56 protein-coding genes and 1 pseudogene (2 of these 57 only partly in view) are annotated in these 54426 nt (G+C 67.5%); 26 read left to right on the plus strand and 31 right to left on the minus strand.

The window, feature by feature from the left end; genetic code table 11:
- The 6 genes from AC1DQR_RS01315 to alaC all read left to right on the plus strand — a co-directional run.
- Positions 1-101: the end of a hypothetical protein gene (locus AC1DQR_RS01315; RefSeq protein ID WP_416052437.1), read on the plus strand. It extends 235 nt beyond the left edge of the window; 101 of the gene's 336 nt are visible here — the last part of the coding sequence; the start codon falls outside the window, past its left edge; its stop codon occupies positions 99-101.
- Positions 102-741: 640 nt separating this feature from the next.
- Positions 742-1377 (plus strand): PadR family transcriptional regulator, encoded by a 636-nt coding sequence (locus AC1DQR_RS01320; RefSeq protein ID WP_477132444.1) that lies wholly within the window; start codon positions 742-744, stop codon positions 1375-1377.
- A gap of 71 nt (positions 1378-1448) precedes the next feature.
- On the plus strand, positions 1449-2267 hold the full coding sequence (locus tag AC1DQR_RS01325; RefSeq protein WP_477132363.1) for a siderophore-interacting protein: 819 nt from the start codon (positions 1449-1451) through the stop codon (positions 2265-2267).
- A gap of 126 nt (positions 2268-2393) precedes the next feature.
- Positions 2394-2855, plus strand: coding sequence for a winged helix-turn-helix transcriptional regulator (locus tag AC1DQR_RS01330; RefSeq protein ID WP_416052439.1), 462 nt, complete (start codon positions 2394-2396; stop codon positions 2853-2855).
- Between the two features lie 88 nt (positions 2856-2943).
- The gene (locus tag AC1DQR_RS01335; RefSeq protein WP_416052440.1) at positions 2944-3456 is read left to right on the plus strand and encodes a 2-thiouracil desulfurase family protein; all 513 of its coding nucleotides are present in this window, start codon (positions 2944-2946) and stop codon (positions 3454-3456) included.
- 132 nt (positions 3457-3588) lie between these two features.
- Positions 3589-4845 carry an alanine transaminase gene (gene alaC, locus AC1DQR_RS01340; RefSeq protein ID WP_416052441.1) on the plus strand — a complete coding sequence of 419 codons (1257 nt, stop codon included), beginning with the start codon at positions 3589-3591 and terminating at the stop codon, positions 4843-4845.
- A 60-nt stretch (positions 4846-4905) separates the two neighbouring features.
- Here the strand turns inward: alaC and AC1DQR_RS01345 are convergent, their stop codons facing one another.
- From AC1DQR_RS01345 to AC1DQR_RS01365, 5 genes are all read right to left on the minus strand, one after another.
- Positions 4906-6060 (minus strand): enoyl-CoA hydratase/isomerase family protein, encoded by a 1155-nt coding sequence (locus AC1DQR_RS01345; RefSeq protein WP_416052442.1) that lies wholly within the window; start codon positions 6058-6060, stop codon positions 4906-4908.
- A gap of 10 nt (positions 6061-6070) precedes the next feature.
- On the minus strand, positions 6071-6841 hold the full coding sequence (locus tag AC1DQR_RS01350) for an enoyl-CoA hydratase (protein ID WP_043354937.1): 771 nt from the start codon (positions 6839-6841) through the stop codon (positions 6071-6073).
- Positions 6838-7737 (minus strand): 3-hydroxyisobutyrate dehydrogenase, encoded by a 900-nt coding sequence (gene mmsB / locus AC1DQR_RS01355; RefSeq protein ID WP_477132364.1) that lies wholly within the window; start codon positions 7735-7737, stop codon positions 6838-6840. The genes AC1DQR_RS01350 and mmsB overlap by 4 nt, the downstream gene beginning before the upstream one ends.
- 396 nt (positions 7738-8133) lie before the next feature.
- Positions 8134-9654, minus strand: coding sequence for a CoA-acylating methylmalonate-semialdehyde dehydrogenase (locus tag AC1DQR_RS01360; RefSeq protein WP_416052444.1), 1521 nt, complete (start codon positions 9652-9654; stop codon positions 8134-8136).
- 88 nt (positions 9655-9742) lie between these two features.
- Positions 9743-10876 carry an acyl-CoA dehydrogenase family protein gene (locus tag AC1DQR_RS01365; RefSeq protein ID WP_477132365.1) on the minus strand — a complete coding sequence of 378 codons (1134 nt, stop codon included), beginning with the start codon at positions 10874-10876 and terminating at the stop codon, positions 9743-9745.
- 213 nt (positions 10877-11089) lie between these two features.
- On the opposite strand from AC1DQR_RS01365, the gene AC1DQR_RS01370 reads away from it, so the two are divergent.
- The gene (locus tag AC1DQR_RS01370) at positions 11090-12127 is read left to right on the plus strand and encodes an AraC family transcriptional regulator (RefSeq protein ID WP_416052445.1); all 1038 of its coding nucleotides are present in this window, start codon (positions 11090-11092) and stop codon (positions 12125-12127) included.
- Positions 12128-12146: 19 nt separating this feature from the next.
- On the opposite strand, the gene AC1DQR_RS01375 is transcribed toward AC1DQR_RS01370, so the two are convergent.
- Positions 12147-13346 (minus strand): GGDEF domain-containing protein, encoded by a 1200-nt coding sequence (locus tag AC1DQR_RS01375; RefSeq protein ID WP_416052446.1) that lies wholly within the window; start codon positions 13344-13346, stop codon positions 12147-12149.
- A gap of 282 nt (positions 13347-13628) precedes the next feature.
- Here AC1DQR_RS01375 and AC1DQR_RS01380 point away from each other — a divergent pair, with 282 nt between their 5' ends.
- The 4 genes from AC1DQR_RS01380 to shc all read left to right on the plus strand — a co-directional run bounded on the left by AC1DQR_RS01380 (position 13629) and on the right by shc (position 18421).
- The gene (locus tag AC1DQR_RS01380; protein WP_477132366.1) at positions 13629-14588 is read left to right on the plus strand and encodes a LysR substrate-binding domain-containing protein; all 960 of its coding nucleotides are present in this window, start codon (positions 13629-13631) and stop codon (positions 14586-14588) included.
- A gap of 126 nt (positions 14589-14714) precedes the next feature.
- Entirely contained in the window at positions 14715-15599 is an 885-nt protein-coding gene (locus tag AC1DQR_RS01385; RefSeq protein WP_416052448.1) for a substrate-binding domain-containing protein, read from the plus strand.
- 222 nt (positions 15600-15821) lie between these two features.
- Entirely contained in the window at positions 15822-16361 is a 540-nt protein-coding gene (locus tag AC1DQR_RS01390; protein ID WP_477132367.1) for a TetR/AcrR family transcriptional regulator, read from the plus strand.
- The gene (gene shc / locus AC1DQR_RS01395; protein WP_477132368.1) at positions 16358-18421 is read left to right on the plus strand and encodes a squalene--hopene cyclase; all 2064 of its coding nucleotides are present in this window, start codon (positions 16358-16360) and stop codon (positions 18419-18421) included. The genes AC1DQR_RS01390 and shc overlap by 4 nt, the downstream gene beginning before the upstream one ends.
- Positions 18422-18459: 38 nt before the next feature.
- Here the strand turns inward: shc and AC1DQR_RS01400 are convergent, their stop codons facing one another.
- The 7 genes from AC1DQR_RS01400 to AC1DQR_RS01430 all read right to left on the minus strand — a co-directional run bounded on the left by AC1DQR_RS01400 (position 18460) and on the right by AC1DQR_RS01430 (position 25895).
- Positions 18460-18921 (minus strand): hypothetical protein, encoded by a 462-nt coding sequence (locus AC1DQR_RS01400; protein WP_416052450.1) that lies wholly within the window; start codon positions 18919-18921, stop codon positions 18460-18462.
- 254 nt (positions 18922-19175) lie between these two features.
- Positions 19176-20669: an FAD/NAD(P)-binding protein gene (locus AC1DQR_RS01405; protein WP_477132369.1), complete on the minus strand. Its 1494-nt coding sequence runs from the start codon at positions 20667-20669 to the stop codon at positions 19176-19178.
- A gap of 7 nt (positions 20670-20676) precedes the next feature.
- Positions 20677-21987, minus strand: a complete 1311-nt coding sequence (locus tag AC1DQR_RS01410; protein WP_416052452.1) for an acyl-CoA dehydrogenase family protein — start codon at positions 21985-21987, stop codon at positions 20677-20679.
- 56 nt (positions 21988-22043) lie between these two features.
- Positions 22044-22988 (minus strand): substrate-binding periplasmic protein, encoded by a 945-nt coding sequence (locus tag AC1DQR_RS01415; RefSeq protein ID WP_416052453.1) that lies wholly within the window; start codon positions 22986-22988, stop codon positions 22044-22046.
- A gap of 3 nt (positions 22989-22991) precedes the next feature.
- Positions 22992-23822 carry an ABC transporter ATP-binding protein gene (locus tag AC1DQR_RS01420; RefSeq protein ID WP_416052454.1) on the minus strand — a complete coding sequence of 277 codons (831 nt, stop codon included), beginning with the start codon at positions 23820-23822 and terminating at the stop codon, positions 22992-22994.
- Positions 23816-24850 (minus strand): ABC transporter permease, encoded by a 1035-nt coding sequence (locus tag AC1DQR_RS01425; protein WP_416052455.1) that lies wholly within the window; start codon positions 24848-24850, stop codon positions 23816-23818. The genes AC1DQR_RS01420 and AC1DQR_RS01425 overlap by 7 nt, the downstream gene beginning before the upstream one ends.
- The gene (locus AC1DQR_RS01430; protein ID WP_477132370.1) at positions 24831-25895 is read right to left on the minus strand and encodes an ABC transporter substrate-binding protein; all 1065 of its coding nucleotides are present in this window, start codon (positions 25893-25895) and stop codon (positions 24831-24833) included. Before AC1DQR_RS01430 ends, AC1DQR_RS01425 begins: the two co-directional genes overlap by 20 nt.
- A 209-nt stretch (positions 25896-26104) precedes the next feature.
- Between AC1DQR_RS01430 and AC1DQR_RS01435 the strand changes: the two genes are divergently transcribed.
- Positions 26105-27103 (plus strand): GlxA family transcriptional regulator, encoded by a 999-nt coding sequence (locus tag AC1DQR_RS01435; protein WP_416052457.1) that lies wholly within the window; start codon positions 26105-26107, stop codon positions 27101-27103.
- An 8-nt stretch (positions 27104-27111) separates the two neighbouring features.
- Here the strand turns inward: AC1DQR_RS01435 and AC1DQR_RS01440 are convergent, their stop codons facing one another.
- From AC1DQR_RS01440 to AC1DQR_RS01455, 4 genes are all read right to left on the minus strand, one after another.
- Entirely contained in the window at positions 27112-27474 is a 363-nt protein-coding gene (locus AC1DQR_RS01440) for a hypothetical protein (RefSeq protein WP_477132371.1), read from the minus strand.
- A gap of 153 nt (positions 27475-27627) precedes the next feature.
- Positions 27628-27996, minus strand: coding sequence for a VOC family protein (locus AC1DQR_RS01445; protein WP_477132372.1), 369 nt, complete (start codon positions 27994-27996; stop codon positions 27628-27630).
- A gap of 219 nt (positions 27997-28215) precedes the next feature.
- The gene (gene fghA, locus AC1DQR_RS01450) at positions 28216-29067 is read right to left on the minus strand and encodes an S-formylglutathione hydrolase (protein WP_477132373.1); all 852 of its coding nucleotides are present in this window, start codon (positions 29065-29067) and stop codon (positions 28216-28218) included.
- Between the two features lie 8 nt (positions 29068-29075).
- Positions 29076-30182, minus strand: coding sequence for an S-(hydroxymethyl)glutathione dehydrogenase/class III alcohol dehydrogenase (locus AC1DQR_RS01455; RefSeq protein WP_253930794.1), 1107 nt, complete (start codon positions 30180-30182; stop codon positions 29076-29078).
- A 326-nt stretch (positions 30183-30508) separates the two neighbouring features.
- Between AC1DQR_RS01455 and AC1DQR_RS01460 the strand changes: the two genes are divergently transcribed.
- Positions 30509-31288: an IclR family transcriptional regulator gene (locus AC1DQR_RS01460; RefSeq protein WP_477132374.1), complete on the plus strand. Its 780-nt coding sequence runs from the start codon at positions 30509-30511 to the stop codon at positions 31286-31288.
- Positions 31289-31373: 85 nt separating this feature from the next.
- Here AC1DQR_RS01460 and AC1DQR_RS01465 read toward each other — a convergent pair whose 3' ends face one another.
- Positions 31374-31889 carry a hypothetical protein gene (locus AC1DQR_RS01465; RefSeq protein WP_416052463.1) on the minus strand — a complete coding sequence of 172 codons (516 nt, stop codon included), beginning with the start codon at positions 31887-31889 and terminating at the stop codon, positions 31374-31376.
- A 21-nt stretch (positions 31890-31910) separates the two neighbouring features.
- The gene (locus AC1DQR_RS01470; protein ID WP_416052464.1) at positions 31911-32600 is read right to left on the minus strand and encodes a flagellar brake protein; all 690 of its coding nucleotides are present in this window, start codon (positions 32598-32600) and stop codon (positions 31911-31913) included.
- Between the two features lie 314 nt (positions 32601-32914).
- Here AC1DQR_RS01470 and AC1DQR_RS01475 point away from each other — a divergent pair, with 314 nt between their 5' ends.
- Entirely contained in the window at positions 32915-33661 is a 747-nt protein-coding gene (locus AC1DQR_RS01475) for a flagellar brake protein (protein WP_416052465.1), read from the plus strand.
- Between the two features lie 67 nt (positions 33662-33728).
- Here AC1DQR_RS01475 and AC1DQR_RS01480 read toward each other — a convergent pair whose 3' ends face one another.
- The 8 genes from AC1DQR_RS01480 to AC1DQR_RS01515 all read right to left on the minus strand — a co-directional run bounded on the left by AC1DQR_RS01480 (position 33729) and on the right by AC1DQR_RS01515 (position 41191).
- A complete protein-coding gene (locus tag AC1DQR_RS01480) occupies positions 33729-34703 on the minus strand; it encodes a bifunctional helix-turn-helix transcriptional regulator/GNAT family N-acetyltransferase (protein WP_477132375.1) in 975 nt (324 codons plus the stop codon).
- A gap of 81 nt (positions 34704-34784) precedes the next feature.
- Positions 34785-35132 (minus strand): AtuA-related protein, encoded by a 348-nt coding sequence (locus tag AC1DQR_RS01485; RefSeq protein WP_416052467.1) that lies wholly within the window; start codon positions 35130-35132, stop codon positions 34785-34787.
- A gap of 34 nt (positions 35133-35166) precedes the next feature.
- On the minus strand, positions 35167-36519 hold the full coding sequence (locus AC1DQR_RS01490) for an acyclic terpene utilization AtuA family protein (protein WP_477132376.1): 1353 nt from the start codon (positions 36517-36519) through the stop codon (positions 35167-35169).
- Between the two features lie 41 nt (positions 36520-36560).
- A complete protein-coding gene (locus AC1DQR_RS01495) occupies positions 36561-37547 on the minus strand; it encodes a Bug family tripartite tricarboxylate transporter substrate binding protein (RefSeq protein ID WP_477132377.1) in 987 nt (328 codons plus the stop codon).
- Positions 37548-37980: 433 nt separating this feature from the next.
- Complete coding sequence (locus tag AC1DQR_RS01500) at positions 37981-38352, minus strand: mechanosensitive ion channel protein MscS (RefSeq protein ID WP_318234859.1); 372 nt, start codon at positions 38350-38352, stop codon at positions 37981-37983.
- A 124-nt stretch (positions 38353-38476) separates the two neighbouring features.
- Entirely contained in the window at positions 38477-38755 is a 279-nt protein-coding gene (locus tag AC1DQR_RS01505) for a hypothetical protein (protein ID WP_416052470.1), read from the minus strand.
- Between the two features lie 125 nt (positions 38756-38880).
- The gene (locus AC1DQR_RS01510; protein WP_477132378.1) at positions 38881-40248 is read right to left on the minus strand and encodes an NTP/NDP exchange transporter; all 1368 of its coding nucleotides are present in this window, start codon (positions 40246-40248) and stop codon (positions 38881-38883) included.
- Positions 40249-40255: 7 nt separating this feature from the next.
- Positions 40256-41191 (minus strand): aldo/keto reductase, encoded by a 936-nt coding sequence (locus AC1DQR_RS01515; RefSeq protein ID WP_477132379.1) that lies wholly within the window; start codon positions 41189-41191, stop codon positions 40256-40258.
- Between the two features lie 140 nt (positions 41192-41331).
- Here AC1DQR_RS01515 and AC1DQR_RS01520 point away from each other — a divergent pair, with 140 nt between their 5' ends.
- The 8 genes and pseudogenes from AC1DQR_RS01520 (at position 41332) to AC1DQR_RS01555 (ending at position 47280) form a co-directional block, all read left to right on the plus strand.
- Positions 41332-41796, plus strand: coding sequence for a DUF3995 domain-containing protein (locus AC1DQR_RS01520; protein ID WP_477132380.1), 465 nt, complete (start codon positions 41332-41334; stop codon positions 41794-41796).
- 165 nt (positions 41797-41961) lie between these two features.
- Positions 41962-43152 carry a 4-hydroxybenzoate 3-monooxygenase gene (gene pobA, locus AC1DQR_RS01525; RefSeq protein WP_477132381.1) on the plus strand — a complete coding sequence of 397 codons (1191 nt, stop codon included), beginning with the start codon at positions 41962-41964 and terminating at the stop codon, positions 43150-43152.
- A gap of 79 nt (positions 43153-43231) precedes the next feature.
- The gene (locus AC1DQR_RS01530) at positions 43232-44098 is read left to right on the plus strand and encodes a branched-chain amino acid ABC transporter permease (protein WP_477132382.1); all 867 of its coding nucleotides are present in this window, start codon (positions 43232-43234) and stop codon (positions 44096-44098) included.
- On the plus strand, positions 44095-45111 hold the full coding sequence (locus AC1DQR_RS01535) for a branched-chain amino acid ABC transporter permease (RefSeq protein ID WP_477132383.1): 1017 nt from the start codon (positions 44095-44097) through the stop codon (positions 45109-45111). The genes AC1DQR_RS01530 and AC1DQR_RS01535 overlap by 4 nt, the downstream gene beginning before the upstream one ends.
- Positions 45108-45620 (plus strand): annotated as a pseudogene (locus AC1DQR_RS01540) (ABC transporter ATP-binding protein); the annotation flags it as partial. The gene AC1DQR_RS01535 and the pseudogene AC1DQR_RS01540, both read left to right, overlap by 4 nt.
- Before the next feature lie 156 nt (positions 45621-45776).
- Positions 45777-45860: an ABC transporter ATP-binding protein C-terminal domain-containing protein gene (locus tag AC1DQR_RS01545; protein WP_416053253.1), complete on the plus strand. Its 84-nt coding sequence runs from the start codon at positions 45777-45779 to the stop codon at positions 45858-45860.
- The gene (locus tag AC1DQR_RS01550; RefSeq protein WP_416052477.1) at positions 45853-46554 is read left to right on the plus strand and encodes an ABC transporter ATP-binding protein; all 702 of its coding nucleotides are present in this window, start codon (positions 45853-45855) and stop codon (positions 46552-46554) included. The genes AC1DQR_RS01545 and AC1DQR_RS01550 overlap by 8 nt, the downstream gene beginning before the upstream one ends.
- A 126-nt stretch (positions 46555-46680) precedes the next feature.
- Positions 46681-47280 carry a DUF6869 domain-containing protein gene (locus AC1DQR_RS01555; RefSeq protein WP_477132384.1) on the plus strand — a complete coding sequence of 200 codons (600 nt, stop codon included), beginning with the start codon at positions 46681-46683 and terminating at the stop codon, positions 47278-47280.
- On the opposite strand, the gene AC1DQR_RS01560 is transcribed toward AC1DQR_RS01555, so the two are convergent.
- Positions 47261-48436, minus strand: a complete 1176-nt coding sequence (locus AC1DQR_RS01560; protein ID WP_416052479.1) for an ABC transporter substrate-binding protein — start codon at positions 48434-48436, stop codon at positions 47261-47263. The genes AC1DQR_RS01555 and AC1DQR_RS01560 overlap by 20 nt on opposite strands.
- Positions 48437-48634: 198 nt before the next feature.
- On the opposite strand from AC1DQR_RS01560, the gene AC1DQR_RS01565 reads away from it, so the two are divergent.
- A complete protein-coding gene (locus AC1DQR_RS01565) occupies positions 48635-49195 on the plus strand; it encodes an NADPH-dependent FMN reductase (protein ID WP_220810736.1) in 561 nt (186 codons plus the stop codon).
- A gap of 51 nt (positions 49196-49246) precedes the next feature.
- Here the strand turns inward: AC1DQR_RS01565 and AC1DQR_RS01570 are convergent, their stop codons facing one another.
- From AC1DQR_RS01570 to AC1DQR_RS01580, 3 genes are all read right to left on the minus strand, one after another.
- Positions 49247-50791 carry a methyl-accepting chemotaxis protein gene (locus AC1DQR_RS01570; RefSeq protein WP_416052480.1) on the minus strand — a complete coding sequence of 515 codons (1545 nt, stop codon included), beginning with the start codon at positions 50789-50791 and terminating at the stop codon, positions 49247-49249.
- 201 nt (positions 50792-50992) lie between these two features.
- Positions 50993-51400 (minus strand): SRPBCC family protein, encoded by a 408-nt coding sequence (locus AC1DQR_RS01575; protein ID WP_477132385.1) that lies wholly within the window; start codon positions 51398-51400, stop codon positions 50993-50995.
- A gap of 166 nt (positions 51401-51566) precedes the next feature.
- A complete protein-coding gene (locus AC1DQR_RS01580) occupies positions 51567-51998 on the minus strand; it encodes an HU family DNA-binding protein (RefSeq protein WP_043354992.1) in 432 nt (143 codons plus the stop codon).
- 241 nt (positions 51999-52239) lie between these two features.
- Here AC1DQR_RS01580 and AC1DQR_RS01585 point away from each other — a divergent pair, with 241 nt between their 5' ends.
- The 3 genes in view from AC1DQR_RS01585 to AC1DQR_RS01595 are tightly spaced (at most 3 nt apart) and all read left to right on the plus strand, a layout consistent with a single transcriptional unit that may run on beyond the window.
- Positions 52240-52923 (plus strand): vWA domain-containing protein, encoded by a 684-nt coding sequence (locus AC1DQR_RS01585; protein WP_477132386.1) that lies wholly within the window; start codon positions 52240-52242, stop codon positions 52921-52923.
- A 3-nt stretch (positions 52924-52926) separates the two neighbouring features.
- On the plus strand, positions 52927-53688 hold the full coding sequence (locus AC1DQR_RS01590) for a PP2C family serine/threonine-protein phosphatase (protein ID WP_416052484.1): 762 nt from the start codon (positions 52927-52929) through the stop codon (positions 53686-53688).
- On the plus strand, positions 53685-54426 hold the start of the coding sequence (locus tag AC1DQR_RS01595; protein ID WP_477132387.1) for a TonB family protein. It continues 1565 nt past the right edge of the window; 742 of the gene's 2307 nt are visible here — the first part of the coding sequence; the start codon lies at positions 53685-53687; its stop codon lies off the right edge, out of view. The genes AC1DQR_RS01590 and AC1DQR_RS01595 overlap by 4 nt, the downstream gene beginning before the upstream one ends.

The following is a 54426-nucleotide window of genomic DNA, read 5'->3' on the forward strand; positions in this document are numbered from 1 at the left end:
ATCCCGTGCATAGATGGTTAGGTTCCAAGGGGGGACAGAAGAACCCGCCGGATCTGAAGATGCTGGAGAAGGCGCTGGCAGAAATCCGGGCTGGAAACTAAGAAAGACAAGGCGCGAGCAGGCTTCATTGGCACGTCAAAGGCCCCTGAACCAAGAACTGAGAATCCCATGTAACCAGTTCGCGTTGTTCGATGCCGAATTCGGCCAGTGGCACTTTGTGCCACGCGCTGCGATAGGCGAGCTTATGGAGGGAGTTACCTGCTTGGCCGATGGCTAGGGAAAATGGCGTTACCACGTCTAGCGTGCATGGCATTCGATCCGTATCGCGAATAGACCAGCCCATTGAGGGCCCAAAACGCCTCTGGTCACGAGCCTGGAGGAGAGCAGTGAAGCCAGCATCACTGACACCTGCCCGTGGAACGTGATGCGGCGATTCTTTTGCCTGCCTGCCTGCCGATGTGATCGCGTCCGACAACCCAGCAGTCGCCGACGCATCGAGTCGGAAGGCAGTATCTGGATTTGTCGCGATGACGCAGCCGGCCGTCTGCGATTCCCCCGGTCTCGCCTACAAATCTCGTCTTGACATCCTTACTTACGATATATATCTTAAGATATGTTTTTCGATACGTAGGAGCTGCGACGATGCGTCACCACCCCCTTCTGGGCAGGCTTAGCCATCACATGCTTGCCCATCTGTCTTCCCACTTTTCGTCCCATTCCTCGCACCATGGCCGCCAAGCCATTGGCCGCCACCACCACCACGGCGGTGGCCCCGGCGGCTTCTTTGGTGGCGGCGGCGATGGCTTCGACGGCGACGGCGATAGCTGGCGGCGTGGCCGCAAGTTCAGCTCGGACGATCTTCAACTCATGCTGCTGTCCTTGCTGGAAGAGAAGCCCAGCCATGGCTATGAGCTGATCAAGGCGCTGGAGGCCCGCACCAACGGCTTCTACAAGCCCAGCCCGGGCATGGTCTATCCGGCCCTGACCTTCCTCGAAGAACTTGGCTACGCCACGGTGGACACCGAGGGCAACAAAAAGCGCTATCAGCTGGCGGGGCCGGGCCTGGCCCATCTCGACGCCAACCGTGAGCGGCTGGCCCTGATGCTCAACAAGCTCAAGCACGTGGCGCGCAAGATGGAGTGGGTGCGGCGCGCGCTGTCGGGCGAAGCCGCCGAGCCGGGTGCGGCGGGCGTAGCCGCCGACGAGCGTGAAGCCGCGGGCGGCTGGCTGCCCGAGTTCGTCGAGGCGCGCGTGGCGCTCAAGCGGGCGCTGCTGCTGCGCACCGATGCCACGCCGGACGAGCAGCGCCGCATCGCCGCCATCCTGGCGCGGGCAACCGCCGAGATCAACGCCGGCCAGGGCGGCCAGGGTGCCTAATGCTGACCCGCATCCCGACACTCCACATTCCGTATGCCTCATTCCCCTCATTCCCGCCAACCAGGAAATCCATGACTACTCGTGATCTCACCGTGCAACGCGTTCGCCATGAACTCAAGATGCGCTTGCTGCAAGTGGTGCGTACCCAGGCGGTGTCGCCGCAACTGCTGCGCGTGACGCTGGCTGGCGAAGACCTGAAGGGCTTTGTCTCCGCGTCTTTCGACGACCACATCAAGGTGTTCTTCCCCGCACCGGGGCAAAGCAAGCCCGCGTTGCCGGAGCTTGGCCCCAATGGCCCTGTGTTTCCCGAAGGCCAGCCCAAGCCCGCCGCGCGCGACTACACGCCGCGCCGTTACGATGCCGCCGCCGGCGAGCTCGATATCGAGTTCGTGCTGCATGGCGATGGCCCTGCCTCGACCTGGGCCGCGCAGGCTGCGCCCGGCCAGTATCTGGGCGTGGGCGGCCCGCGTGGGTCGTTCGTGATTCCCGAGGGCTTCGACTGGCACCTGCTGGTAGGCGACGAAACCGCGCTGCCTGCCATCGGCCGCCGCCTTGAGGAACTGCCGTCCGGCGTGCGCGCGCTGGTGGTGCTGGCGGTGGACAACGCCGCCGCCGAAATCCCGCTGCCCAGCCGCGCCGACGTGGAGATCCACTGGCAGCACCGCGACAGCGCACCGGCAGATTGCGCCGCCGGGCTGCTGGAACAAGCCTTGCGCGAGGTCACGTTGCCGCGCGGCGAAGGCTATGTCTGGGCGGCTGGCGAGGCCGCGTCGATTCGCGCCGTGCGTCAGTACCTGGTGGGTGAGCGCGGCATCGAGAAGGGCCGCATCCGCGCGGCCAGCTACTGGAAGGCCGGTGCCGCAGCCGTGCACGAGAACATCGACGACTGAGCGGCGCATGCCGGGGGCAGTGCAAGCCTTGAAGGCCGGATCAACTGGTTTTACAATGCAACCGCCTCGCCATTAGCGCCGCATTCCGCGGCGCGCCGCATCTGGCGAGTGAAACGGAGTTGCACTATGGTCCGGCGAACCAGCCTGGAAGGCGCCGCATGTCCCGTGGCCCGCTCGCTCGACGTGATCGGCGACTGGTGGTCGCTGCTGATCGTGCGCGATGCCTTCGATGGCTTGCGGCGCTTTGGCGAGTTCCAGCGCAGCCTTGGCCTGGCAAAGAACATCCTTGCCGGCCGGCTGCGCACGCTGCTCGCGCACGGCATCCTGGAACAGGTGCCGGCCTCCGACGGCAGCGCCTACCAGGAATACGTGCTGACGCCGAAAGGGCGCGCGCTGTTCCCGGTGGTGGTGGGCTTGCGGCAGTGGGGCGAAGCGTTCTTCTATGCCCCTGGTGAGCCGCATTCCGTGCTGGTGGACAGCAAGGCTGGCAAGCCCGTGCGGCCGCTCGAGGTGCGTGCCGAGGATGGCCGGTTGCTTGGGCCCGACGATGCGGTGGTCCGCAAGGTCGGCGAGAACGCGTTGCAGTAAGTCCGGCGCCGGATGCATCGACCATCCCGACCTTCAACACTGTTCAGCACTGTTCGGCACTGTCCGACACCTTCTCTCGCTCATCGCCATGCCGCAAACATCTCTCACCCGGCCGCCCCTTCTTGTCAGCGCCTGCCTGCTAGGCCAGCCCGTGCGCTATGACGGCCAGGCCAAGGCCCAGCCCGACGCCACGCTGGCCATGCTGGCGCGGCATTTCGAACTGATTCCGGTCTGCCCGGAGTCCATGGGGGGCTTGCCGACGCCGCGCCCACCGGCCGAGATCGTCGGCGGCAGCGGCGCGCAGGTGCTGGCCGGCGCGGCCATCGTGCGCGATGCCACCGGTGCCGATGTGACCGCGCCGTTCGTGGCAGGCGCTCGCGACGCACTGGCCATCGCCCGGCAGCGTCAATGCGGGCACGCGCTGCTCAAGGCCTTGAGCCCCTCATGCGGTAATCACGAGCACTACGATGGCTCGTTTGGCGGCGTGCTGCGCCCGGGCCAGGGCGTGGCCGCGGCGTTTCTGGCCGAGGCCGGCGTGCGCGTGTGGAACGAAAGCGAGATCGATGCCCTGATCCGCACGGCCGGCGTGCCCGGCGCGTAGCGGTGCCGCCGCCCAGCTTGCAAAAGCCGTAGACGCGGCCGGTATTCGCCGCTAAGATCTTTCCGGTCAGCCGCACCAACGGCTGGCAGCGTCGCTCGGACGGTTCCGGGCGCTTACGTTCAAGGAAAATCCATGTCAGCCTCCGCAGGCAAGCGCCGCTTCGCGCGTATCGATCGTCTTCCCCCGTACGTCTTCAATATCACCGCCGAGCTGAAAATGGCGGCGCGCCGCCGTGGCGAAGACATCATCGACATGAGCATGGGCAACCCGGACGGCGCCACGCCGCCGCACATCGTTGCCAAGCTGACCGAAGCCGCGCAGCGCCCCGACACCCACGGCTACTCCGCCTCCAAGGGCATCCCGCGACTGCGCCGCGCCATCTCGCACTGGTATCGCGAGCGCTACGACGTCGAGATCGATCCGGACACCGAGGCCATTGTCACCATCGGCTCCAAGGAAGGGCTGGCCCACCTGATGCTGGCCACGCTCGATCGCGGCGACACCGTGCTGGTGCCCGACCCGAGCTACCCCATCCATATCTATGGCGCGGTGATTGCCGGGGCCGATATCCGCTCCGTGCCGCTGGTGCCGGGCGTGGACTTCTTCGCCGAGATGGAGCGCGCCATTCGCGGCAGCTATCCCAAGCCGAAGATGATCGTGCTGGGCTTTCCGTCGAATCCCACCGCGCAATGCGTGGAGCTGGACTTTTTCGAGCGCGTGATCGCGCTGGCGCGCAAGCACGATATCTTCGTGGTGCACGACCTTGCCTATGCCGACATCGTGTTCGATGGCTGGAAGGCGCCGTCGATCATGCAGGTGGAAGGGGCGAAAGACATTGCCGTGGAGTTCTTCACGCTGTCCAAGAGCTACAACATGGCAGGCTGGCGCATCGGCTTCATGGTGGGTAACCCGGATCTGGTGGCCGCGCTCACGCGCATGAAGAGCTATCACGATTACGGCACGTTTACCCCGCTGCAGGTGGCCGCCATTGCCGCGCTGGAAGGCGACCAGCAATGCGTGAAGGAGATCGCCGCGCACTACCAGACACGCCGCGACGTGCTGGCGCGCGGGTTGATCGAATCCGGCTGGCCGGTGGAGATTCCCAAGGCGTCGATGTATATCTGGGCGCGCATCCCCGAGCCGTATCGCGCGCTGGGCTCGCTGGAGTTCTCCAAGCAACTGCTGGCCAAGGCCAAGGTCTGCGTCTCGCCCGGTATCGGCTTTGGCGACTATGGCGACGAATACGTGCGCTTCGCCCTGATCGAGAACGAAGCGCGCATCCGCCAGGCGGTGCGCGGCATCAAGGCAATGTTCCGCGCGGACGGGCTGGTGAAGGTGCCGGTGGACGAGCACCAGCCGCATGGCCACGCGCTGAAGCCCAAGGACTAAGTGCGTGGTTTTATTCGCATGCACGTGACCACACGCCGGCGCCATGCCGGCGTGCAACCATCAGGCTTGCCCTGATCGGCCAAGCATGGCCAGCGGGTGGGACTCACGCGGCCATGCGCTGTCGAAGAACGACTGCACCACGGCCTCGCTGACCTCGCTCGCATCATTCACGCGCCAGCGCGGCGCATTGTCCTTGTCGACGATCAGCGCGCGCACCCCCTCGATGAAATCGCCCTGCGTGAACGCGTGTGACACCACGCCGAGCTCCATGCGGAAACAATCGGCAAGATCCAGGTCGCGGCCGCGCAGCAGCAATTCCTGCGTGACCGCCATCATCAGCGGCGATCGCCCGCGCAGGATCTCAAGCGTGCGCGCGGCCCAGTCGGCATAGGCCGGGTCGGATTCCGCGGCCAGGCTTTCGAGCAGGCCGGCCACGCTGGCGTCTGCCCGGAAATGCCGCAGCACGGCAGGCAGCACCGACTGCAGCGGCGCCGCCGGCGCGCTGGCGGCAGGCGTTGCCTGCAACGCGGCGCGCAGGTCCGCCAGCACGTCGCCTGTCCAGGTGATGGCTGCCAGCGTCTGCTCGAAGTGCTCCAGGCTTGCGGCAGGCACGGCGATGTCGGCCAGCTTGCACAGCAGCGTATCGGCAGCGCCAAGCGTCACGCCCGTCAGCCCGACATAGAGCGCCAGGGCCAGCGGCAGCTTCGACAAGAAATGGCTCGCGCCCACATCGGGCACCAGGCCAATGCCGGTCTCCGGCATGGCCACGCGCGAGCGCTCGGTAACCACGCGCAGGTGCGCGGCCTGCGCCAGGCCCATGCCGCCGCCCATGACAATGCCGTCCATCAGCGCCACGACCGGCTTGGGGTAGCAGTGCAGGCGATAGTCGAGCTGGTACTCGTCCACGAAGAACTGGCGATGCAGCGCCGTACCCGCGTGGAAGCTGTCGTACAGCGCGCGGATGTCGCCGCCGGCGCAGAACGCCTTGGGGCCCGCGCCGCGCAGCACCACCGCGGCGATGTCGTCGCGCGCGGCCCAGGCGGCAAGCTGCGCATCGACCAGGCCGATCATCGGGTAGGACAAGGCGTTCAGCTGGCGCGGCCGGTTGAGCGTGATCAGGCCGATGCCGTTGATCTCATCGAAGCGCACCTCGGCTTCCGCGCTTGGTGCGGCTGCGGGGCGTTCCTGGGCGGCATCGTTCGGGTTCAGGCGCATGGCGTGGCTCCTAGGCATTGCGCCATTGCGGCGCACGTTTTTGCAGGAAGGCGTTGACGCCTTCGCGCTGGTCCTCGCCGTCGAACAGGTCGACAAAGCGCTCGCGCTCCAGCGCCAGCGCCGGGCCGCGCGGCACGCCCTGGCGCGCCAGGTGCACCAGCTGCTTGCTGTAGGCAGCCGCGCGCGGGCTCACATTGCTGGCGCGCTCGGCCAGGCGCAGCGCCGCGTCCAGCGCCTGGCCCGTGGGCACCATCTCTTCCACCAGCCCGATGCGCAGCGCGGTGGCGGCATCGATGCGCTCGTTGGCCAGGATCATGCGCTTGGCCCAACCCTCGCCCACCAGCCAGGGCAGGGTTTGCGTGCCGCAGCCACACGGCAGCAGGCCGACGCCAGCTTCCGGCAGCGCCATCTGGGCCTGTTCCTCGGCAATGCGCACGTCGCAGGCCAGCGCGCATTCCAGCCCGCCGCCCATGGCATAGCCGTTGATCGCCGCGATCACCAGGGGGCGTGCGTTTTGCAGCGCCTCGAAGGCGGCGCCGAAGCGTTGCGCCATCAGCCGCGCATGAGCGCGATCGCCGTCGGCAAAACCATTGAGGTCGGCGCCGGCGCTGAAGAAGCGGCTGCCGTCGCCGGTGATCACGATGGCGCGCACGCGCGTGTCCGCATTCAGCGTGGCCACTAGTTGCTGCAACTGTGCCAGCCCCTCGGCATTGAACGCATTGGCGGGCGGGCGCTTGAGGGTGAGGCGGGCGATATGCCCGTCGATGACGTGCTCGATCATGCTTGCCGCTCCTCTTGTGCCAGGTACTGGCGGATCACGCCCGAGAAGTCGAGCTGTCCGTCGCCGGCCTGGCTCACCGCCTGATAGATCTGCTGGGCCAGTGCCCCGAGGAACAGCGGTTGCCGCACGCTGCGGGCAGCATCCGTGGCCAGGCCCAGGTCCTTGAGCATCAGGTCCGCGCCAAAGCCGCCGCTGTAGCCGCGCGAGGCCGGCGCGGTCTCGATCACGCCCGGGTAGGGGTTGCAGGTGTCGGCGGCCCAGCAACGGCCGGTGGAGGTGTTGACGATCCCGGCCAGCACGCCGGCGTCGATGCCCAGCTTGACGCCGAGCGCCATGGCTTCCGATACGCCGATCATGGAGATGCCGAGGATCAGGTTGTTGCAGATCTTGGCGACCTGTCCCGTGCCGGTGTCGCCGCAATGGACGATGTTGCGGCCCATGCCGGACAGCACAGGTTTCAGTTGTTCGAACAGGGTTGGTTCGGCGCCGACCATGAACGTCAGCGTGCCAGCTTGCGCGCCACCGGTGCCGCCGGAGACGGGGGCGTCGGCAATCGGGTTGCCTTGCTGGTTGGCCTCGGCGGCCAGTGCGCGGATGGTGGCCGGGTCGATGGTGCTGGAGTCCACGAGCGGTACGCCGGGCCGTACGCCGGCAAGGACGCCTTCCGGGCCGAGGTAGGTGGCGCGGACGTGCGTGGCGGCCGGCAGCATGGTGATGACGAAGTCGGCTTCGGCGGCGCCCTTGCGGGCGGAGGGGGCTACGGCTGCGCCGTCGGCTTGCAGGGCTGACAGGGCGGTGGGGTTGAGGTCGAAAACGGTCAGGGTGTGGCCTGCCTTGAGCAGGTTGCGGGCCATGGGGGCGCCCATGTTGCCTAGGCCGATGAAGGCTATGTGCATGTTGGGTCCTTGCTATTGGTGTTCGGTGGTTGGTGGTTGGTGGTTGGTGGTTGGTGGTTGGTGGTTGGTGGTTGGTGGTTGGTGGTTGGTGGTTGGTGGTTGTGGCGACTGCAACTGCTTAAGTTCAGCATGAAATTCAACTGCAGTTTCACCACCCCTGCGGGGCGGCGACCTACTTTCTTGTCTTGCCAAGAAAGTAGGCAAAGAAGGCGCCCCATACGGCCTAGGTGAACCTTGACGGCTCGCTTCGCATCGCGTTGGGGTGTGGCCCGCCCTTCGGGCGCTTCACACGGCTACAACAATGGGTTGATCTTGCCGCTGGTTGGCTCTCCTCTCCCACTTGTGGGAGAGGAGCGGGGGAGAGGGCGGGCGCTGGCCGAAGGCGATGCGTGCCGGTCAGCGCAGGCTGATCGTCGTATTCACCCCGTCGTTTACCGTTGCGTCGTCAAACCACCTTGCCGTGACGGTCTTCGTCTGCGTATAGAACTGCACCACTTGCTTGCCATAGGGGCCGAGGTCGCCGAGCTTGGAGCCGCGTGAGCCGGTGAAGCTGAAGTAGGGCACGGGTACCGGGATGGGGATGTTGATGCCGACCTGGCCGACGTCGATCTCGCTCTGGAACTTGCGGGCGGCAGCGCCGCTTTGCGTGAATACGCCGGTGCCGTTGCCGAAGGGGTTGCGGTTGACCAGGGCGATGGCTTCGTCGAGGGTGTCTACGCCGATCACTACCAGCACCGGGCCGAAGATCTCCTGGGTGTAGATAGACATCTCGGTGGTGACATCGGCAAACACGGTAGGGCCGATGAAGTTGCCTTCCGGGTAGCCGGCTACCTGCACGTTGCGGCCATCGAGCGCCAGCGTTGCGCCTTCGCGTTCGCCGGCTTCGATCAGGCCGAGCACGCGCTGCTTGGCGGCGACGGAGACTACCGGGCATACGTCGGTGCCGGGCTCGTTGCCGGCGCCGACCTTGAGCGTGGCGGCCTTGGCCACGAGTTCGGGCAGCCATTCGCGCGCGGCGCCCACCAGCACGGCTACCGAAGTCGCCATGCAGCGCTGGCCGGCGGCGCCGAAGGCTGCGCCGGCCAGCGCGTTGAGCGTGTGCTCGCGGTGCGCGTCGGGCAGCACCACGGCGTGGTTCTTGGCGCCCATCATCGATTGCACGCGCTTGCCGTGCGCGCCGGCGAGGTTGTAGACGTGGGTGCCCACGGCGGTGGAGCCGACAAAGGAAACCGCCTTGATGTCCGGGTGCGTGCACAGCGCGTCCACCACCTCGCGCGCGCCATGGACCACGTTGAGCACGCCGGCGGGCACGCCGGCCTCGATGGCCAGCTTGACCAGTTCCATGGTGGACAGCGGGTCTTGCTCCGATGGCTTGAGCACGAAGGTGTTGCCGCACACGATCGCCATGGGGAACATCCACAGCGGGATCATGGCCGGGAAGTTGAACGGCGTGATGCCGGCGCACACGCCAATCGGCTGCTGCAGGGTGTAGGTATCGACCGTGGCGGCCACGTTCTCGGCAAAGCCGCCTTGCTGCAGCGTGCCGATCGAGCACGCGTGTTCCACGACCTCAAGCCCGCGGAAGATGTCGCCTTCGGCGTCGGCCAGGGTCTTGCCTTGCTCGGCGGTGAGGATGGCGGCGATGCGCTTGCTGTGCTCGCGGATCAGCGCCTGGTACTTGAGCATGATGCGCAGGCGCGCGCCCAGCGGCGTGTGGCGCCACGTGGCAAAGGCGCGGTGCGCGGCGCCCACGGCGGCATTGACCTCGGCCGCGGTGGCCAGCGGCACCTGCGCCAGCACCTGCTGGGTGGCCGGATTGACCACGGGGCGGAATTCGGTGGCAGCGGACTCCACCCACTCGCCGTTGATCAACAGCTTGACGATGGGCACGGCGGCGTTGGGGTTTTGGGCACTCATGGGGTGGTCTCCGTCGGTTCTCAGTGTGGGTGGTGCAAGACAGGAAAGTGGTAGGGCAAGTCGTTGGGAAAGCCGTCGGGCAATCGGCTCAAAGGGTGCGGGCGATCAGCATGCGCTGGATCTCACTGGTGCCTTCGTAGATCTGCGTAATGCGGGCGTCGCGGTAATGGCGCTCGACCGGGTAGTCTTCCAGGTAGCCGTAGCCGCCATGGATCTGCAGCGCCTTGGAGCACACGCGCTCGGCCAGTTCGGAGGCATAGAGCTTGGCCTGCGAGGCTTCCGACAGGCAGGGCTGGCCGGCCGTGCGCATATGCGCGGCGCGGTGCACCAGCAGGCGTGCCGCGTTGAGCTCGGTGGCCATGTCGGCCAGCATGTTGGCAATGGGCGCATGCTCGCGCAGCGGGCGGCCAAACTGCACACGCTCGGCAGCGTAGCGGCAGGCGGCCTCAAAGGCCGAGCGGGCGATGCCGAGTGCTTGCGCGGCAATGCCGATGCGCCCGCCCTCCAGGTTTGACAGGGCAATGCGCAGTCCCTCGCCGGGTTCGCCGAGCAGCGCGTCGTGCGGCACGTGGCAGTCGTCCAGCGTGATGGCGCAGGTGTCGGAGGCGCGGATGCCCATCTTGCGCTCGGGTGTGTGCACCGAGAAGCCGGGCGTATCGGTGGGCACCACGAAGGCCGACAGCCCGCGCTTGCCTTGTGCCGGCTCGGTAGCGGCAAACACGATGGCCACGCCTGCGCGTTGCCCGTTGGTGACGAACTGCTTGCTGCCGGACAGCACCCAGCCATTGTCCGTGGCGCCCGCCCTGGTGCGCAGGTTGTGCGCTTCCGAGCCGGCCTGCGGCTCGGTCAGGCAGAACGCGCCGATGATCTCGCCGCTGGCCAGGCGCGGCAGGTAGCGCTCTTTTTGCGCCTGCGTGCCGTAGTGCAGGATCGGGCCGCAGCCCACCGAGTTGTGCACGCTCATCAGGGTGGCGCAGGCGGCGCAGCCTGCGGCGATTTCCTCGATGGCCAGCGCGTAGGCGATGTAGTCGGTATACGTGCCGCCCCATTCCTCCGGCACGATCATGCCGAGCAGCCCGAGCGCGCCCATCTCCGCCACCACCTCCGGCGGCAACTGGCCGGCACGGTCCCACTCGGCGGCGCAGGGCGCCAGGCGCTCGCTGGCGAAGGCGCGAGCGGTGTCGCGGATCATGGCTTGCTGTTCGCTGAATTCGTGGTGCATGGCGGCTCGGGTTGGGCCGGGATTGGCGTGGGGGCACGCGATCCGGGTTAGGCTGGCGGTCTGGTGGCCCGCACTGGGCGGGAGTGTTGGCAGCAAGTGTAGGAAGACAGGCGAGGCGCTCCTATGCCAGAATCCGCCAACCTTGCTGAACTCGTTTGCCACTGCCGGCAAGCCTGGGCCAGCAAGCCATCCGTTCCCGATCCTTGCCTTTCCATGGAAAAACACAGTGTCGCCATCTGCTTCGTGCATCACGCCATCGCGGGCTTGCGCGCGCGCGGCATCGCGCCGGAGCCGGTGCTGCAGGCGGCGGGCATCGTGCCCGCGCTGCTGGCGGTGCCGCAGGCGCGTGTGTCAGCGGCAAGCTATAGCGCGCTGTGGATGGAGGTGGCCGCCGCGCTGGACGATGAATTCTTTGGCCAGGACTCGCGCCGCATGAAGTGCGGCAGCTTTGCCATGCTGTGCCACGCCATCGTGGGCAGCAAGACGCTGGCGCAGGGGCTGGAGAGGGTGGTGCGTTATTTCGGCTTGCTGCTGGATGATATCGGCGTGCGGCTGGAGCGCGAAGGCGTGGGCGGTGAGCCCGGCGCTGGCAAGCGCGGACGGGCTGCGCTGGTGCTCACGGCCACCTCAAGCCAGCCGCCGAGCGTGTTCGCGCAGGAGACCATGCTGATCATGCTGCACGGGCTGATGAGCTGGCTGCTGCGCCGGCGGGTGCCCGTGCTGCTGGCGGCGTTCAGCTATCCGGAGCCGGCCTATAGCGCCGAGTACCGCCTGATGTACTCGCGCCGCCTGGCGTTCGGCCAGCCGGCCACGGCGCTGGTGTTCGACGCGGCCTGGCTGGACCAGCCGGTGCACCAGGACGAGCGTAGCCTCAAGGCCTTCCTGCGCGACGCACCGCACAACGTGGTGGTGAAATACACCGACCGCACCAGCATCATGGCGCGCGTGCGGCGCCAGTTGCGCTCGCAGCCGCCGGAGCAGTGGCCCACCTTCGACCGCCTGGCGCACGACGTGCACATGTCGTCATCGTCGCTACGGCGCCGGCTGATGGAGGAGGGCGGGACTTACCAGCAACTGAAGGATGAGATGCGGCGCGATCTGGCCATCGAAGCGCTGAGCCATTCCAGCCGTCCGCTGGCGGAAATCGCGGCCGACCTTGGCTTTGCCGAGCCAGGTGCGTTCCATCGCGCGTTCCGGCGCTGGACCGGGTTGCGGCCCGGGGCGTACCGGGGCACGCCGTTGCAGGCTTAGAGTGGCCGTTTCGGCTCAGTCAATGCTTGCCAGTGGCCAGTTCGGAGGGCGCGCTGGCCGCTGCCGGGGCAGGCACATGCGCCAGCATGCGGTTGCGTCCCGATAGCTTGGCCATGTAGAGCGCCGTATCGGCGCGCGCAGTGAGCTGCGCCAGGCTCTCGCCAGGGTGCCACCCGGCATAGCCGCCGCTCACCGTGTAGCGCACGGTGCCGAACGGGCCACTGACTCGGCTACCTTCGGCCAGCAGGCGGATGCGCTCGGCGGCAGGGCGGGCCGCTTCCAGCGAACTGGCTGGCAGCAGCACGACGAATTCCTCGCCGCCCATGCGGCCGATGCTGTCAGGCGCGCGCAGGCTGGCGGCGGCCAGGCGCGCGAACTCGACAAGCACGGCATCGCCGGCGGCATGGCCGAAGGTGTCGTTGACCGCCTTGAAGTGGTCGATGTCGATGATGAGCAGCACCGGCGGAGGGCCGCCGCGCCCGGCGCGCGCCAGCTCGCGCGCGGCCTCGTTCTCGAACGCCTTGCGCGACATCACGCCGGTCAGGAAATCGGTGTTGGCCACGGCCTCGAGCTGGCGCACCATGGCGTCGTGGATCATCAGCACGGCGCCCATGGTGAGGCCCGGCATGGCCAGTGCGCCGAGCACCAGGAAGGCGGCATTCAATCCGGGCGTGCTCGTCGTGGCAGGGTGGTCCATGATGGAGAGCGCGGACAGCACGCCCCGCAATGCATGCGCTGCGGACAGGAAGAAGGCGAACCCGGCGGTGGTCAGGTAATGGCTGGCCGGGCGAGCGCGCGGGCGGTAGCGCACCAGCACGTACCCTGCGCAGGCGCAGAATGTGGCGTGGAATGCCGAGACGATGACCACGCGGGTATTGAAATCATTGAATACATAGCGCCACGTCACGACGCCGGCCACCACGGCGAGGGTGCCCGCGATCATCGCGCGCCAGGGTGGCTGCCGCCCGCAGAAGCGGGCGATGCCCGCATGAAACAATGCCATCCCCCAAGCCAGCGCCCCGTTGGCCACCACGATCGATAGCGCATCCGGGATCCTGTCGCGCAGTGTAATCAGCAGCAGCGCGACCATGGCCGTCAGGTTGGCTTGCCACCACAGCGTCACGCCCGGCAGGCCGCAGCGCCGCAGCGACCAGACGATCGCCAGCATCATGACGCTAAGGAGCGTCGTAACGGCTAGCAGGGCGAACGGGTCGGACATCTGCAAATTTCCTCCGGTGCAGTGGGTGGACGTGATGAGGCGCGATGAGGCTTGGTGAGGCGGGTTGTCTCGCCGGGCCTGGCGGCGAAGCTCGCGAGAATACCTTAATGGCGTTGTCCCCATTCACCTACGCACGTGGGGTGTCGGACATCCGCCTGCCACAGGCCGGTGCGAGAGGACGCGCCGGGGCCGGACGGCTAGAATGCTGGGCGGAGCGCTTTGATCGGCGGGGCGCATCAATGCCTGCCTGATCCCTTCATCACTGCCCTAGCCTGGAACACAATGCAACCGATCAGATTCGACCTCGGCGACCTGCAGGCGATGGTGGCCGTGGTGGAGCAAGGCGGCTTCCGCGCTGCCGCCGAGGCTCTCAGCCTGTCGCAGCCGGCCCTGTCGCGTCGTATCGACAAACTGGAGCAGGCGCTCAATGTCAGGCTGTTCGAGCGCACCACGCGCCGCGTCACCCTGACCGTAGTGGGCCGGGAGTTTGTCGGCAAGGCGCGCGCGCTGCTGGCGGAAGTGGAATCTTCCCTGATGGGCATCGGCGACGCGGCCGCGACGCGCTCAGGCGAGGTGACGATTGCCTGCGTGCCGTCGGCGGCGCATTACTTCCTGCCGGCGGTGATCGCGCGCTTTCATGCGCAATTCCCCAACGTCCGCGTCAAGATGGTGGACGAAGGCGCCAACGTCGTCTTGCACAGCGTGGCCAGCGGCGAGGCGGACTTTGGCCTGAACTTCATCGGCACGCAGGAGGCGGACCTGCTGTTCGAGCCCTTGCTGCGCGATCCTTTCGTGCTGGCTTGCCGCCACGACCATCCGCTGGCCCGGCGCCGCTCGGTGAAATGGGCTGAACTTGGCGCCCACACGCTGGTAGCGTTAGCCAAGTCGAGCGGCAACCGGCTGATGCTGGATCTTGCCCTGGCCGAGCTGCCGCTGCGGCCGGCCGCCTTCTACGAGGTGCGCCATGTCAGCAGCGTGCTCGCGCTGGTGGAGGCCGGGCTGGGGGTAGCGGCCGTGCCGCGCCTGGCGCTGCCCGGTGGCGAGCGCGCCACGCTGGTCGCAGTTCCCCTGCGCGATCCTGCCGTGTCCCGCACGCTGGGCATCCTGCGCCGCCGCGGGCGCACGTTGCCGGCGCATGCGCAAGCGCTGTACGACATGGTCGGGCAGGCGGTGGCACGGCGGGGCCGGAGCGCGGCCACATCGGCGCAAGGCAGGGGCCGCAGCGCCGGTATTGATGCGTAAAACCGATCAAAGCCAACAAACATTGCATTATCGCCGAACGTGGTGCTTGCATAGAATGGTCGGCCTGCGCCGCGGAGACTGAAGCGGGCAGGCCGATTCCCATTTCAATGCCCACAGAGAGCGCATATGACCACGCCGACCATGCTGACCATTGCCGCGCCGTACCCCGTCAAGGCAGCCCGCAAGCCTGTTTCCCCTTCCCATCTCCCTCGGCAACACAAGCAGCCATGGCTGGCACTCATGCTGGCCGGCGTGGCCAGCATGGCGCTGGCCGCCGGCAATGCGCTGGCCGACGAGGTCAAGGTCATGAATTCCGGCGGCTTTACCGCGGCCTACAAGGCGCTCGGCCCGGGCTTCGAGAAGGCCACCGGCAATACGCTGTCCACCGCATGGGGCCCGTCGATGGGCAAGTCGCCCGAGGCCATTCCCAACCGGCTCGCGCGCGGCGAGCATGCCGACGTGGTGATCATGGTGGCCTATGCGCTGGATGACCTGATCAAGCAAGGCAAGGTACTGCCGGACAGCCGGGTCGACCTGGCCGATTCGCGCATCGGCCTGTCGGTGCGCGAGGGCGCGCCCAAGCCGGATATCAGCACCGTTGACGCATTCCGCAAGACCCTTCTGGATGCCAGGTCCATCGCCTACTCGGACAGCGCCAGCGGCGTGTATGTCGAGACGGAGATGTTCCGGAAGCTGGGCATCGAGGCGCAGGTCAAGGGCCGTGCCCACAAGATAGAGAAGACACCGGTTGGCAGCGTGGTGGCGCAGGGCGAATACCAGATCGGGCTGCAGCAGGTCAGCGAGCTGCTGCCGGTCAAGGGTGCCAGCTTTGTTGGCAAGATTCCCGAGCCTTTGCAGAAAATCACGACATTTGCCGCCGGTGTGCCGGTGGGGGCGGAGCATCCTGAGGCCGGGCGCGCGCTGATTCGCTATCTGGCGTCGCCTGCGGCGCGGGGGGAGATCGAGCGCAGCGGCATGGATCCGGTCGTGGGGGATACGCGGAGGCAGTGAGTGTGAGAGGCCGGGCGGGCGCTGGTTGCGCGTTCGCCCTGGCGCTTGCCGTGGCAATCCGGAACGGCGGCGAAGCGGCGCCGGCGGGGCTGCTCCAGCGCGAGGAGACTTCATCCTGAAACGAGTTCCTGGCGCGCAGTGCAACCGGATTCAAAACAATCCGTCTGGATGGTATGATCTGCGCCCATGACACAAGCACACCGCCGAAAGAAGCAGCCCGACGTGCTGCGCCCGCAGCTATTGCACTCCGCTGCGCAGCTCGCGCTCGAATCCGGCCTGCGCGCCGTCACGCTGGATGCGGTGGCGGCGCGTGCCGGCGTCAGCAAGGGTGGCTTGCAGCATCATTTCCGCAACAAGCAGGCGCTGCTGGACGCGCTCTTCGACGATGCGGTTGAGACCTTCAACACCGACGTGGCCGCTGCGATCGCCCGCGACACGCAGGCCGAGGGCCGCGCGGCGCGAGCCTATATGCGGGCGACGTTGCAGGAAGAGCGGAACGAGGACGCCGCCAGCTATCTGCATCTGCTGCTGGCGCTGATGCTGACCGATGCCGATACGCGCGATCGCTGGGCACCACGCATTGCCGAAATCGCACGCCCCGATCCGCTGCCCGCGGCGGAGGCGGCGAGGCTGATGATTTGCCGCCTGGCTGCTGACGGGCTGTGGCTCGCCGACCTGCTGGGCAGCCAGTCGATGGAACACGGGCTGAAGGCGGAAGTTCTACGCCAGCTGGATCAGATGACCCGACGCCAGCCGCAATGAACGCACGATCGAACTCGCAATTGAATACCCAGTTGAATACCCAGTTGAATATCCAGCTAAACGCGCAACCTGGCACCTGGCAGGACGCCGGCGCGCCTGTGCAAGACACACCCGCCACACCCGACACCCCTGGCGCCGACGCGAATCTGCACCGGGCCATCGACGCGGCCCGCGACGCCCTGCTGAGCCACCAGCATCGCGACGGCCACTGGTGCTTCGAGCTGGAGTCCGATGCCACCATTACCGCGGAGTACATCCTGATGATGCACTTCGTGGACGAAATCGATGCCGATTTGCAGGCGGCGATGGCGGTCTACCTGCGAAGCATCCAGCGGCAAGACCGTCATGGTGGCTGGGATCAGTATCACGGCGGCGCGCTCGACGTGTCATGTAGCGTCAAGGCCTATTTCGCGCTGAAGGCGGCCGGCGACGACCCCGATGCCCCGCACATGGCCCAGGCCCGCCGCGCCATCCTGGCGCAGGGAGGGGCCGCCAAGGCCAATGTTTTCACCCGCATCCTCCTGGCCACGTTCGGGCAGGTGCCTTGGCGCGCCACGCCCTTCGTGCCGGTCGAGCTCATCCTGTTCCCGCGCTGGGCGCCGGTGCATCTGGACAAGATGGCCTACTGGGCGCGCTCCACGCTGGTGCCGCTGACGGTGCTGTGTTCGTTGCGGGCCAAGGCCGCCAATCCGCACCGTGTCGGGGTTAGCGAGCTGTTTGTCACGCCGCCCGAGCACGAGCGGCACTATTTCTCCCGCGAGGGCCTGATGCGCAAGGCCTTTCTGGTGGCCGACAAGCTGGCACGCACGATCGAGCCGTGGATTCCCGCCGCGGTGCGCAGGCGGGCCATCGCCCGGGCGCAAGCCTGGTGCGTGGAGCGCATGAACGGCGAGGATGGCCTGGGCGGCATCTTTCCGCCGATGGTGTACTGGTACGAGATGATGACGCTGCTTGGCGTGCCAAAGACCGATCCGGCACGCGCTACCTGCCTGGCCGCGATCCGCAAGCTCGTGGTGCGCCGCGCCGACGGCTCGGCCTATTGCCAGCCCTGTCTGTCACCGGTGTGGGATACCGCCTGGAGCATCATGGCCTTGCAGCACGCCGGCACCGACGCGCGCACGCAGCAGGCAGTGCAGCGCGCCTACGACTGGCTGGAAGCGCGGCAGGTGCGAGACCTGCGCGGCGATTGGGGCAAGCACGTGCCGGCCTCCGTGCAGCCCGGCGGCTGGGCGTTCCAGTACGCCAATGCCCATTACCCGGACATCGACGACAGCGCCGTGGTAGCCGCCATGCTGGCCGTGCACGCGCGCCGGATCGGCCAGCCCGAGCGCTACCAGGACGCGGTCGCGAGCGCCGTGAAATGGATGGTAGGCCTGCAATCGCGCAATGGCGGCTTTGGCGCCTTCGATGCCAATTGCGATCGCGATTACCTGAACCGCATTCCCTTCGCCGACCACGGCGCCCTGCTGGATCCGCCCACCGAGGACGTTTCCGGGCGTGTGCTGCTATGCATCGGCCTGAGCGGAAACCGCGAAGCGTACGCCGACGCCGTCGCGCATTGCGTGGCCTATCTGCGCCGCACGCAGCGCGCCGACGGCGCCTGGTGGGGGCGCTGGGGCAGCAACTATATCTATGGCACCTGGAGTGTGCTGGCGGGCCTGGCGCTGGTGGGCGAGGACGTGCGCCAGCCCTATATCCGCAAGGCAGTCGACTGGCTGCTACGCTGCCAGCACGCCGACGGCGGATGGGGCGAGACCAACGATAGCTACTTCGATGGCTCGCTGGCCGGCACTAATGGGGGCGAGAGCACGCCCAACTGCACCGCCTGGGCGCTGCTGGCCCTCTTTGCCGTGGGCGAGGTGGATACGCCCGCAGTGCGCAGGGGCATTGCTTACCTGCTGGACTGCCAGGCTGGCAGCGGCCTTTGGCAGCATCCGTCACACAATGCGCCGGGCTTCCCCCGCATCTACTACCTGAAGTACCACGGCTACACTGCCTACTTTCCGCTATGGGCGCTGACGCGCTACCGTCAGCTGGCAAGGCGCCCGGCGGCGAAGTAGGCGCCGAGGCGCCCCGAGGCGCCCCATACGGCCCCCCGTCAGTCGCGCATCGCCGGCATGGCGTTGCCAGTCAGCAGTACCGCCGCCTGCTCGCCATACGCCACCACGTAACCACCGTTGGACGCTTGCCATGCCTGCGCGCCTTGCCGGTCGGCGAACCAGAGTTGCTGGTAGTCGCCGAACTGTCCAAGGTCGAGGCGGTAGCGGTCCAGTACCCTGGCGGGCCGGCCGTCGATGTCGCGTTTGCACGCGGACCAGCTGGCGTAGCCCAGTTCGGCCGCCAGCAGTTGCAGGCAGTGCTTGAGCTGCAGGGTGTGGCGCAGCCGGTAGAGTTCCGCGACGCTTTGCGCGCGTACCTGCGCGCGGTGGATGCGCCGGATTACCGGTAGCGCCTGCATGGCTTGTTCGGCGTGGAGCTGGCGCAGCAGCCTGCGTGCATGGCGGCGCAGGAAGTCGCTATTGGGGGGGCGAGCTGGTGTGTTGAGCGTTGTGAGCCACATATCATGTCCTTTGCAATGCCGTTTCCCGCGGCGGCAAAAAAGGTCAATGGTGTGGTTCTTGCAACGAACTGGCGGTGCCGGGCTGGATCGCTCGGCGCCGTGCGGTACGGGCAGGCAGGTGCGCTGGCTTTTGCGGGAGCGGGCGCCCTGCCGGCGCCCGGGCGAGATTATATGCCAACGGCAGGTGCGCTTGGCAAGCGTTGCCGCTTTCAGGATGCGCCTGCCCTTTGGCCGGATGCCAGCCTGCTAGGCTGCTAGGCTGCCTGCGCCTCGATCTCGGCCGTTAGTCCGAGTTCCTCCACCAGCCGCGCCGCCAGCGCTGCCGCCTGGTTGCGCACGTCGATGATGGTGCCGGATTCCCACAGCGCCCCGCGCAGCGGCGCGCCCAGTGCACTGAGGCCCGGCACGAGGCGGCCGCCGCGATCGAATACGCGGCCGTGCGCGTCGCCATCGAGGCCGGATCCGGCTGCCGCTGGCCGGACCAGGCCGCGCGCCAGCAGGCTGCGCACCAGCGGCCTGGTGTTGCCGGCGTGCCAGCCGTATTCCGCGCCGGTGCAGTTGATGGCGGCGTCCACCGTGGCCGGGGCTTGCAGTTCGCGGGAGAGGTGCAGAGCTACCCGGACGAGTTTCTCCGCTTTGCCTGCGGGGCCGCGTTGCCAGCCGTTGGCGTCATGCACTGCATTCTTGCTGGCCACGGCTTCGAGCGCGGTGACGCGGGCGGCGTGCACATGCAGGCGGCCCTGCGCCCGCACTGCCTCGAAGACCGCGTGCGTGGGCGGTGCCGCGCGATGCAGCAGGTTGTCCCAGAAGGGGCGCACATGGCGCAGGAAGCGTTGGCGCTCCGGCACGCTGGCGGCTGCCCACAGCGGGGCGATGTAGGTGCGCAGCGCGGGCGGCACGCTTTGCCAGTCGAGGCCCTGGGCGGCCAGCTTGTCGCGCTGGCGGCGCACCCAGCGGACCACGCTGCGGGCGGTGGGCGCGCCCAGCGCTTCGGGCCCGGCGGCGGCGAGGAAGTCGTCGCAGGGGCCGGCGTTGTGGCGCAGCCAGGGCACCAGCGCGCGCCGCGAGAACGCGTGGTAGGTGCCGGTGAAACCGAGCCGTTCCAGCGTGGCAACCACGTCGAGCATGGTCAGGCTGGTGCCGATCAGGGCGATATCGCGCGCGCTTGCGAGCCGGGCCAGTGCATCGGGTTGCCAGGGATCCGGGAGGTAGCGGCCGTCGGTTTCCAGTGTGTCGTCTTGTGCCAGCGCTGGCCGTGCCTGCTGCACGCCGGTGGCCAGCACGATGTGGTCGGCATCCCATGCGCGGCCGTCGGCGCTGCGCACGCGGTGCGGCACGCCAATGGTCACGTCGGTGATTTCCGTGCGCACGTGCTCCAGCGTGACGCGTCCGGCGGCCCCGGCCAGGGCGCGCGCCAGGGTGTCTCGCAGGTAGTCGCCATAGACGCTGCGCGGGGCGAAGGCATTGTCGGCCTCGGCTGGGCCGGCATGCCCGTGGCGTACCAGCCATTGCGAGAAGTCTTCCAGCGCTTCGGGATAAAGACTGAAGTTCAGCGCGGGCCCGTTCAGGTAGTGGGCCGGGTCCTGCGTGCTGTAGGCCAGGCCGCGCCCCGGCTCGGCGCGCGGCTCGAACAGGTGGATGGCAAGCGGGGCGCTGCTGTCGCGCAGCAGGCGGATGGCGCACAGGGTGCCGGCCATGCCGCCGCCGACGATGGCGATGCGGCGCGGCTGGGAGTCGGGTCGGGTCATGATGGCCTCAGGCTTGGGTGCCGGGCGGCGTGGCTGCCGCGGCGTGGGTTGCGATGTCGGCCGCCGCGTGCAGGGCCTGCGCGCCGGCGCCGGCCAGGATCGCGTCGTTCTGCGGCGTGTGGATGCGGCTGCAGAGCACGTTGCGGTAGTGGCGCTCAAGCGGGTTGCCGCGCGACAGGGCGGGGTTGCCGGCGTGCCTGAGCGCGAGCTCGACGGCGGCGATGGCGTTGTCGGTCACGTTGAGCTTGAGCAGGTTGCTGTCTCTGGCGCTGGCCGGTGCGCCGGCATCGGCATCCGCGCTGAAGCGCTCCAGCAGGACGCGGTTGGCCAGCAGCCACCCGTCGATGCGGCCCACCGCTTCCTGGAAGCGCGGCAAGGTGGCCAGTGGCGCGCCCAGGCTGCCGGGGGCGCGCAGGTTGAGCCATGCCACGAACCAGTCGCGGGCGCTGCGCGCCACGGCGTCATAGAGCGTGCCGAGCAGGGTCGACGTCCACACGGCCCAGGCCGGGTCATAGCGCTCGCCCCAGGCGGCGGGCAGGCGCAGGTCGACCGCGTAGGCGGCGGGCAGCGGCGTTTTGTCGAAGACCACGTCGTGGCTGCCGGTGGCGCGCATGCCGAGGTGGTCCCAGGTGGGCACCACAGTGATGCCGGGCGCATCGCGTGGCACCAGGAACACGCCGGTGCGCGGGACCGGCTCATCGGTGCGCCCCCACACGGCCAGCCAGCTCAGGGCCGGGATGCCGGTGGAGTAGATCTTGTGGCCGGACAAGAGCCAGCCATCGCCATGCCGGCGCGCCACCGTGGCCGGCAGGCCGCCGCGCGCGGGAGACCCCAGCTCGGGCTCCACGCGCAGCGAGTTGATCAGCGCGCCTTGCTCCACCGCGCTGCGCTGGACTTGCTCGCGCACGGGCGCCGGCCATTGCGTGTCCTGCGCCAGGTTGCGGTGGCCAAGGATCTGCATCACCAGCACCAGCGCGGTAGACGGATCTCCGGCGGCAACGTGATGGACGATGCGGCGGGCGTCGGCGAGTCCCGCCCCGGCACCGCCAAGCGCGCGCGGCACGGTCAGGGCGAGCAGGCCAAGCTGGTGGAGCTCGGCGATGTTCTCGAAGGCGAAGCTGCCATCGCGGTCATGGGCGGCGGCGCGCGCGGCAAAGCGTTCGGACAAGGCACGCAGCGCTTCGTCGGAGGGAAGCGTGCCGGCCGCGTCGGGCGGCGGCGGGGCCGGCTCGGCAGGCTCGGCTGAGGCAAAGCCGTTCTCGCGATGCCACTGGGAAATCCGCTGCCGGCTGGTGGTGCCGGTGGACTGCAAGCTCATGGTTGCTCCTGTCGTGTGCTTGTGCTGTTTTGTCTTTGGTGTTGCGTGGCGGGGGCTTAGTGGCAAATCAGCCCGCTTTCCACCAGCATCATGTTGAAAGCGGCGTCGCCGGCGGCCGTGTCGCGCAGCCGCGCAAGGCGCCCGTCGCGCTGCCAGCGCGCCAGCCATTGCGCCAGGTAGCGGGCGGATTGCGCGTCCGGCTGGCGCAGCGCCAGCGCCGCGCCCTCGCCGTCGAGCACCAGCGGCGCCGCGGTAAAGAAACGCCACTCGGGCAAGCGCATCACCCGGGCGACCAGCGTGGCGTCTTCCGCCACCGCCGCGCACTCGCCGCGGCGGAACGCCAGCAGTGCCTGCAGCGCGGAGGGATAGCTGCGCAGCACGGCGCCGGCGCGCGCCAGTGCGGGTTGAAAAGGGCTGCCCGCGCTCACGCAGGCTGTCTTGCCGTTGAGGGCATCGAGCCGGCTGACCGGCGTGTAGCGCAGCGTCAGCAAGGTGCCGCGCGGCGTGGCCGGTGCCGGCACGGCAGCCGCGCGCGGATGTCCGGCGTCCTGCGGCCCGCCGAAGGCGAGGTCGATATCTGTGTTGGCGATGTTGCCGAAGCTCGCAACGGGCAGATGACGCAGCCGCACCGGTACGCCCAGCGCGCGGCCGAGCTCGGCGGCCAGTGCGGCCTCGCCCGGGTCCGGCTCGGCGATCAGGGGCCGGCCCGGCGGCGTGGGGCGCGGATAAGCGTGCACGCCCACCACCAGCTCGCCGCGCGCCCGGGCCTGCAAGAGCAGTGGGCCGGGCTCGGCCGGTTGCGCTTGCCAGGGTGCACCCGTGAACAGCCAAAGTGGCACGGCCATGGCACCGGCGGCCAGTGCCATGGCGCGTGCCGCGCGGCGCGCGGCACGCAGCGCTGCCGGCGGGATGCGGGGCAGGGCGCGCGCTGGATTGCGCCCTTGCACCGCATGCGGGCCCAGCCACCCGGTGCCGTTCAGATGCCAGAGCTCATCGGGCATGGCTTACCATCCCTGGCCCAGCCCCAGCAGGCCCAGGATCTCGCGGCGCAGCCGGATCAGCTCGGGATCGTCGCGGTGGCGCGGGTAGTCGCGATCGATCTTGATTTCCGCGGTGATGCGGGCGGGGCGTTCGCTGAACACGATCACGCGGGTTGCCAGCAGCAGCGCTTCTTCCACGTCGTGGGTGACCAGCAGCGCGGTAAAGCGCGAGCGCTGCCATAGCGAAACCAGTTCGCCCTGCATGCTCAGGCGCGTGAGGGAATCGAGCTTGCCCAGCGGTTCGTCGAGGATCAGCAAGCGCGGCTCGTTGACCAGCGCGCGCGCCAGCGCGGCGCGTTGCGCCATGCCGCCGGACAGCTGGCGCGGATAGGCCCGCGCGAACTCGGTCAGGCCGACGCGCGCCAGCGCATCGTCCACGCGCTCGCGCTGGCTGCCGAGCAAGCCGCGCGCCTCCAGGCCCAGTGCGGCGTTGTCCCAGACGGTGCGCCACGGGTACAGCGTCGGGTCCTGGAACACCACCACCCGGCTCGGGTCCGGGCCGCCGATCGGCACGCCATCCACTGCCAGCGTGCCGCGCCGCGGTGGCTCCAGCCCGGCAACGAGCCGCAGCAGGGTGGACTTGCCGCAGCCGCTGGGGCCGAGCAGGGCCACGAATTCGCCCGGCTCGGCCGTCAGGCTGACGCGGCTGAGCACCGGCAACACCTGGTCGCGCAGCGTGAAATGGTGGCTCACCTGGTCGATCGTCAGGCGCACGCCGTTGCTGGCGCTGTCCCTGCCGGTGGCGGCTTGCGCAGGTTGGGCCTGAGCGGGTTTGTCGAGCACGGCGCTTACCATTTGACCACTCCTTTTTGCCATGCCAGCAGGCGATCCCGCGAGCGGAACAGCAGCGTGATGAGCCCCGAGAAGATGATCGCCATGACCAGCAGCGCGCCGTACATGCTGGCGTAGGCGGCCCAGCCCTGGGCCCATTGCAGATACCAGCCCAGCCCGGACTTGACGCCCAGCATCTCGGCCACCACCAGCACGGAGAACGACGCGCCAAGGCCCATGAACAAGCCAACGAACACGCTGGGCAGCGCCGCGGGCACCGCCACCTTGAGCACCAGGAAGCGCTCCTTGGCGCCGAGCGTGCGCGCCACGTCGTAGTACGCCGGGTCGACCGCCGCCACGCCTGACCAGGTCAGCACCGTGACCGGGAACCACGTGGCCAGCGCCACCAGGAAGGTCGCGGCGCTGGCGCTGCTGGGAAAGGCGAAGAACACGATCGGCAGCCAGGCCGTGGCCGGCAGCGGGCCCAGCAGGCGCAGCACCGGATGGACCCAGTAGCCCGCGCGGGTCGACCAGCCGATGGACACGCCAGTCAGGAAGCCCGCCAGCGCACCCAGCAGGTAGCCGGTGGCCAGCAGACGCAACGAATGCGCCACCGCCTCCGCCAGCCGTGCATAGTCCTCGACAAAGACTTCGACAAGCGCCTGCGGCGGCGCGAAGAAGGGGCGCGGCAGCAGCCCGAGCTTGGCGGTCACCACTTCCCAGATGAAGGTCAGCACCGCCAGCACCAGCAGCCATGGCCCTGCGCGGCGCAACGAGGCGCCAATGCCGCCCAGCCGGTGCTGCACGAAGGCCAGCACCAGCAGCACCACGGCAATGCCCGCGAACAGCGAGGCGGTCTCATGGGTCAGTGGCCAGTCCTCCGGCTCCGGCCAGAACTTGACGATGGCCGCCACGCTCAGCCAGGCCGCCGCGGCCAGCGCGCCACCCAGCCAGACGCGCGGCACGGCGGGCGCGGGCACGGCCAGGAAATCATCGTGCGCATCCTGCAAGCCATGCGCGCCGTGTTGCCCTTCAGCCGAGAACGTTGGCATAGATGCGCTCCGCGAATTTGTTGGAGTCGGTGCCCGGCCGGATGACCGACACCAGCTTGAGCTCGTCCGTGTACTGCGCCAGTTCCTTCTTCAGGTCCGCGCCGACCGGATGGTGGCCGTGGGTGTGGCTCTTGAGCATGGCCACCACATCGGCCTGCGGCACCTTGGCGAACTCGGCAAAATGCCGGGCGGTTTCTTCCGGGTGGGCTACCGTCCAGTCCTGCGCCTGCAGCACGGCGTGCGTGAGCGCGGCGGCGGCCGGCTTGTCCTCGCGCAGCAGGCTGCCGCGGATCCCCAGCACGCAGCAGGAGCGGTTGGCGTATTCATCCGACAGGTTGGTGGCCACCTCGACCAGGCTGCGTTCCTTGCGCAGCAGGTAGGTGCGCGGATCACCATCGGCGGCGGCCTGGGCCTCGCCCTTTTCCAGCGCGATGCCGAGCAGGTCCGCCGGGTACTGGCGCCACTGCACGTCGCGCACCGGATCGATGCCGCGCTTGGCCAGCAGGATGGAGAAGAAATTCTTGGCCGGGCTGGCCATGTCGCTGACCGCCACCGTCTTGCCCTTGAGGCTCTTCAGGTCGGTCACGCCGGAATTGCGCAGGGTGAGCAGCCGCATGCAGCCGCCGTGGGTGGCGGCGGTCAGCTTCACGTCAAAACCCTGTTCCAGCGGCTTGAGCCAGCGCAGCGCCATGCCCACGCCCGCATCTGCCTTCTTGGTCGCAATGGCTTCCAGCAACTGGTCGGTGGAGCCGCCGAAGTTGATGAGCTCCACCTCCAGTCCATGGTTGCGGAAGATGCCTTCCTTCACCGCCGCGGCGACGGGCGCCAGGCACACGCCGCTGGCGTTCCAGGCCAGTTTGATCGGCTTGAGCTGCCCCGCCGCGCTGGCCCGAGACGTCCAGACAAAGGGCGCGATGCCGCTGGCCACGGCCAGCGTGCCGGCTGCCTGTAGCCAGCCGCGGCGGCTCAGGGTGGCGGTGCTGCGCGGGTTGTCCGCGGACGCGGGACGGTGGTCGGCCAACGGTTGCTCTGGCTCTTGATGCATGACACTCCTCGTTAGGCGGCGGTACGCCCGATGTGGTGGGATGTGGACGATATGCACCATGCTAAGAACAGGTTCACTGCAATAGAACGAATTTGTTGGCACAAGCTTGCACGCCCAGCGACTAATGCGGCCGCTGCATATGCTTGTACGGAGGCGGTGGCCGATGGCCCGCTGGGTTAAGATCGCCGCTTTCCGCTCCGGTCAGATCGATGCAAGCGCAGGCAGTCGCCGCCCCAAGGCGGGTGGATATCGTGGTGTACCCCGGCTTCAAGGCCATGGAGGCGATCGGCCCGATGACGGTGTTCGACTACGCCAATGTGCGGCTGGCCCAGCTCGGGCAGCCACCGGCCTATGCCACGCGGGTGGTGGCGCTGGAGGCCGGCCCGGTGCGCTCGGACACGCTGATGACGCTGGAGGCCACGGCGCGGCTCGATCCCGTGCTGCTGCCGGATATCGCGGTGATCGTCGGCGCGCGCGACATCGAGCGGGCCATGGGAGACGCCGAGGGCATCGTGCCGTGGGCGCGCGCCGTGGCGCCACGCATCGGACGATTGATTGCGCTGTGTTCGGGCACCTTCTTCCTGGCGGCGGCGGGCGTGCTGGACGGGCGCCGCGCCACCACGCACTGGAGCGTGGCCACGCTGCTGCGCCAGCGCTTTCCGGCCGTGGAGGTGGATGCGGATGCCATCTTCATCCGCCAGGGCAACCTGTGGACGTCCGCCGGGGTGACCGCCGGCATCGACCTGGCGCTGGCCGTGGTGGAAGAGGATCTTGGCCGGGACCTGGCCCTATACCTGGCGCGCGAGCTGGTGGTCTACCTCAAGCGCCCGGGCGGGCAATCACAGTACAGCCTGCACCTGGCCAGCCAGGCGACCAGCCATGCCGGCATTCGCGGGGTGCAGGACTGGATACTGTCCGACCTGGCGCACGATTTCACGCTGGAGGAAATGGCGGGGCGGGTGGCGATGAGCGCGCGCAATTTCCGGCGCGTGTTTGCGCGGGAGGCGGGTGCCAGCCCGATGGCGTTCATCGAGTCGGCGCGCATCGAAGGGGCGCGGCGGCTGCTGGAGCAGGGCGAACTGCCGCTCAAGGCCATTGCGGCGCGCACGGGCTTTGGGTCGGATGAAGGGCTGCGGCGCGCGTTCCTGCGTCAGCTAGGTATCACGCCGCGCGAGTACCGCGAGCGGTTTGGGGCCGTGCAGCCATAGCGCGGCGCTTACGGGTTGCCTGTGGCAGGCGATGCCGCCGCGGAGGGCGCATTGGCGTGAAGGCCCGGATCCTGGCTCGCCGGTGTATCGGCGCCGGTGTCGTTCTGCGTGCTGTCTTGCGAGCGTTGGCGACCCCGGCCGCGGCCGCCGCCACGTCCGCTGGTCCCGACCGGCGTGGCGTGGTTCTGCCGCAACTCCTGGTTGATGCTGTCCACCGTGCGCGGCGAAAGTGTCATGCGCGCGAAGTTGCTCTGGATCGCGTTCATGGCTTCGTCGCCGCCGGCGGGCGAGCCTTGCGCAAAGGCGGCGCAGGAGAGCAGTAACGTAGCTGCCACGGGAATCAGGCGGAAAGTGCGGGCGCTGCGGAGCATCGTGATGTCCTTCGGGGTTGTCGCGTTCCCGGGGGATGCTAGCAGCATGGCGTGCCGGCGGGCAACGCGGCGCCCGACGGATTCCGTTTCAGCGGCCACCAGCTTGTTTCAACGTATTACCAAGCGGCGCCGCCTGCCCAAAGCGAAGCGGTTCTACTCCAGGTTCTGCCCGATACGCCACAGCACCCCGGATGGGTCCAGCAGCACGAAATCCCGCATCTTCCACGGGTGGTCCTGCGGCGGCACCAGCCTCACGCCGTAGCGCGGGGCGAGGTCCTGCGCGTTGACCTTGTCCCACCAGGCCCCGACGTCCTCCACCAGCAGGTGCATCATCAGGTTCTCGGCCAGGTCCCGCACGTAGAAATTCTGGAGCATGAAGCTGCACGATCCGTGATGCAGGTAGGCCAGGCTGTCGTCGCTCCACGGCATGACGAAACCCAGGTCCTGGTAGAACTGCTTGGAAAGCGCGAAATCGCGGGCGGGCACGAAGGCCTTGAGTTCGATGGCGGACAGGTTGCTCATGGTATGGGTGCCTCCAGGCCAGGCCAGACAAGCGGCTGCGGTTGGCTTTTGTTTTGAGCAGGAACGCAGGTTAATGCCCCAGCGCTGCTGCACACGCGTCACGATCCAGACATTGTCGTGTTGGGTCAGTACGTTGCCATCGGCGCCGCGGATCGATGTCGACATGGCTCGTGCGTGCAGGGGAGCGGCAGCTTGCCGCGCCCCCGCCGGCGGCGCACTTCAGAGCTGCGCCGCGTGGTGCCGGATATGGTTCTCCATCAAGGTGGAGATGAAGTAGTAGCCGTGGTCGTAGCCCTCGTGCCGGCGCAGCAGCAGCGGCTGCCCGATGGCGGCGCACGCGGCTTCGAAGACCTCCGGATACAACTGCTCGGCGAGGAATTTGTCGGCCAGGCCCTGGTCGACCAGGATGCCGCGGGGGAAGGGTGCCTTTGCCTGGCGCGCCATCAGCGCCGAGGCATCGTACTGTGCCCAGCTGGCGCGATCCTCGCCCAGGTAGCGGCTGAACGCTTTCTCGCCCCAGGGGCAACGCGTGGGCGCGGCGATTGGCGCGAACGCCGACACCGAGCGGAAGTGCCCGGGGTGCCGCTGCGCCAGCACCAGCGCGCCGTGCCCGCCCATCGAATGGCCGAAGATGCCAACGCGCTGCGCATCGGCGGGCAGTACCGTGGTGACCAGGTCGAACAGCTCCTGCGTCACGTAGCTTTCCATGCGCCAGTACTGGCTCCACGGCGCCTGCGTGGCGTCCAGGTAGAAGCCCGCCCCCACGCCGAAATCCCACGACTCGGCCTCGCCGGCAATACCGGTGTCGCGCGGGCTGGTATCCGGCGCCACCAGGATCAGGCCGTGCTCGGCGGCATAGCGCTGGGCCCCGGCCTTGATCATGAAGGTTTCCTCGGTACAGGTCAGGCCGGCCAGGTAGAACAGCGCGGGCAGGCGCTGTTCGGGCTGGACCAGCGCCTGCGCGGGCAGGAACACCGAAAACCGCATCGGCAGGCCAATGGCGGCCGATGCATGGCGATAGAAGCGCTGCACGCCGCCGAAGCAGCCGTGCTCGGAGAGAAGCTCGAGCATGGCCGGCCTCAGTACAGCACGACCGAGCGGATCGACTCGCCGCGCTTCATCAGGTCGAAGCCCTCGTTGATGCGCTCCAGCGGCAGGGTGTGGGTGATCAGATCGTCGATGTTGAGCTTGCCCTCCATGTACCAGTCGACGATCTTGGGCACATCGGTGCGCCCGCGCGCGCCGCCGAAGGCCGATCCCTTCCATTCGCGCCCGGTCACCAGCTGGAACGGACGGGTGGAGATTTCCGCGCCGGCCTCGGCCACGCCGATGATGATGGACTTGCCCCAGCCCTTGTGACAGCACTCCAGCGCCTGGCGCATGACCTTGGTGTTGCCGATGCACTCGAAGGAGTAGTCGGCGCCGCCATCGGTCAGTTGCACGATATGGTCCACCACGTTCTCGACTTCGTTCGGGTTGATGAAATGCGTCATGCCGAACTTGCGCGCCATGGCTTCGCGGCCCGGGTTCAGGTCCACGCCGATGATCTTGTCCGCGCCCACCATCTTGGCCGCCTGGATCACGTTCAGGCCGATGCCGCCGAGGCCGAATACCACCACGTTGGCACCGGCTTCCACCTTGGCGGTAAACAGCACCGCGCCCACGCCGGTGGTCACGCCGCAGCCGATGTAGCAAACCTTGTCGAATGGCGCGTCCGGGCGGATCTTGGCCAGCGCGATCTCTGGCACCACGATGTGGTTGGCAAAGGTGGAGGTGCCCATGTAATGGAAGATCGGCTTGCCGTCGATGGAAAAGCGCGAGGTGCCGTCGGGCATCAGGCCCTTGCCCTGGGTCGAGCGAATGGCCTGGCAAAGGTTGGTCTTGCGCGACAGGCAGAACTTGCACTGGCGGCATTCCGGCGTGTAGAGGGGGATCACGTGGTCGCCCGGCTTGAGCGAGGTCACGCCCGGGCCCACGTCGGTGACGATGCCGGCGCCTTCGTGGCCCAGGATGGCCGGGAAGATGCCCTCCGGGTCGGCGCCGGACAGGGTGTAGTAGTCGGTATGGCAAATACCCGTGGCCTTGATCTCCACCAGCACTTCGCCAGCGCGCGGGCCGTCCAGGTCCACTTCTTCCACGGTCAGCGGGGCGCCGGCTTTCCAGGCGATGGCGGCTTTGGTCTTCATGATGGTTTTCCTTGGTAGTGGCTGGCAGCCAGGGCGCCGGCCCGATGTCTGGGGACGAAAGTCGGCGCCGCGCGGTACAAGCCCGGGCGCGGCGTCTTTCGTCAGCAGAGACTATACGTCGATCCGGCTGGCCATGGACGCCCGAAGCGGCGGATTTGGCCCTGGGCGCCCGCTGTTTGGCCAAAAACGTGGGTTGGCTGGCCGGGTTGGTTGACCGGGCCGGCGGCTACGGCTTAAATGCCCGTTCCACCCACGCGCCGCCGCCCGAGCTCAATGTCCTTGCCATATTGCCTGTCCGCCTCGCCCACCACCAGCAAGGACCGGACATGAGTCACGAAGCCGAGCGCACCTCCCGCGCCTCGCCAGTGCAACGCGCCCTCTGGATCCTGCGTGCCCTGTCCGACCCGCAAGTGCGCCGCCTGTCCGACGTGGCGCGCGCCACCGGGCTGGACCCGGCCACCGCGTCGCGCCTGCTGGAGTTGCTGGTGGCGGAAGGCTTTGTCACTCGCGATGCCAGCCGGCGCTTTGGCATCGGCCCGGAGATATTCCAGCTGGCCGACGTGGCCCAGCGCCGGGTCGACCTGCGCGCGCTGGCGCGGCCGAGCCTGGAGTGGCTGGTGGAGGAGTTCGAGGATACCGCCGTGCTGACGCTGGCCAGCCGGGGCGAATCGGTGGTGGCGGATATCGAGCTGGGCACGTTCCCGATCCGCGCCAACTATGTCGAGATCGGCACACGCCGCCCGCTCGGGGTGGGCGCAGGCAGCTTGGCGGTGCTGGCCTGGATGCCGGAAGCCGAGCGCACCGCGCGGACCCGGCTTGGCAAGGCGCAGCGCGCGCGTTACCCGCGCCTCACTGCCGAGGTGATCGGCGAGCAGATCGAGGCCGCCCGTGCGCGCGGCTATGCCTTGTTCCTGGATTGGGTGGTCGACAAGATGGGCGGTATCGCCGTGCCGCTGCTTGACTACGAGGGCCGCCCGCTGGGCGCGTTGAGCGTGGCGGCACTGAGCGAGCGGATCTTGTCTCGCGAGGCGAAGATGGCGCGCCGGCTAAAGGAGGAGGCGCGGCGCATCACGGGCGCATGGGCGCGCCGGGCGCTGGGAGACTAGTGCAATAGTGCAATAGTGCAATAGTGCAATAGTGCGTCTGCGCGGCGCGTCTCTGAGCCGGCGTGCCTCAATGAGCCGGCGTGCCTCAAGGCATGTCGAACTGTTCCGCCGGCTTGCCCTGGTCCAGTTCCGGCAAGCCTGCGGAATACATCACCGCCCAGTTATCGGGACCCAGTCCGCTATCGCGACAAGGCAGGCTGGCGATGCGCTTCTGGTCTTTCTCCACGACCAGCCCCTCCTTCTCCCAGCCCTTGCCGCTGCCGGCATAGACCACATAGTCGTAGCCGCCGTTGGAGAACCTGAAGTACTCGGTGCCGCCGCCGGAGTAGGCCGTGACACCCCAGCGGAAGTGCTTGCGCGGATCATCGGTGAGTTTCGGGTACGCCAGTTCGACGGCACCCTTCTTGCCAAAGCGGTACTGCACATACCCCTTGGTTTTGGACAGGTCCGGCGAGGCGCACAGCGACACAAGCTTGTTGCCCTTGACGGTGCAGGAGAACGCAACTTGTTCGTCCTTCGTGCACAGGGAGTCGCGCGCCGTTGCCGTCAGCGAGAACATCGAAAGCAGCAGGGCGCCGAAGACGCGATGCGAGTGGTACATGGGTGGCTCCGAGAGGGGGGCTCAGGCGAGCAAGGCAGCCTGATCGAACGCGACGAATTCGCAGCCGTAGTGGTGTACCACATCATCGGCTGTATTCACCAGTTGGTAACGCACTACGCGCACGCTGACTTCGAGCCTGGCCAGCGAGCCAAAGCTGAGGATGCCTCTGGGGAGCACCGCCCCGACGGCCAGTGCAGTTGTCCCTGGCGTGCGCGAGCGCAGTCCCACGCCGGAAGCCGATAAGTCGGCAATGTCCAGGACGAGTGCGGCGCCGTCAGGCAACGGGGCCTCGAACGTGTAGTTGTAGTCCAGCGTCTCTGCCCGGTAGTCGCGCCGCCGCTGCACCTGGGACAGCATCTTCGGGAGCGGCACGGCGAATGCGGTAGCACCGGCGAACACGCAGCGCTTCGCGGCGCCCAGGGCAAGCGTGACCGATACATCGTCGAGCACGGTCGAAAGCTCGCTCTGTGCGCTGGCCAGTACCGCCTGGTTGTCAGATTCGCTCTCGCATCCCTCAAGCGTAAACTGGCGCGCTGCGACATCCACGAACAATACCCGCGAGCGCAGGGTGCGCCCATCCGGCAAGCGCAAGTCGAGGTAGCGCTCCTGCGTAGCCAGGACATCCAGCATGTCGTGGATCTCATCCGCAAGCGCGTGCTGGTATCCATCCGGTGACGGCGGGTCTATCGAAGCGGGATCAAGTCTATTCATGGGCTGGTGTGGCTGACAGGCAAAGGCGGCCGCAAGCATGGCCGCTAAACGTTGCCTAACGGCAGGAATCTGCCAATCTTTAGTCTGGGCGAGAGCACGACAGATGCCTAAAGAACGTGCTCGCAATGCCGTTAGAGCCGTCGGCATGCAAACGGGTAAACGAATAAAAGAATGATACAAAGCAGGGAAATGCAGCCTCGAAGCTGGATGCGCGCAGCGTTGTCCGATCCAATATCCAATGTCTTGAATGAGTTAGTTGCGATGAATCGTAGCGCGCGCGCGGCAATGCTCCTGGGCCACCCGGCACCACCGCCATGGCCTCGGCTGCCATAGGCACGTCCTTGCCGTTTTCATTAGCGGCAAACGGCGATGTCGAGCGGATCAGCGATCCGGACCAGGTACTTGAGATCCTGCAGGATCTGGTTCGCAAGCGCATCCGGCTCCATCTCCATCCTGCGCAGCAGTGCCGGGTGGCTTCGAGCTTTCTGTTTATCGATCCATCCAAAGGCACCTGTGTGCTCGCGTGGTGCCGCAATGGCGTGGAACTGGAGGCAATCCTGAACGCCAGCGACATGGCGGCTTCGGCGTCGATGGGCGACATCACGTTCCAGTTTCGCATCGCTTCTGCCGCCGTCACCCGTTTCGATGGCGGACCGGCGTTTCTCGCTCCTTACCCGACCGGGATCTATCAAGTCCCGCGCCGCAGGCATTTCCGCGTCCGCCCGCAGGAGGAAAAGCAGTGCCGCTGCCAGATCCTGCTAAGCGACGGCCAGCTCGTGGAGATGGAAGTCGCTGACGTGTCGGTGTCCGGCGTGGGCTTGCGCTCCCGCAGTGTCGGCCCGCAGCGGTTGCCGGTCGGAACCTGGATCGCTGAATGCCATCTGGACCTTGGCGAGCTGGGCGGGTTGAACCTGGCGTTGCAGGTGGTGCGCCATCGAAAGGCCTGGCGCGGCGACGAGGCGCACCATCATTTTGGCTGCCACTTTGGCCAGATGGATGTTCAGGCCGCGAAGTGGCTGCAGCGCGTTGTGTTTGCGCTGGAGCTGGCCGGGCGCGAGTAAGCAGGTAAGCAGGTAAGCCGGCACGCGGGCCGCGCAGCATCGCTGCGGCCATCGTTGAACATCAAGCTCATCCCTTGGCGGCATTGCGCACAAAGCGTTGCTCCGTCACGGCAGCCCCCCATTGCTCGCCCGGCGCCTCCTGCACAAGTTGAAACCCGTGGGACTCATAGAGATGGCGCGCCGCGTCGAGTCCCTTGAACGTCCACAGGTAGGTTTGCCTGTAGCGCGCATCCGCGAAATCCAGCGCGCGTTCCAGCAACTGGCGTCCGACGCCGGTGCCGCGCAAGGCGCGGTCGACGATAAACCAGCGCAGGTGGGCGAGCCCGCCCGGTTCGCCATCGATAGCGACGCTGGCCAGCGACCGGCCGCCTTCCAGGCACAGCCACAGTTGCCTGTCCGGCGATGGCAGGCTGGCCGCGAAACCAGCCAGCTCGGTGGCCACCTTGTTTTCAAAGAAGCTGCCGAAGCCCACCAGTTGCGAATAGAAGCGGGCATGCAGGCTGGCGATGTCGCCGATGCAGCCCGGGCGGTAGCCTTCCTGGATCCCGCTGCCCACGCCGGCATCGTCCCCGGTGGTCTTGTGCGCATTGTCCGCAGCAAGCGCATCCGCATAGATCGACAGGGACCGGACCAGCGCTTGCTGGTCGGCCGGGGTCAGCCGCCGCAATGCGCTGGAGACCTGTTCCGTGGCAAAGCCGTCGATCTGGTGGTGCAAGTGCCTGCCGGCGTCGGTCAGGGTCAGGTGGGATGCGCGCGCATCATCGGTCGCGGCCGTGCGTACGACCAGACCCAACGATTCGAGCTTGGCGAGTTGCCGGCTTGTATTGGACTTGTCAAGGCGCAGGATACTGGCCAGATCGCGCGCCTGCAGCCCCGGCGCCAGTCCGATCTCGATGATGGCGTGCACCGCCGAGGGCGCAAGCTGGCTATCGGCCAGCGTGGTCCGCATGAAGCCGAGCTCGCGGACCAGCTTTCTGGAGAACACCCTGAGCGCGGCGATCGTGGCATCACGCGGCTCGGGCAGGGGCTCGACGATATCCATGGCGGCTCCATTGGTTGCGTATCGCAACCATAATAGTTGCGGATCGCAAGCTTTTCAAGGAACCCAGCCGGAGAGGCCTGCCTACGCCGGCCCGCGCAACAACGGGGCCAAGGCCTGCGGCACCTCCACCTCGAAGCGCAGCACCGCGCTGGCCAGCGCCTTGCCGTAGTTGTCCAGCGCCAGGCTGCGCGACACGCCGCCCCCTAGTGCGCCATGCGCGACGAAGTTGAGCACCTGCAAGCCGTCGGCTTCGAAGCGCTCGACCTCGCCGGTGACCACGCCGCCATACAGGCTCTTGAAGGCTTGGGCGGTGAGCTGCGCCTTGAGATACGGGTAGAACGCGGCGTCGTAGGCGATCACCGAGGTGTTCGAAATATCGCCCTTGTCGCCGGACCGGGTATGCGCCACGCGCCTTAGCAGAACTTTCATGGGATGTGCCTCGCAGCGGATCAAAGGAAACGGATCAAAGGAAATGGATCTCGGAACTGACCTGCGCGCGCGGCACCAGGGCCGACCACACGCCGATGATCTCGCGCGTGCGCTCCTGGTGCGGCACGCGCTTGCCGGTGGAGGCCAGGCCGCACACGGCCATGCTGTCGATCTCGCGGCCGACCTTGGCGGCTTGCTCGCGGGTGAGGGTGCGCGCGGCCACGCGCACGGCAATCTCGTTGGGCTCGCAGGCCGGCGCCGGGGAGGCCTCGCCGTGGATAGCGTTGACGCCTAGGAAGTCGATGCGCAGCGCTTGCGCGTCCAGCCCGGCCAGCTGGAACCGGTGCGTCAGGATGGTCTTGGCCAGCCGCGCCTTTTCCAGGCATCCGGGGCCGGCGTAGAAGAACATGTCCTCGCCGATAAAACCCTCCGTGCAGCCAAGCGAGACCTTGAGCGTGGGCGTGCGCGGCGATCCGCTGATGCCGCTCATGCGCACCTGGTCGGGCGCAACCTGCTCCAGTTGCGCCGTGGTGAAATCCACCACCACGTCCGGCGTGATGTAGCGGCGCGGGTCGTGCACCTCGTAGAACATCTGCTCCTTGACGGTCTGCAGGTCGATGCGGCCGCCGGTGCCTGCCACCTTGGAAATCACGGCCGTGCCGCTCGCGTCCACCTCGGCAATCGGGAAGGCCAGGTTCCACGGCTCGGGCACGTCCTTGTAGCCCGGGTCGCCAAAATAGCCGCCCGTCACCTGCGCGCCGCATTCCAGCAAATGGCCGATGGCGCTGCCGCGCGCGAGCAACTCGGTATCTTCAGGCTGCCATCCGAACGCATGCATCATCGGCGCGAGAAACAGCGAGGGATCGGCCACGCGGCCCGTCACCACGATCTGCGCACCGGCTTGCAGCGCGCGCACGATCGGCTCCGCGCCCTCATACGGCTCGGCCGAGATCAGCGAGCCGTGCAGGGTGGCGATGGGCGCGCCGGTCTCCAGGATCTCCAGCGGCTGGTCGCAGATGGTGCCGGTCAGGTCGGTGGTGGTGATCGCCGCGATCTTCACGCCGGGCAGGCCGAGCTCTGCGCACAGCTGCGCGATGCGCCGCGCCGCGCCCAGCGGATTGATCCAGCCCTGGTTGCTGACGATGCGCGTGCCGTTGGCGATGCAGTGCGGCAGCACGGCGCGCATGCGCTCGTCGAGATAGGTGTCGTAGCCTTCGAAGGCGGGGTCGCGGCGTTTTCGCACCTGCGCGGCGCAGATGGTGGCCTCGGCCATGGTTTCGAAGCAGAGGAAATCGAGCTTGCCGTGCTGCGCGCTCAGGGCCGCGGGTTCGACGCGGTCGCCCCACCAGCCGGAGCCTGAGCCAATGCGCAGGGTCTTGGTTGCCATGACGGGATCCTTGGTTTGTTGTTTTACGTGGAATCCTGGGCCTACTGGGCCTGGATGCCTGCGCTCTTGATCACGCGCGCCCATTTCTCGGTATCGGCGCGGATCACCGCGGCGAAGGCGGCGGGTGAGTCGCCGCCGGGCACCGCGCCAAGCTGCTCGATGCGCTGCTTGACCTCGGGCGTGGCCAGCACCTTGGCCACCGTTTGCTGCAGGCGCGCCACCAGCGCGGGTGGCGTGCCGGCCGGGGCCAGCAGGCCGAACCACGAGTTCACCACGTAGCCGGGCAGGCCGGATTCCGCCACGGTGGGCGCATCCGGCAGGATGGGCGAGCGCTGCGGGCTGGTTACCGCCAGCGCGCGCACCTTGCCGGCCTGGATTTGCGCCAGCGCCGAGGGCAGGTTGTCGAACATAAGGTTCACCTGTCCGGCCAACAGGTCGGTCATGGCGGGCGCCGCGCCCTTGTATGGCACGTGCTGCATCTTCACGCCGGCCATGCTGTCGAGCAATTCGCCAGACAGGTGCGGCGAGCCGCCGGTACTGGTGGAGGCGTAGTTGAGGCTGCCCGGCCGCTGCCTGGCCAGCGCGATCAGTTCGGCCACGGATTTGACCGGCAGCGTGGCATTGGTCAGCAGCACGTTGGGCGAGTTGGCGACCAGCGTCACCGGCGCGAAGTCCTTGGCCGAGTCATACGGCATGCGCGCGTAGAGAAACTGGTTGGTGACCTGGGTGCCTAGCGTGCCCATCAGCAGCGTGTAGCCGTCCGGGGCGGCCTTGGCCACGGCTTCGGCGCCGATGTTGCCGCCGGCGCCGGGCCGGTTGTCCACAACCACGGTTTGTCCCAGCGCCTCGCCCAGTTTCTGCGCCATCAGGCGCGCGAGGATGTCGGTGGTGCCGCCGGGGGTGAAAGGCACCACCAGCCGCAGCGGCTTGGTGGGGTAGTTGTCCGCTGCCCGCACCGGCAGCGCGAGCTGGGCGCACAGGGCGGCGCAGGCCATGACCGCCAGGCGGAGGGTGGCACGTCGGTGCATCGTTGTCTCCTCGCAGGCGCCGCCGTGACGGCAGTGCCCGGTGGTTTTGCCGTGTGCGCGGGTGCGCCACAGCATTTCGTTTAATGAAATATTTTTTGGGTGATCTTATGCATGAGCTAGTTTGAAGGTCAAACAAAGGCTATGAATTTTCATTCAATGAAAATTCGATGCATCGCGAAGGGGCTCTGCGGCCCGGGTCCCGGTGGTGCCGCGCGAGCTGCCGATGAGGCGGGCCGCGCTGGGGCGCTGGCGGCGGGCGCCTCGCGCGTAGATCGCGCCATACCGCCAGGGCAAGCTGCCGGTGGACCGTATGCTGACCGGCACGCTCGGGCTCGAAGGCATCAATGATGGCTTCGGCCGGCTACGCACCGGGCAGGCGATCCGGCAGATGGTGACGATGGGGGATTGCGGCGGTGCTTGGCGGTAACCGCGCTCAGTACCCTTGATACCCCTGGTACCCCTGGTATTGCGGCTGCGGCGCCTGCTGGTAGTAATAGGGCGCCGGCTGCGGCGCGCATGGCACGTACGCGCGATCGTAATCCCGATAGCAGTATCCCGGCGGGGGGCCATATGCCGGCTGGGGCGGCGCGGCTACGACGACCGGCTGGCTGGCCACGGCGGTACCGACGACTGCCAGCCCGACCAAAGCGCCGATGGCCAGCGCTACCGCGCCGGCGGAACCGCCACCGCCATGGTAGCCACCATCGTGGTAGCGGTCGCGTGCCGAAGCAGGTCCTGCGGCCAGCAGCGCGGCGGCGATGAGGCCCGCGCCAATGACGCGGGTGGCACGATGGGTGTTGCGCATGACTGACTCCTTGAGACGGCCAGCGAGGGCGGCTGACCATGACGTCATCTTAGGGGTCAGGTGTCTGCGGAATATATTGGCGCGGTTAGCAGATGTAACGCCAATACCACCGTGATCACGCCGATCAGGGGGCGGGGCGCGGCGGCGGCGGGGGCGATTGCGGGGCCGGAGGCGGCGGCGCAGCGTCGGCGCCCGGGGTGGCCTGCGGCGGCGCCTTCTTGTGATGGTGCTTGTGCTTATGCTTCTTGTGGCGCGCAGGCTGGGCCGGCATGGGCGTTGCCGTGGCCCGTTCGCCCTGTGGCTGCTGCGGCTGGGGCGGCGCAAGCTGGGCGTGGGCAATGCCGCCCAGGGCAAGGGCGGCTGCCAGCGCGGCTGCCTTGAGGCTTGGAATTCCGGGTTTCATCAGTGCTCCTCAAAAAATAATCCGTCACAACAGTCACAATTATCCGCACTGTGACGGTGGATGCGGTGTAGGACAAAGCCTGATTCGCGTATCGTGTTTGTAGCTCCCCGCATCAGCTAGCCCACCTAAGCGCCGCTGCCATCACGCGGCACCGGCGTCATGCCGGCGCGGGCCACCGCCGGCGCGTTCCTGGCCTGGCCCTCATGCCGCCGGCCAAGCCACCATCCCAGCCACGCCCATCCCAGCGCCAGCGCGGCGCCGGTGAACGCCACCACGGCCGGGTGGCCGGAAAGCCCGTCGATGGCGGTCTTGAACCAGGCACTGACGGCATCGCCGGCGCGATAGACGGCGGTGTCGATCACGTTCTTCGCCTTGTACTTGGTCTCGGCATCCACCACGGTAAACAGCATCTCCCGCCCCGGGCGCAGCAAGGCGTATTCCCCCACGCGGCGCAGGATCATCACGGCGGCCAGCACGCCGAAGGTAGGCCACAGCGCCAGCACCAGGAAGCCAGCCGCCACCGCCAGTGGCACCGCCGTGAGCAGGGAAGTCACGCCATAGCGCCTGGCGATGCGCCCCGACAGGAACACCTGCACCAGGATGGTCAGCGCCTGCACGATGGCATCGATGGCGCTGAACACCTGGGTCTGCTGCGTGCGGCTGGGAAAGGTCTGCGCCATCAGCCTGGCCTGCTCGAAGTAGAGGAAAGTGCTGGCCGTGGCCAGCAGGATCACGAACAGACTGATGCCAAGCAGGTAACGGGACCGCGCCACCAGCGTCAGCCCTGCCCAGAGCCCGCCTCCGATGGGCCGGGCCGGGTCTTGCGCCGGCACCGGATCGTCCGTCACCGGCACGCCTGCGCCGGCGCGCTTGCGCCATCCGAACAGGTAGCCCACGCCGGGCAGCGTGGCCGCGAGCAGCGCGGCCGACAGCACCATCAGCCCGGTCAGGCCGATGCGCGTCGCCAGCCAGCCGCCCAGCAGCGGGCCGGCCAGGCCGCCCGCGCTGGCGCCAGCGGCCAGCAGGCCGAACAGCCGGCGCGCCTGGCCGGGGCGGAACACGTCCGCCATCAGGCTCCACGCCACCGACACCACGAACAGGTTGAACACCGACAGCCAGACGTAGAACACGCGCGCCAGCCAGATGCTGTCCGGCGCGCCACGCGTGGCCACGGCAAAACCCAGCAGGTTGGCAATAAAGAACGCATAGACCCAGGGCACGAAACGCCGGCGGGGCAGCCGCGCGCTGCACAAGCCATAGAGCGGGATGGCCACCAGCATGACGACGAAGGTGGCGGTGAACAGCCATTGCAGGTTTTGCACGCCGCCAGCGATGCCCATGGTCTCGCGCACCGGGCGCAGCATGAAGTAGCTGGCGAACAGGCAGAAGAAGAACAGGAAGCCAGCCGCGACGGCACTGCCTTCACCGGGCTGGATACCAAGCCCGTGCCGGGTGGCCTGCTTGGGCGCAGCGGAGTTTGTCGGGTTTGCCATGATGGGCTCAGGCGGCCAGCAGCGCGGCAATGCGCTCGCGCTGGCGGGCATCGGGCATACGCCCAAGGCCCGCGCCAAGGTTGTCCTGCATGTTGCGGGGCTTGGAGGTGGCGGGGATCGCCGCCGTCACCGCGGGGTGGCTGACAATGAATTTCAGGAAGATCTGGCCCCAGGACGCGCAGTCGATCTCGCCGGCCCAGGGTGGCAGCGGCCGGTCCTTCACGGCGCGGAACAGGCGCCCGTCCTGGAACGGGCGATTGATGAGCACGGCCACGCCGCGCTCCTGGCACAGCGGCAGCAGCGCGCGCTCGGCATTGCGCTCGGCCAGGGAATAGTTCAGTTGCACAAAATCCGGGCGTTCGCTACGCACGATCTGCGCCAGCGCCTCATGCGCGTCCTCGCGGTAGTGGGTGATGCCGACATAGCGCGTTTTGCCCTGGTCCTTCAATTGGCGTGCAAAGCGCAGGTTGTCGCGCCAGTCGATCAGGTTGTGGACCTGTAGCAGATCCACGGTATCGCTATGCAGGTCGCGCAGCGACTGTGTCCATTGTGCCTGCGCCGCGCCGCCGGCCGGGCTGGATATCTTGGTGGCCAGGAAGACCTTGCCGCGGGCATTGGCGTCCCGCAGCAGGTCGCCGGTGACGCCTTGCGCGCTGCCATAGCTGGGCGCGGTGTCGATCACCGGGCCGGGTGTTTGCAGCAGCAAGGCCAGGACCTCGGCCAGCGGGGCGCGTTCGGCGCGTTCGGTTCCCACGTTGAAGGTATCGGCCGTGCCCATGCCGATCACCGGCAGGGTTTCGTGGCCGCCGGGCAGTGCCCTGCGCAATGGCCCGGCAGCGGGCGGCGCCGCGAGCGTGTTGGCGGGCCAGGTGCCACAGGGCAGGCTAAGTGCGGCGGCGAGGCGCGCGCCGTGGCCAAGAAAACGGCGTCTATCGGATGACATGACGATCTCCTTGCTGCTGGGCCTGGAACCTGGCGGCCGGGGCTGCGGCATTTAGTCACTGCGCACCGCGCAGCGGCCCGGCTGGCTTAAGCTGTTGCCCCGATCCGTATCATATTCTCACAGATAGGAAACCTGCCGCCATGGTCGCTCTGCTGGTCGCCTGCACCTACCTCTTGCTTGCCGGCGTGCATGTTTACTGGGCGCTGGGCGGGCGCCTGGCAAAGGATGCCGCCGTTCCCCGTGTGCCCCGCAAGGTAGCCGCCGGCGACATTACGCCACCGGCAACGGCGAGCGCGATGGTGCCCGCCTTTACGCCCTCGCGCACGGGCACGCTGCTGGTGGGCATTGGTCTGGCGGCGGTGGCCTTGATGGTGGCGGCGCGTGCCGGGCTGGCCACGGCGCCTTGCACCGGGCCAGTCCTGCAATGGGCCATCGGCCTGGTCGCGCTGGCCATGCTGGCCAGGGCGGTGGGTGATTTCCGGCTGGTTGGCTTCTTCAAGCGCATCAGCGACTCTTCGTTCGCCTGGCTGGATACGCGGGTCTATTCCCCGCTGTGCCTGGCGCTGTCCGCTGGCCTGGCGTATGTAGCAATCCTCCCGCCCTGAGCGGGGCCGCATTCCTGGCAGCCGCATGCGCCGTATCGCAAGAACCCCCGATTGCAAAATGAAGTGGCCCGTCTGACAATGCCCTGCACCAGAGGCCGGGCGCTGGCGCCACGGCCCATCCGGCGGGCCAGGCCGGCAACGAAAAACGGGAGGCGGGAGACCACGATGCGCACCCAGGTCGCGATCATCGGCGCCGGGCCGGCAGGCCTGCTGCTGGGCCATCTGCTGCGCCGTGCCGGCGTCGATGCCGTGGTCATCGAGGACCGCAGCCGCCCGCACGTGGAAGGACGCATCCGGGCGGGCGTGCTGGAGCAGGGGACCGTCGACCTGCTGGTGGCATCCGGCGTGGGCGAGCGCCTGCAGCGCCAGGGCCTGCGCCACCATGGCATCGACCTGTTGTTCGACGGGGTCCGGCATCACATCGACCTGTCCGGGCCAACCGGCGGCCGCGCCATTACCGTGTATGGCCAGCACGAAGTGGTCAAGGACCTGATCGCCGCGCGCCTGGCAGATGGCGCGCCCATCTTGTTCGAGGCCAGCGGCGTGGCCCTGCATGGCGTTGACAGCAGCAAGCCCAGCGTCACGTTCACCCACGGCGGCAAGCGCCACACGCTGCATTGCGATTTCATCGCCGGCTGCGATGGCTTTCATGGGGTCTCGCGCGAGGCAATTCCGCCGGCTGCGCTGCAGGTGTTCGAGCGGCGCTATCCGTTTGCGTGGCTGGGCATCCTGGCCGAGGCCGCGCCCGCCGCGCAGGAACTGATCTACGCCAGCCATGCGCGCGGCTTCGCGCTGTTTTCGATGCGCTCGCCGCAGATCACGCGGCTCTACCTGCAATGCCGCCCCGACGAGGATCTCGCCCAGTGGCCCGACGCACGGATCTGGCAGGAACTGCACGCCCGCCTGGAGACCGGCGACGGCTGGCGGCTCAACGAGGGCCCCGTGCTGCAGAAGGGCGTAACGCCCATGCGCAGCCACGTGGTGGAGCCCATGCAATACGGCCGGCTGTTCCTGGCCGGCGATGCCGCTCATATCGTGCCACCCACCGGCGCCAAGGGCATGAACCTGGCCGTGGCCGACGTGCGCACGCTGGCGCGCGCGTTGGCTGCGCACTATGGCGAGCGCCGCGACGACCTGCTGGCGGCATACTCCGCCACGTGCCTGCGGCGGGTCTGGCGCGCCGAGCATTTTTCCTGGTGGATGACCGCGTTGCTGCATCGCTTTCCCGACCAGGCGCCGTTCATGGCGCGGCTGCAGCAAGCCGAGCTGGAATACGTTGCCGCTTCGCCCGCCGCCGCCGCGGTTCTCGCGGAAAACTATGTCGGGCTGCCATTCACCACCTTCGAGGGCCATTGAGTGCCCGTCCCGATTGCCATACAGGAGATGTCATGACAAAGCTTGGTTGCCCGCCACCGTGGCCGGGGGAGGGCCGGCGATGATCGCCAGTTTCCTCGGCGTGCTGTTCGACGGGCTGGCCTATGGCTGCCTGCTGTTCCTGATCAGCGTAGGGCTGTCGGTGACCATGGGCCTGATGAATTTTGTCAACCTGGCCCACGGCGCGTTCGCCATGCTAGGCGGCTACGTGGCGGTGGTGCTGATGACCCGGGCCGGCGTGCCCTTCCTGGCGACGCTGCCGCTAGCCTTCGCGGGGGCCGCGGCGGTGGGCTGGGTGCTGGAGCGCACCCTGTACCGGCGCCTGTACCGCGCCAGCCATCTCGACCAGGTGCTGTTCTCGATCGGGCTGACCTTCATGGCGATCGCGGGGGCCACCTACGTGTTCGGGCCGGGCCAGCAGCCGGTGGCGCTGCCCGACTTCCTGCTCGGCCAGGTGCGTCTGGCGGGCCTGGACCTTGGGGCCTATCGCCTGTTCCTGATCGGCGTGGTGGTGGTCATCACCGTGGCGCTGGGCTGGCTGGTGGCGCGCACGCGCTTTGGCGCGCAGGTGCGCGCGGCGGTGGACAACCAGCAAGCGGCGCGCGGCCTGGGCATCAATGTGGAGCGGGTGTTCAGCCTGACCTTCGCGCTTGGGTCCGGGCTGGCCGGGCTGGGCGGCGGGCTGGGCATCGACGTGCTGGGGCTCGATCCGTCGTTCCCGCTCAAGTACATGGTGTATTTCCTGCTGGTGGTGGCGGTGGGCGGCGCGGGCACCATCCGCGGCCCGCTGGTGGCGGCGCTGCTGCTGGGCGTGGCCGATGTGGCCGGCAAGTATTACGTGCCGGCGGTAGGCGCCTTTGTCATCTATGCGCTGATGGTGCTGCTGCTGGTGCTGTTCCCGGCCGGTCTCTATGGGAGGCGGGCATGAGCGCCGTTGACGAGGTACCGAATCGTGCGATCGAGCGGTGCACCCATCTGCCCGACGGGCGCTGGCGCGTTGGCGAGATCGTGTTCTGGCTGGTGCCGGTAGCGGTGTTCTTCCTGCTGCCCGGCTACCTGATCCTTGGCAGCCAGGTGCTGATCACCGGGCTCTTCGCGCTGTCGTTGGACTTGCTGCTGGGCTACGCCGGGATTGTCTCGCTAGGGCATGCGGCCTTCTTCGGCCTGGGCGCCTACACCGCCGGGCTGCTGGCCGCGCATGGCTGGGGCGAGCCGGTTTCGGGCCTGCTTGCGGCCGGCGCGGTGGCTGGCCTGGTGGGTTGGCTGGCGAGTTTCCTGGTGGTGCGCGGCGGCGACCTGACCCGGCTCATGGTCACGCTGGGCATCGGGTTGATGCTGTTTGAGGCGGCCAACAAGGCGGCCTTCCTGACCGGCGGCGTGGATGGCTTGTCGGGCGTCACCATGACGCCGTTGCTCGGGTTGTTCGAGTTCGACCTGTTTGGCAAGACCGCCTACCTTTACAGCCTGGTGGTGACGTTCCTGTTGTTCGTGCTGGTGCGCAGGCTGGTGGCTTCCCCCTTCGGGCTGTCGCTGCGCGGCATGCGCGAGGGCGTGCGCCGCATGCCGGCGCTGGGTGTCGACGTGCCGCGCCGCCTGGGCGCGGTGTTCGCCGTGGCGGCGGCGCTGGCCGGCGTGGCCGGTGGGCTGCTGGCGCAGACGACGCAGTTCGTCGGCATGGACGTGCTTGGCTTCCCGCGCTCGGCGGAACTGCTGGTGATGCTGGTGCTGGGTGGCGCGGGCCGCTTGTACGGCGCACTGCTCGGGGCGGCCGTCTTCATGGTCGCGCAGGATGTGCTGGCGGGCATCAACCCGGTGTACTGGCAGTTCTGGATTGGCCTGCTGCTGGTGGTGATCGTGCTGTTTGCGCGTGGCGGGCTGATGGGCGCGCTGGATGCCTTGCGCCGTGCCATGCGCCGCAAGCCGGGAGGAGGGCGGCCATGACCAGGTTGCTGCGTACCGAGGGATTGTCCAGGTCCTGGGGCGGGTTTGCCGCCAACAGCGATATCTCCCTGCAGTTTCCGCCGGGCGCCCGCCATGCGCTGATCGGGCCTAACGGCGCTGGCAAGACTACCTTCATCAACCTGCTCACCGGCGCCTTGCCGGCCAGCAGCGGGAGAATCTGGCTGGGCGACGAAGATATCACGCAATTGCCCCAGCACGCACGGGTGCGGCGCGGCATGACCCGGACCTTCCAGATCAACACCTTGTTCCCCGGCCTGACGGTGCTCGAATCCGTGGTGCTGGCGGTGGCCGAGCGCAGCGGTGCCACCCGGATCTGGCATCGCACCGTGGCTTCGCAGCGGGCACTGGCCGACGAGGCCATGGCGGTGCTGGCCGGCCTGCGCCTGCACGCCGAGGCCGATACCGAGACGCGCAGCCTGCCATACGGCAAGCAGCGTCTGGTGGAAATCGCGCTGGCGCTGGCCACCCGGCCCTCCATCCTGCTGCTGGACGAACCCGCGGCGGGCATCCCGGCCGGGGAGAGCGCAGAGCTGTTCGGCGTGATCGCCAGCTTGCCGCGCGACATCACCATCCTGTTTATCGAGCACGACATGGACCTGGTATTTCGCTTTGCCGAGCGCATTACGGTGCTGGTGGGTGGCCGCGTGCTGACCGAGGGCACGCCGGCCGAGATCGGCGCCGATCCCCGCGTCAGGGAGGTATACCTCGGGGAGGCCGCCCATGACTGAACTGCTGCGGGTGCAGGGGCTGAGTGCGGGCTATGGCGACGCCGTCGTGCTCGACGGCATCGACCTGGCGCTGGATGCCGGCGAGAGCCTGGCCTTGCTGGGCCGCAACGGGGTGGGCAAGAGCACGCTGCTGATGACGTTGATGGGCCTGACCCGGCAGCGGCGCGGCAGCCTGTCCTGGCGCGGGCGCGACCTGGCGCGGCTGGTGGCGCATCAGCGCGCCGCCGCCGGCCTGGGATGGGTGCCGCAGGAGCGCTGCATGTTCCCGTCCCTGACCGTGGAGGAACACCTGACGGCGGTGGCACGTCCGGGCCACTGGAATGTCGCTCGGGTCTACGAAGTCTTTCCCCGGCTGCAGGAACGGCGCGCAAACCTGGGCAACCAGTTGTCGGGGGGAGAGCAGCAGATGCTGGCAATTGGCCGGGCGCTCATGGTAAACCCGGCCCTGCTATTACTCGACGAGCCGATGGAGGGATTGGCGCCTATCATTGTTCAGGAATTGCAGCATGTGATCCGCCGCTTGATCGAGGAAGGCGGCATGGCTGTGATCGTGGTGGAGCAGCACGCTCGCCTGGCGCTTGGCATGACGCGGCGCGCGATGGTGCTCGATCGCGGCAAAGTAGTGTTTGAGTCGACCAGCGCGGAGCTGCTGGCGGACAAGGGCAATCTGGACAGGTTGCTGACGGTTGCCTGAGCCCAACCCCGGTGGGGTCATCCGGCGGCAGGCGATAGACGGCGAACGTTGGCGAACGTCGGCGGCAACACCGCCTTCGGCCCTCGGCAGTGCCCATTTTTCGCAGGCGGGTAGTCACGGGGAACTATGGAAACCCATGAGCAGAATCGGCTCGTCAACGCCTATATCCAGCGTTACAGCCGCTACGACCCGGCCATTGGCCGGCACGAGGTGCGCTCGTTCTGGGTCTGGCAGGCTTGCGACTGGCTCGGCGTCAACGACCCCGAAGGGTTATGGCGGCTGGTACTGGAAGTCCTGGCCCGCACAGACAGTCCCCGCGTCCTTGGCGCGCTCGCTGCCGGCGAGCTTGAAGACCTGATTGAATACCACGGCCCGGCCTTCATCGGCCGCATCGAGCAGGAGGCCGCGTGCGCACCACGCTTCCGCCGCCTGCTGTGCGGCGTCTGGCGCAGTTCCACGCCCGAGGTCTGGGCGCGGGTGCTGGCCGCCAGCGACAGCAATTTCAACGAAGTGCCGCAGCGCGCGATGTGGATATGCTACGAGCAGCGTGGCTGGGAGTTGCAGGGCGCGGCGGCGCAGCCCGGTGGCGAGCCAGGCGTCTCTCGCGAGGCCCACAGACAGCCCGCCCGTGTCGTGCCATCGCCGTCGCCGTTCCGGCAGCGTGAAGGCGCGATGCACGCAGACTCGCCGCATCACGCCGCCTGGCCTACTTCCCCGGATCCTTGATGTTGTCGAATTTGTCGAACTCCACGTTGTAGAGCTCGCCGCCAACCTTTTCCACACGCCGGATATAGACGGTCTGGACTACGTCGCGGGTGTCCGGGTCGATCATGATCGGGCCGCGCGGGCTGGCGATCTTCATGCCCTTGAGCGCCGCGACGAACTTGTCGCCGTCGGTCGCGCCGCCGGTCTTCTTCAGCGCATCGTAGATCGCGCGCATGCCGTCATAGGCGGCCACGGCCATGAAGTTAGGCCGGCCGGCGCCAGGGTTGGCTTCGGCAAAGGCTTTCAGGAAGGCCTTGTTCTCGGGCGAATCGTGCGCCATCGAGTAATGGAACGACGTGATCACGCCCAGCGTGGCGTCGCCCATGGCCGGCAGCACATGGTCGTCGGTCAGGTCGCCGGTGGCGATCACGCGGATGCCGGCCTCGGCCAGGCCGCGCTCGCGAAAGCCCTTCATGAACGCCACGCCTTGCTCGCCGGCGGGCAGGAACAGGAACACCGCCTCCGGCTTGGCGTCCTTGATGCGCTGGATGAACGGCGCGAACTCCGGGTTGCGCAGCGGCACCCGGATCGATTCGACCACCTGTCCGCCGCCGCCGATGAAATTGGTCTTGAACGCGGTCTCCGCGTCGATCCCCGGCGCGTAGTCCGCTACCAGCGTCACTACCTTGCGCACCTTGTTCTTGATGGCCCAGGTGGCCATCGGCGCCGAGATTTGCGGCAAGGTCATCGACACCCGCGCGATATACGCGGATTTGGTGGTGATCGAGGACGACGCCGCGTTGAAGATCACCATCGGCTTCCTGGCCTGCTCGGCAATCGGCGCCACTGCCAGGGCCTCGGGCGTGAGGCCGAAGCCGGCCAGCACGTCGACCTTGTCGCGCACCACCAGCTCCTGTGCCAGCCGCTTTGCCACATCCGGGGCAGGGCCCGTGGTGTCCCTGCTGATGATCTGCACCTTGCGTCCCGCCACGGTATCGCCATTGAGCTTCTGGAACGCCTTGATGCCGCCTTCCATCTGCTTGCCATAGTCGGCAAAGCTGCCCGAGAAGGGCGCGATCAGCCCGATCCTGACGGGATCGGCGGCGTGGGCGAGCGAAGGCGCCACGGCAAGCACGCTGCAAGCCGCGAGGGCACGCAGCAAGGGGGCAAAGGTCATCGATGATCTCCTGGTCGAGTGCGCTCTGGTCCCGCAAAGGGGCTGGGCGGGTGCTGGCGCGGGGGCACTGGCAGAGGAGTTTAGGGGGCGGGGCGGTTTGGTGCAATCGGGGCTTGCGCAAAGGGCTGCGGGCAGCCACGCGCATTCGGCATAGAATGCGCGCTGGCTCAGACACCACCCATGCGGTGCAAATCGGGAATGATGAAAGTACTTGCGCTATCCGGCAGCCTGCGGGCTGTGTCCATCAATTCCGCGCTGCTGCGCGCGGCCGCGCGGCTGGCGCCAGCGAATGTGTCGGTTGCAGTGTTCAGCGGCCTTGGGGCGTTGCCGCTGTTCAACCCGGACGACGAGGCTTGTCCGCATGCCAGCGTCACACGCTTGTTTGCCGAGGTGGCGCAAGCGGACGCGCTGCTGATCGCTAGCCCAGAGTACGCGCACGGCGTGACCGGCACGATCAAGAATGCACTGGACTGGCTGGTGGGCTACGAGCCGTTCGCCTACAAGCCGGTCGCCGTGCTTAATGCATCGCCGCGCGCGCACCATGCCGATGCGGCACTGCGCGAGACCTTGAAGACGATGGCCGCCGTCATTATCGAGCCGGCGTCGATTACCGTGCCATTGCTGGGCGCCAGGCTGGATGAGGATGGCATGGTCTCGACGCCGGGCATTGCCGCTGCCATCCAAGAAGCGCTGGTGGCGCTGTACGATGCCGTCGTCCTTCACAAGACGACGGCAGTTGCCACATTTCCGCTTGCGTGACCGGCAAGCGGCTGGCGGCGCGCCATAGGAGGATCAGGAGGGGCAGGCGGTTCAGGCAGCCACGAGGCGGAACGTGGATACCGCTTCCTTCAGGCGCTGGGCCTGCTCCTCCAGCGATCCCGCGGCGGCCGCGGCTTGCTCCACCAGTGCGGCGTTCTGCTGCGTCACCGTGTCCATCTGGGTGACGGCCTGGTTGACCTGCTCGATGCCGGCGCTCTGCTCGGCCGAGGCGGCGCTGATCTCGCCCATGATGTCGGTCACGCGTTTTACCGCGCCCACGATCTCATCCATGGTCTGGCCGGCCTTGGTGACCAATTGAGAGCCCTTTTCCACGCGCTCGACCGAGTCGCCGATCAGCGACTTGATCTCCTTGGCGGCGGTCGCGCTGCGCTGCGCCAGGCTGCGCACCTCGCCGGCCACCACCGCAAAGCCCCGGCCTTGCTCGCCCGCACGGGCGGCTTCCACCGCGGCGTTGAGGGCGAGGATATTGGTCTGGAAGGCGATGCCCTCGATCACGGCAATGATGTCGACCACCTTGCGCGAAGCACCGTTGATCTCCTGCATGGTGTCGACCACCTGGCCAACCACCGCGCCGCCCTTGATCGCGATCTCGGAGGCGTTGACGGCGAGCGAGCTGGCCTGCTTGGCGTTGTCCGCGTTCTGGCGGACGATGCTGGTCAGCTCCTCCATGCTGGAGGCCGTTTCCTGCAGTGACGACGCTTGTTCTTCCGTGCGCTGGGACAGGTCCGTGTTGCCTGCGGCGATCTGGCTCGTGCCGGACGCAATGGATTCGGTGCCGGTGCGCACCTGGGTCACGATGCGCAGGATGTTGCCATTCATGTCGCCCAGGGCACGCAGCAACTGGCCGGTCTCGTCCTTGCTGTCCGAGCGGATGTGGCTGGTCAGGTCGCCAGACGCCACCTTGCGCGCGAAACCCACGGCGCGATGCAGCGGCGCGGTGATGCCGGCGGTCAGCCATACCGAGAACGCGATGCCAATGGCCAGCACCAGCACGCCAAGCGCAATCAGGCGATTGCGCGCGGAGAGGTAGATCTCGTTGATATCCAATGCGGTCTGGTCAATGCTGGCGCGCTGGATATCCAGCAGCTTCTGGATCTCGGCAAGATAGGCGTTGCCGGCGGGCACGAACTCGCTCTCGAGCACCTGGTTGGCTTCGTCGGTCTGGCCGGCTTCCTTGAGCTTGGTGATCTTGTCGCGCGAGTCGTTGTACGGCTTGCGCACGGTCTGGATCGTCTTGAATGCCGCCTTCTCCGCGTCGGAGGACAGCATCGGCTCGATCTTGTCGCGCAACGCCGCGATGGCGTCGACCGACCCCTTCGTCTCGGCGGCGAAGAACGCGCCCAGGCTCGGATCGGCGCTACGCGCCACCGCGGTGGTGCGGCGCACGCTCGTATGCATCAGGCGATACCAGTCGCTGACGACGCGCTCCTTGGCCAGCGGCTGCTGCATCATGTCGTGCGTGTGGCTGGCCACGTCCTGCAGCCCCAGGATGCTGAACACGGTCATGAGCGTTGACAGCAGCAGCACCACGCCAAAGCCAATGCCAAGGCGTACCCCAATTCCAAGATTCTTCATTTTCTTCTACCTGAATGGAAATAATAAGGCGGCGAAATGCTGGCCCATAGGACCCGGATTCGCTCTATTGTCAGCCGCGCCGTTTGTCGCGAACGCATCTGCGGACTATGGTGAATATCGGCGATCGAGGTGGGAACTTGAGTGGCGGGGCTTGTTGCCCGGCCGGCAGGCCGCGAGAGCGGCCCGGCGAGGATGGGGTGCTCAGGCGGATTCGCGCTGGCTCTGCTGTGCCAGCCGCTTCCAGTTTCGCGCGGCGTAAGCATGCGCCTGGCGCAGCGCCGCCCAGAGACCGACGAGCCTGATGTCCTTGAGGAGTCCCGCGGCTTCGAACTCGGTCGTGCGCCGAACCCGTGTCCTGCCATCGCCCAGCGGCTCAAGGCTGAAGGTGTCGATCAGCTTGCCGACCCAGGCTCGGCACCAGACTGTGCTTTCCTGCATCTGGTACTGCAGCAGCCGGTCCGGCTCCAGTTGCAGGATGCGCTGGTTGATGGTGCCCCGGTCCGTGGTGCATTGCCGCGTATTCCCGACCGCCGCGACGCCCTCCAGGACGCGGCAGCTCATTGGCTTTGGAATCCCCAGCCAGAACAGCAGCGGGCGCGACGCATCCATGCGGGCATGAAGGAAGTGCGGCCAGACATGCCGTGGCTCGCACTCAAAAATCCACTCGGACCTGATCTTCATCGCGTGTGCTCGATATCGGGTATTGACCTGCAATGCAAAAGGGAGCCACGCAGGCTCCCTTTTGTTCCAGCGGCGTTCTGTTTGCCCGCTCAGCTTACAGCGCGGCGTCCTTCAGCTTCTTCATCGGGCGAACCTTGACCTTGACGGTCGCCGGCTTGGCAGCGAACCACTGGTCTTCGCCGGTGAACGGGTTCTTGCCGAAGCGCTTCTTGGTGGCGGCAACCTGGGTCGCCACGACCTTGAACAGGCCCGGCAGCGTGAATTCGCCGGCGCCCTTCTTGTGCACCGCGCTGAGGATGGTGTTTTCCAGATGGACCAGCACGGTCTTGACCGTCTTGGCATCCAGTTCAGTCTGGGCCACCAGGTGGGCCACCAGGCTGGACTTGTTGAACGTGTCCTTCAGGGGTTTCACCGCCGGCGCGGCCGCTGCGACCTTCTTTGCCGGAGCCGCCTTCTTTGCCGGCGCCGCTTTCTTGGCGGCAGGCTTGGCGGTGGTCTTTACGACAGCATTTGCTTTGGTAGCCATGGATTATGGAGTCTTGTGTTCGTTGAATGACGCTTGCCGCCGACGGCAGCAAGCGTATGGGGAGCATAGCATTCCCGCTGGCGCCTGCCAAACGTCTGCAATCACAATCGACAATGGACAATAGACAGTGCTTTGGGTCCCGGCTGCGGAAGTTATTGATGGATTCGGGATGCAATTTTTATCGATGTGCCGGATGTGACTGATAAAATGCGAAATTCGCCAAAATCGCAGCAAGAGTGCCATGTCTAGATCGATCATCCCGGATGTCGCCTTAATCGATAACTCCGAGCAGCGCACGCCCCTTGTGCTGGTGCTGGATTGCTCGGGCAGCATGGACGGCGAGCCCATCCGGCAGCTCAATGAAGGGCTGGCCCTGCTGGAGCAGGAGCTCAAGGCGGACGTGATCGCGAGCAAGCGGGTCCGGCTCCTGGTGGTGCAGTACGGCGGCTACGACCAGGCCGAGGTGGCCGGCGACTGGTGCGATGCGATGGATTTCAACGCGCCGCAACTACGGGCCGACGGCACCACGCCGACCGGCCAGGCCGTGGCGTTGGCGCTGGCGGAGATCGAGCAGGAAAAGCTGCGCTTTCGCCAGGCGGGCGTGGCCTATACGCGCCCGTGGCTGTTCCTGATGTCGGATGGCGCGCCCACCGACCAGTGGGAGCAGGGCGCGGCGCAGTCCCGCCAGGCCGAGAAGGCCAACAAGGTGGCCGTGTTCCCGATTGCGGTGGGCGAGGGCGCGAGCATCGATGTGCTCCAGCAGTTCAGCAACCGCGGCGCGGGCGGCGTGAAGCAGCTCAAGGGCCTGCAGTTCCGTGAACTGTTCCTGTGGCTCAGTGCCAGCATGCAGGTCGTGTCGCAGTCCACGCCGGGCGGGCAGGCGCAACTGCCGTCCACCGACAGCTGGTCTGTGGTCACGGTCTGAGCGATGGCCTGGAAGATCTTTGCCGCTTCGGCAACGGGCAAATCGCACGCCGACCGCGGCGTGCCGTGCCAGGATGCCTTCGCGCATGCCGTGGTGGGCGAGGTGCTGATCGCACTGGTTTGCGACGGTGCAGGTTCGGCGCGCTATAGCCAGGCAGGTGCCGAGTTCATTGCCAGATCGGTGGTGCATGCGCTGGCCACGCGGGTGCAGCAGGGCGAGGAGTTGCCTGAGCTGTCCGGCGAGCTGTTCGAGCAGGCCGTGGCAAGCGTGATCGGGCTGGCGCGCAACGCGTTGCAGGAGGTAGCACGTGCGGCGGGTGCCGGGCTGGCCGACTACGCTAGCACGCTGGTTGGCGTGGTGGCCACGCCGGAGCGCGGCAGCTTCTTTCATATCGGCGATGGCGTGGGCGTGGCCCAGCCGCGCGACGGCGCGGCCAAGCCGGATATCTCGCTGCCAGCCAATGGCGAGTACGCCAACGAGACCTACTTCATCACCGGGCCGCACTGGCGCGAGCAGCTCAGGGTGCTGCCGATCCGCCAGCCGCTGCAAGGCGTGGCGCTGATGTCGGATGGTGCCATGCCGTTTACCATGAGCAAGAGCAACGCCGGGCTCTACGCGCCCTTCATGGAGCCGGTCGAGCGGTATCTGCGCGGGGTAGCCGACATCGATGAGGGCAACCGCGCGCTGGCGGCCACGCTGGACGATCCGCGCACGCACCACATCACCGGCGATGACAAGACCTTGCTGATCGCGTTGCGCGCATGAGTGTTCGCAGTGGAGGCAGAGTCTGGCTGGATCGCCAGCGCGGCCTGACGCTGGCGCGCCTGATCAAGAGCGGCGGCGCCGGCAGCGTGTTCCTGCTGGCGGAGGCGCCGGCCCAGGTGGCCAAGCTCTATCACGACCACATGGACCTGGCCAGCTACCAGCGCAAGATCGACGCGATGCTACGGCTGTCGCCCGAGCTGCCGGACCAGGTGGAGAACGGCAAGCGCTATGTGCAGATCGCGTGGCCGCAGTCGCCGCTGCTGGATGCCCGTGGCCGCTTTATCGGCTTTGCCATGCCGGTGCTGGATATCCAGCAAACGGCCGAGCTGGAGGAGGTCCTGCAGGAGCGCCAGGCGCGTGCCGCTGGCCTGCCCACCGGGCTGGGCGCCAAGATCACGCTGGCCGCCAATCTGAGCGGCGTCATTGCAGCCCTGCACCAGCAGCATCACTATGTGGTGGACCTGAAACCGGTCAACCTGCGCTTCTACCGCGATTCGCTCTATATCGCGATGCTCGATTGCGATGGCTTCAGCATCCAGGGCGAGTCGGAACGCTTTGCCGCGCAGCAGTTCACCGCCGATTACCTGGCACCGGAGCTGCAAGGCGGCGGGCTGACCGCCGCGGGCGAGGCAGCGCAGGACCGCTTCGCGCTGGCGGTGGTGATTTTCCAGTTGCTGAATTTTGGCATTCATCCCTTTAGTGGAAGGCCTGCCAATGCGCAGCTTCCCACCGACCTGC

The sequence above is a fragment of the Cupriavidus sp. 05L411 genome, assembly GCF_056398045.1.

Bases quoted from the DNA above. Each gene is read 5' to 3' on its own strand.
- AC1DQR_RS01325 (WP_477132363.1), top strand. From the start codon at position 1,449: ATGACTACTCGTGATCTCACCGTGCAACGCGTTCGCCATGAACTCAAG.
- AC1DQR_RS01330 (WP_416052439.1), top strand. From the start codon at position 2,394: ATGGTCCGGCGAACCAGCCTGGAAGGCGCCGCATGTCCCGTGGCCCGC.
- AC1DQR_RS01335 (WP_416052440.1), top strand. From the start codon at position 2,944: ATGCCGCAAACATCTCTCACCCGGCCGCCCCTTCTTGTCAGCGCCTGC.
- alaC (WP_416052441.1), top strand. From the start codon at position 3,589: ATGTCAGCCTCCGCAGGCAAGCGCCGCTTCGCGCGTATCGATCGTCTT.
- AC1DQR_RS01345 (WP_416052442.1), bottom strand. From the start codon at position 6,060: ATGCGCCTGAACCCGAACGATGCCGCCCAGGAACGCCCCGCAGCCGCA.
- AC1DQR_RS01350 (WP_043354937.1), bottom strand. From the start codon at position 6,841: ATGATCGAGCACGTCATCGACGGGCATATCGCCCGCCTCACCCTCAAG.
- mmsB (WP_477132364.1), bottom strand. From the start codon at position 7,737: ATGCACATAGCCTTCATCGGCCTAGGCAACATGGGCGCCCCCATGGCC.
- AC1DQR_RS01360 (WP_416052444.1), bottom strand. From the start codon at position 9,654: ATGAGTGCCCAAAACCCCAACGCCGCCGTGCCCATCGTCAAGCTGTTG.
- AC1DQR_RS01365 (WP_477132365.1), bottom strand. From the start codon at position 10,876: ATGCACCACGAATTCAGCGAACAGCAAGCCATGATCCGCGACACCGCT.
- AC1DQR_RS01370 (WP_416052445.1), top strand. From the start codon at position 11,090: ATGGAAAAACACAGTGTCGCCATCTGCTTCGTGCATCACGCCATCGCG.
- AC1DQR_RS01375 (WP_416052446.1), bottom strand. From the start codon at position 13,346: ATGTCCGACCCGTTCGCCCTGCTAGCCGTTACGACGCTCCTTAGCGTC.
- AC1DQR_RS01380 (WP_477132366.1), top strand. From the start codon at position 13,629: ATGCAACCGATCAGATTCGACCTCGGCGACCTGCAGGCGATGGTGGCC.
- AC1DQR_RS01385 (WP_416052448.1), top strand. From the start codon at position 14,715: ATGACCACGCCGACCATGCTGACCATTGCCGCGCCGTACCCCGTCAAG.
- shc (WP_477132368.1), top strand. From the start codon at position 16,358: ATGAACGCACGATCGAACTCGCAATTGAATACCCAGTTGAATACCCAG.
- AC1DQR_RS01400 (WP_416052450.1), bottom strand. From the start codon at position 18,921: ATGTGGCTCACAACGCTCAACACACCAGCTCGCCCCCCCAATAGCGAC.
- AC1DQR_RS01405 (WP_477132369.1), bottom strand. From the start codon at position 20,669: ATGACCCGACCCGACTCCCAGCCGCGCCGCATCGCCATCGTCGGCGGC.
- AC1DQR_RS01410 (WP_416052452.1), bottom strand. From the start codon at position 21,987: ATGAGCTTGCAGTCCACCGGCACCACCAGCCGGCAGCGGATTTCCCAG.
- AC1DQR_RS01415 (WP_416052453.1), bottom strand. From the start codon at position 22,988: ATGCCCGATGAGCTCTGGCATCTGAACGGCACCGGGTGGCTGGGCCCG.
- AC1DQR_RS01420 (WP_416052454.1), bottom strand. From the start codon at position 23,822: ATGGTAAGCGCCGTGCTCGACAAACCCGCTCAGGCCCAACCTGCGCAA.
- AC1DQR_RS01425 (WP_416052455.1), bottom strand. From the start codon at position 24,850: ATGCCAACGTTCTCGGCTGAAGGGCAACACGGCGCGCATGGCTTGCAG.
- AC1DQR_RS01430 (WP_477132370.1), bottom strand. From the start codon at position 25,895: ATGCATCAAGAGCCAGAGCAACCGTTGGCCGACCACCGTCCCGCGTCC.
- AC1DQR_RS01435 (WP_416052457.1), top strand. From the start codon at position 26,105: ATGCAAGCGCAGGCAGTCGCCGCCCCAAGGCGGGTGGATATCGTGGTG.
- AC1DQR_RS01440 (WP_477132371.1), bottom strand. From the start codon at position 27,474: ATGCTCCGCAGCGCCCGCACTTTCCGCCTGATTCCCGTGGCAGCTACG.
- AC1DQR_RS01445 (WP_477132372.1), bottom strand. From the start codon at position 27,996: ATGAGCAACCTGTCCGCCATCGAACTCAAGGCCTTCGTGCCCGCCCGC.
- fghA (WP_477132373.1), bottom strand. From the start codon at position 29,067: ATGCTCGAGCTTCTCTCCGAGCACGGCTGCTTCGGCGGCGTGCAGCGC.
- AC1DQR_RS01455 (WP_253930794.1), bottom strand. From the start codon at position 30,182: ATGAAGACCAAAGCCGCCATCGCCTGGAAAGCCGGCGCCCCGCTGACC.
- AC1DQR_RS01460 (WP_477132374.1), top strand. From the start codon at position 30,509: ATGAGTCACGAAGCCGAGCGCACCTCCCGCGCCTCGCCAGTGCAACGC.
- AC1DQR_RS01465 (WP_416052463.1), bottom strand. From the start codon at position 31,889: ATGTACCACTCGCATCGCGTCTTCGGCGCCCTGCTGCTTTCGATGTTC.
- AC1DQR_RS01470 (WP_416052464.1), bottom strand. From the start codon at position 32,600: ATGAATAGACTTGATCCCGCTTCGATAGACCCGCCGTCACCGGATGGA.
- AC1DQR_RS01475 (WP_416052465.1), top strand. From the start codon at position 32,915: ATGGCCTCGGCTGCCATAGGCACGTCCTTGCCGTTTTCATTAGCGGCA.
- AC1DQR_RS01480 (WP_477132375.1), bottom strand. From the start codon at position 34,703: ATGGATATCGTCGAGCCCCTGCCCGAGCCGCGTGATGCCACGATCGCC.
- AC1DQR_RS01485 (WP_416052467.1), bottom strand. From the start codon at position 35,132: ATGAAAGTTCTGCTAAGGCGCGTGGCGCATACCCGGTCCGGCGACAAG.
- AC1DQR_RS01490 (WP_477132376.1), bottom strand. From the start codon at position 36,519: ATGGCAACCAAGACCCTGCGCATTGGCTCAGGCTCCGGCTGGTGGGGC.
- AC1DQR_RS01495 (WP_477132377.1), bottom strand. From the start codon at position 37,547: ATGCACCGACGTGCCACCCTCCGCCTGGCGGTCATGGCCTGCGCCGCC.
- AC1DQR_RS01500 (WP_318234859.1), bottom strand. From the start codon at position 38,352: ATGCGCAACACCCATCGTGCCACCCGCGTCATTGGCGCGGGCCTCATC.
- AC1DQR_RS01505 (WP_416052470.1), bottom strand. From the start codon at position 38,755: ATGAAACCCGGAATTCCAAGCCTCAAGGCAGCCGCGCTGGCAGCCGCC.
- AC1DQR_RS01510 (WP_477132378.1), bottom strand. From the start codon at position 40,248: ATGGCAAACCCGACAAACTCCGCTGCGCCCAAGCAGGCCACCCGGCAC.
- AC1DQR_RS01515 (WP_477132379.1), bottom strand. From the start codon at position 41,191: ATGTCATCCGATAGACGCCGTTTTCTTGGCCACGGCGCGCGCCTCGCC.
- AC1DQR_RS01520 (WP_477132380.1), top strand. From the start codon at position 41,332: ATGGTCGCTCTGCTGGTCGCCTGCACCTACCTCTTGCTTGCCGGCGTG.
- pobA (WP_477132381.1), top strand. From the start codon at position 41,962: ATGCGCACCCAGGTCGCGATCATCGGCGCCGGGCCGGCAGGCCTGCTG.
- AC1DQR_RS01530 (WP_477132382.1), top strand. From the start codon at position 43,232: ATGATCGCCAGTTTCCTCGGCGTGCTGTTCGACGGGCTGGCCTATGGC.
- AC1DQR_RS01535 (WP_477132383.1), top strand. From the start codon at position 44,095: ATGAGCGCCGTTGACGAGGTACCGAATCGTGCGATCGAGCGGTGCACC.
- AC1DQR_RS01550 (WP_416052477.1), top strand. From the start codon at position 45,853: ATGACTGAACTGCTGCGGGTGCAGGGGCTGAGTGCGGGCTATGGCGAC.
- AC1DQR_RS01555 (WP_477132384.1), top strand. From the start codon at position 46,681: ATGGAAACCCATGAGCAGAATCGGCTCGTCAACGCCTATATCCAGCGT.
- AC1DQR_RS01560 (WP_416052479.1), bottom strand. From the start codon at position 48,436: ATGACCTTTGCCCCCTTGCTGCGTGCCCTCGCGGCTTGCAGCGTGCTT.
- AC1DQR_RS01565 (WP_220810736.1), top strand. From the start codon at position 48,635: ATGATGAAAGTACTTGCGCTATCCGGCAGCCTGCGGGCTGTGTCCATC.
- AC1DQR_RS01570 (WP_416052480.1), bottom strand. From the start codon at position 50,791: ATGAAGAATCTTGGAATTGGGGTACGCCTTGGCATTGGCTTTGGCGTG.
- AC1DQR_RS01575 (WP_477132385.1), bottom strand. From the start codon at position 51,400: ATGGATGCGTCGCGCCCGCTGCTGTTCTGGCTGGGGATTCCAAAGCCA.
- AC1DQR_RS01580 (WP_043354992.1), bottom strand. From the start codon at position 51,998: ATGGCTACCAAAGCAAATGCTGTCGTAAAGACCACCGCCAAGCCTGCC.
- AC1DQR_RS01585 (WP_477132386.1), top strand. From the start codon at position 52,240: ATGTCTAGATCGATCATCCCGGATGTCGCCTTAATCGATAACTCCGAG.
- AC1DQR_RS01590 (WP_416052484.1), top strand. From the start codon at position 52,927: ATGGCCTGGAAGATCTTTGCCGCTTCGGCAACGGGCAAATCGCACGCC.